Origin of the sequence: Brevundimonas sp., from assembly GCF_036963785.1 — a bacterium.
In the GTDB taxonomy this organism is placed as follows: Bacteria; Pseudomonadota; Alphaproteobacteria; order Caulobacterales; family Caulobacteraceae; genus Brevundimonas.
Map to the genome: position 1 here is coordinate 111,797 of NZ_JBALUS010000003.1, position 56,613 is coordinate 168,409.

The window sequence follows — 56,613 nt, forward strand, 5'->3', positions numbered from 1 at the left end:
CCCTGTTGCCCGATACGGCGATGGACCGGGCCACGGTGCGGGCCATGGCGGCCGTCATCGGATGCGACATCCATCCGCTCAACAATCTGAGGGTGCTGAAGGCCCTGCGCAGCCAGTTCGAGGCGGATCAGGCGACGGTCGACGCCTGGGCCGGGCGCTGGATCACGCCGGGGTTCGAGGCGCTGGAGACCCTGGTCGGGCGGAACGGTGCAGGCTGGAGCTTTGGCGACACGCCCGGTCTGGTCGACTGCTATCTGATCCCGCAGATCTATTCCGCGCGCCGGTTCAATGTGCCGCTGGAGGCCTTTCCGCGTCTGCTGGCGATCGAGGCGGCCGCAGCCGATCACTCCGCCTTCATCGCCGCCCACCCGGACCGGCAGCCGGACGCAGACTGACCGGAAAACAGCGTGCGGTAAGGTTCTGGCAAACTCTCGGTGAGGCGCCCTTAAACATTCGGCGTCAGGATCGTCGGGTGAGTTCAGAGATTTCCGCCCCTCCCGCCGCCCAACTGGCGCTCGCCGTGGTCCCCGCTGCCCCGCGCGAGGCTGTGGGTGGCGCGTTGTCGCGCGAGACCGGCCTTGCCCAACTGCTGCAGACCGCCGCGGACGGCGGCATTCGCCGCATCCTGACCCGGCCCGAGGGTGATGACGAACGCACCCTGTGTCAGGCCTGGCCCTTCCCCTCCCCCTTTCAGGTATCGGTGACGACGCTGGATGCCAGCGAAGGCCCCGACCGGATCGAGGCCCGGGCCCGCCGGTCGCTGGAGCGCCTGGGTCTGCCGCGCGGTGATGTGCTGCTGGTCCGCGATGGGCGCGATCTGGCCGGAGCCGAGGGCCGCACCCTGTGGGAGCGTCTGGTCGCCCTCAAGGATCGTGGCCTGTTCCGGCGCATCGGCATCCGCACCCGGCTGGAGGACAGTCCGGTGCTGGTGGCGCGGCGCTTTCAGCCCGATCTGATCCAGCTGCCGCTCAACATTCTGGACCAGCGCGCGCGCCGCGACGGCGTACTGGCGGCGCTCGCCGAACAGGGGGTGGCGGTGCAGCTGGCCTCGGTTCTGGCCAATGGGCTGCTGTTTGCCGGGTCGGACGAAATGGTCGGGGCTTCGGCGGCCGACGTCGTTCTGCTGTCGCGCCTGCGCCGGCGTCTGGCCGAAGCGCGCCTGGACCCCATGCAGGCCGCGCTGGCCTATGCCGCCGACAGCCTGATCGGCATGGCCGAGGGCTCAAGCCTTTTGGCCTGTGTCACCTCGGCCGCCGAGACCCGCGCCCTGCTGGCCGCCGTCAATGCGGCCCGGCCCGCTCTGGACTGGACGGTCTTCGACCAGGGCGGACGGCTGGCGGCGACCGGGGATACGGCCGCCGCCTTTTCCGGCGTCAGTAGCGCAGCCTGATCCCGAGGGCGACGGTCCGCCCCGGCTCGCCATAGCCCCGTAGCGACTGCCAGCGCTCGTCAGACAGATTGTCGACCCGGGCGGTCAGCTCGACCTGATCCGTCAGCGCATAGCCGAGGTTGAGATCGGCGGTGACAAAGCCGTCGCGCGTACCACCCGAGTCCGGCATATCGCCTTCGGCCCGGACGGTCAGGCGTCCGCTCAGCCGCGCGCCGCTATAGCCCAGACCGACCGTGCCCGCGTGTTCCGGCACCCGCAGCAGGGCCAGACCCGTGGTGTCGTCCCGGGCATCGGTCCAGCCATAGGTCAGGCTGAGGTCAAAGCCCCCGCCCAACAGGGCGCGCCCCTCCAGCTCGATGCCCTCGGTGCGGGTGCGGTCCAGATTGATATAGACGCTGTCAAAGGTCAGCGGATCGAAGCGGTAGATGATCTGGTCCTCGATGGTCAGGCGATAGACCGTCAACCGCCCCGTCAGGCCGCCGCCCGGACTCTGCCAGCCGAGGGCCAGCTCGGCCCCCTCGGCGTGCTCCGGCTTCAGCGCCGGGAAGGGATCGGCGGAGAAGCAGAAGTCACAGACCGACTGGCTCACCGTCGGGGCCTTGAAGCCTGTGCCGAAGGCTCCTGAGAGGCCGAAGCCCGCGCCGAGGTCAGCATGGGCGGTCAGCCGGCCCGTGGTCGCGGCGCCGAAATCATCGGTATCGTCATGGCGAAGCGCCGCGCCGACCGTGACGCGGGAGGTCATCGGAAACAGCACGGTGCCATAGACCGAGCGGGTGCCCAGATCGTCGGACAGGCCGCTGTCGAGGTCGGCGGACTCCGCGCGCCGCTCCAGCCCGGCCGCCCAACTGAGGCGGCCCTCGCCGCCCGTGCCGTCCATGTCCCAGCGCCAGACCTGCCGGTCGGCCTCGAACCGGTTGGCAAAGTCGGAGCGGGTCTCGCGCGCGATGTCCGATGCCGCCAGCGTCAGCCGGTGACGCACCCCGCCGGTCCGGACCGACAACCGCCCGTGGCCTGACCAAGCCTCGCTTTTCGACACATCGTCGGTGTCGCCCAGCACATAGGCGGGGGCGGGATAGCCATCGATCTCGACCCGGCTTTGCGTCCAGCGCAGGGCGCCGTCCAGCTCGACCCCGGCGCGCGGCGTGATCCGGCCCTTGAGCCCCGCCGTCAGGGTCTCAAAGCCGTCGTCCTCGGTGCCGGCGACGGCGGCCGAGACCCCGTCGGTGCGGAAGCCGGAGACGCTGAGCCCCAGCGCCCCCCGCTCTCCGGCCCGGCCCACGGACAGAGCGCCGCGTCGGGTATTCAGGGAGCCCGCCTCCAGATCGGCGCGGACGCCGTCGACCTCGCGCGTGGTCAGGGCCACGACCCCGCCGATGGCATCCGACCCCCACAGCGAGGACTGGGGCCCCGACAGGACCTCCATCTGCGCGATGTCGGACAGGCTGAGGCTGGAAAAGTCATAGGCGCCGTTGATCTCGGCCGGATCATTGACCGGCACACCGTCGATCAGCACCAGGGTCTTGCCGGGGCTGGCTCCGCGCAGGCGCAGCTGGGTCAGGCCGCCGAAGGGTCCGGTGCGGGTCACGGCCGCGCCCGGCACCTCGGCCAGCAGGTCGGCGGCAAAGATCGCGCCGCGCGCCTCGATATCGGCCTTGGTAAACACCCGGGCGCCGGGGGTCTCGGCTTCCGGCTGCGGCAGGCGGGTGGCGGTGACGATCACCTCCTCCAACTCCACCGGATCGCCGGGATCGCCGGGGCCGGGATCATGGGCAAGGGCGGGGGGGCTCGCGCACAGGCACAGCACCGCCAGCGATGCCGTCGTCATCAGATGTCTCATGGACAGTCTCCGTCGGCCCGGCGGCAGCGCGCGACGGGCGTTCAAGGTGCGACCGATCCCGACCCCCGGATGGGGGGCCGGCGCTGGGATCGGGTCGCTTCGACGGAAGTCCCGCGCCTCTGTCTGGTCCCGGACAGAAGACGAGCGACATCGGCGGCCAGGTCTCCTGGCTTGCGGATCGACAGCCGCCGCCCTCGCCTTCCCGAACCGTCCGAAGACCGCTCAGTGACGCCGGGATTGCTCCCGGACCGGACGACGGCCTGGCCGCCTACAGTTGCGGGCACAGCCGCGGTTTTGGACCGCGTTCCCTTAACCGCCTGTCGCGCTTGTCGCAGCGCCCGTCGCGGCGCGCAAGAGACGCTTGAGACCGGGCGCGCGATCCGTCACCCTGTGGCGAGGCATGAACCGTCCGCTTTCCCCACCCCCCGTCGCCGAACAGCCGGTGCGCTCCACAGAGGGCGCGACCCCGGTCATGGCCCAATTCCTGGAAGCCAAGGCGGCCCAGCCGGATGCCCTGCTGTTCTTCCGCATGGGCGATTTCTACGAGCTGTTCTTTGAGGATGCCGAGGTGGCGGCGGGTGCGCTCGGGCTGGCCCTGACCAAGCGGGGCAAGCATCTGGGCGAGGACATCGCCATGGCCGGGGTGCCCGCCCATGCCATGGAAGGCTATCTGGCCCGGCTGATCCGGCAGGGCCACCGGGTGGCCATCTGTGACCAGACCGAAGACCCGGCCGAAGCGAAGAAACGGGGCTCCAAGGCCGTGGTCCGGCGCGAGATCGTGCGGGTCGTCACCCCCGGCACCCTCACCGAGGACAGCCTGCTGGATGCGCGCGGGGCCAACCGGCTGGTGGCGGTGACCCTGCGCAGTGGCCGGGCCGCCGTGGCCGCCGTCGAACTGTCGTCGGGCCGGGTGGAGACCGCCGTCTGCGACGCGGGCGATCTGGCCTCGACGCTCGTGGCCTTCTCGCCGTCCGAGATTCTGGTGCCCGACCGGCTATTCGGCGATGCCGACCTGGATCAGGCGCTGGCCACCGCCGGTGCGCCGGTCCAGCCGCTGGCCCAGGCGCTGGCCGAGCCCCGGGCCGCCGCCGAGCGGGTGGCGCGCCTGTATGGTGTGGCGACACTGGATGCCTTTGGCGCCTTTGAGCCGGTCGAGATTTCGGCGCTGGGCCTGATCGCCGCCTATCTGGAGACCACCCAGGTCGGGGTGGTGCCGGTGCTGTCGCCACCGCGCCGGTCTGTCGAGGGCCAGCATCTGGCGATCGACCCGGCCACCCGGCTGAGCCTTGAGATCGACCGCACCCAGAGGGGGGAGCGGACGGGGTCGCTGCTGGACACGCTGGACCGGACCGTCACCGCCGGCGGGGCGCGGGCGCTGGCCGAACGGCTGGCCCGGCCGGGGCGCGACCCGGACCGCATCAACCGGGCGCTGGATGCGGTCGGCTGGCTGGTCGAGCACCGCAGTCTGAGAGGCGAGGTCCGCGACCTGCTGAAGGGGTCATCGGATACGGCGCGGGCCCTGACCCGGCTGGCGCTGGGACGGGGCGGGCCGCGCGATCTGGCGGCGATCCGGGCCGGGACGCGGACGGCCCAGGAACTGACCGCCCTGTTCGCCCGCCGGTCGGACCGGCTGGACCCGACCCTGCCCCATGATCTGGAGCGGGCGCTGGCGGCCCTGACGCCGGATGCGGCGTTGCAGGCCCTGCTGGCCGAACTGGACGAGGGTCTGGTCGAGGATCCGCCGCATCTGGCCCGCGACGGGGGACTGGTCGCCCCGGGACACCGGCCGGAGCTGGATCAGGCCCGCACCCTGCGCGACGACAGCCGCCGGGTAATCGCCGAGCTGGAGGCCCGGGCCGTGGCCGACAGCGGCATCCCCTTCAGGGTGCGCCATAATGCCGTGCTGGGCTATTTCCTCGAGGTGACGGCCAAACAGGCCGAACCGCTGATGCAGCGCGGCGCCGAAAGCCCCTTCATCCATCGCCAGACCCTGGCCAATCAGGTGCGGTTCACCACCGTCGAACTGTCCGATCTGGACGCGCGCATCACCCAGGCCGGGCACCGGGTGACGGCCATGGAGGTCGAGACCTTCGAGGGCTGGCGTGCCCGGGTGCGCGAGCTGGCGGCCCCGATTCAGGCGCTGGCCGATGCGCTGGGCTGGCTGGACGCCACCGCAGCCCTGGCCGAATGGGCGGAAGAGGTCGGCGCGGTCCGGCCGGATGTCGATGACGGGCTGGAGCTGTGCATCGAGGGCGGCCGCCACCCGGTGGTCGAGGCGGCCGTGCGGGCCGAGGGCAAGCCCTATACACCCAACGATTGCCGGCTGGACGGGGCGGGGGCGAACGGATGTCCGCGTCTGGCCCTGGTCACGGGGCCGAACATGGCGGGCAAGTCGACCTTCCTTCGTCAGGCGGCCCTGCTGGTCGTGCTGGCCCAGGCGGGGGCGTTTGTGCCGGCGCGCGCCATGCGGCTGGGCGTGGTCGATCGACTGTTCAGCCGGGTCGGCGCGGGGGATGATCTGGCCCGCGGCCGATCAACCTTCATGACCGAAATGGTCGAGACCGCCGCCATCCTCAATCAGGCCACCGACCGCAGCTTTGTCGTGCTGGACGAGATCGGGCGGGGCACGGCCACCTATGACGGTCTGGCCATCGCCTGGGCCGTGACCGAGGCCCTGCACGAAGCCAACCGCTGTCGCGCCCTGTTCGCCACCCACTATCACGAGCTGGCGCAGCTGGAGGGGCGGCTGGACCATCTGGCCAATCTGTCGCTGAGGGCCCGCGAGTGGAACGGCGATCTGGTGTTCCTGCACGAGGCCGTGGCCGGTCCGGCGGACCGCAGCTATGGCGTGCAGGTGGCCAGGCTGGCCGGGGTGCCGCCCGGCGTGGTCGCGCGGGCCCGGGCAGTTCTGGACCAGCTGGAGACCACGGGCGAGGCCGACAGCCGTCTGGATGACCTGCCGCTGTTTGCCATGGCCGAGCCCCCTGCCCCCGCGGCGGCGGTGGCCCCCCCCGCCATGGTCGCGGCGCTGGCAGAGCTGGAGCCCGATGACCTGAGTCCGCGCGAGGCGCTGGAGGCCCTTTATCGCCTGAAGGCCCTGTCGCGCGGTGCCGGCCCGGGCCGGCTCTGATCGGGATGGTGCCCGACCTGGACCCCGAGGTGATCGCGGCGCTGGAGGCCGCGGCCGCGACATCCCGGCCCCGGGCGGCGCTGGCCCCGGTGCTCGCCGAAATCCTGTCGAACGGACGGGCCAGGGCGGCCCAGCGTCTGGTGCAGGGCGCAGGCGGGGTCGAGGTGGCGCGCCTGTATGCCCGGGCGGCGGACCGCATGGTTCAGGCCCTGTGGTGGGTGACCACCGAGCACCTGTTCCCCGCTCCCAATCCGACCGACGCCCAGCGCCTCGCCCTGCTGGCGGTCGGGGGCTATGGCCGGGGGGTGCTGGCGCCGCATTCGGACCTCGACCTGATGTTCCTCAGGCCCTGGAAGTCGACCTCGCGCACCGAACAGGTGACCGAGTTCGTCCTCTATGTGCTGTGGGATCTGGGGCTGAAGATCGGCAGCACCTCGCGGTCGATGGACGAGGCCCTGTCGGTCGGCAAGTCGGACATGACGGTGCGCACCGCCCTGCTGGAAGCGCGGCCGCTGGCCGGGGACAGCGATCTGGCAGAGACCTTTCTCACGCGTTTCCGCCAGCAGGTGGAACGGGCCGATGCGCGGCCCTTCATCGCCGCCAAATTGGCCGAGCGGGAGGCACGGCACCAGAAGGTCGGCGCGGTGCGCTATCGGGTCGAGCCCAACGTCAAGGACGGCAAGGGGGGCTTGCGCGACCTCAACTGCCTGTTCTGGATCGCCCGGGGCCTGGCCCCGGACAGCCCGCTGGGCGAGACCGCGCTGGAGGACCTGCTGACGCGGCGCGAGCGGCGACTGTTTGCCGAGGCCTTTGATTTCCTGTGGCAGGTGCGCATCCACATGCACCGCATCGCCGACCGACCGGTCGAAGCCCTGACCTTTGACCTGCAGCCCGAGGTGGCGCGGCGCATGGGTTGGCGCGGACGCGGCGATGAGCCGGCGGTCGAGCGCTTCATGCGACGATACTTCCTCGTCGCGCGGGACGTCGGGGCCCTGACCCGGGCCATGAGCGCCCAGCTGGAGGCCCGCCAGCAGAAGAAGGCCGGCGGTCTGGTGCGGGGCCTGTCGGCCCTGTGGTCCGGGCGCGGCAAGCCGCTGGAGACGCCCGGCTTTCTGGTCGACCGGGGCCGGCTGAGCGTGACCGGACCCGAGGTGTTCGACGAGGACCCGACCCGGCTGCTGACCCTGTTCGTCGAGGCCGACCGGCTGGACCTGGACCTGCACCCCGACGCGTTTGCCGCCGTGACCCGGTCGCTGCCCCGAGTGACCCCGCGCCTGCGCCGAGACCAGGAGGCCAGCCGGGCCTTTCTGACGGTTCTGGCGCACGGGCAGCGGCCCTACCGGGTGCTCAGCATCATGAATGAGACCGGGCTGCTGGGGCGGTTCCTGCCGGAATGGGGGCGGATCGTCGGCCAGACCCAGTTCAACATGTACCACGCCTATACGGTCGACGAGCACACCCTGCAGGCCGTCGGCATCATCAATGACATCAAGCGCGGCAAGCTGAAGGACGACCATCCGCTGGCGTCCGAAATCATTCACCGGATCACCGATCCCGAAGTGCTGATGCTGGCCATGCTGCTGCACGATGTCGGCAAGGGCGGTGATCGCGGCCAGCTGGAGGACGGGGCGATCGCGGCCCGGCGGGCGTGCGAGCGGCTGGGCGTCGACAGTCGCCGGATCGAGCTGGTTACCTGGCTGGTGCGGCACCATCTGGCCCTGTCCGACTATGCCCAGAAGCGCGACGTGACCGATCCGGACACCGTTCAGGCCTGCGCCGATCTGGTCGGCGACCCCGAGCGGCTGCGGATGCTGCTGGTGCTGACCGCCGCCGATATCCGCGCGGTTGGCCCGGGCGTGTGGAACAACTGGAAGGGGCAGCTGCTGCGGGACCTCCATCGCCGGGTGCTGGCGGTGTTCAAGGGCGAGACGGTGGACGAGCCCGACCCGCTGGCGGCCTATCCCGAACTGGTCGCCCGGGCGCGCGAGACCGGCGCCGCCGCCGATGTTCTGGTCGACTGGGCCGCGGATCCGGCGGCAGAGCGGCACCCCCGCGCGGTGGGGCGGGCCACGACCCGGGTGGCTGTGGCCGCCGCCGACCGGCCCGGCCTGTTTGCGGCGCTTGCGCAAGCCCTGTCGCGGGCAGGCGCGGACATTGTCGGGGCACGGGTCGTGACGGCGCCCGACGGTCTGGCGCTGGATGTGTTCGAGGTGCAGGACGGCGCGGGCCTGCCCTATGGACAGGCCGAACCCCGCCGGCTGGAGCGGCTGATCCGGTCGCTCGAGGCCGCCGCCCGCGCGGTGCCGGAGGGCACCCCCGATGTGCCGGAGGAGGAGACGGTGATGACCGCCGTCAGCGCCCGTCGCGCGGCCTTTGACGTCCGGCCCGTTGTCATGATCGACACCACCGCCGCCAGTCAGGCGGTCGTCATCGAGGTCTCGGGCGCGGACCGGCCGGGCCTGCTGGCCGAACTGGCCACTGCCATCGCCGCCGAGGGGCTGTCGTTGCGCTCCGCCCACATCGCCAATTTCGGCGAGCGGGCGGTCGATGCCTTTTACGTCACCGATGCCGCGGGCCGAAAACCGACCCGGCGGGCCAAGCTGGACCGGCTGGCGGCGACGCTGGAGGCGGTGCTGGACCGGGCGCGCCTGCCCGATCCGTCACCCGGTCAGCGGCCCATCACCCCGGTGCGGGCCAGTGTGCGTGACGTCTCGGATCTGGGACGGCTCAGCGGCCGATCGCCTGACGCTGCAGGGCGAAAAGCGTCTCGCAGCCGCCGTGCGCCAGGGCGAACAGGCGATCGAACTCCGCACGGCTGAAGCCCCGCTTCTCGCCGGTCGCCTGGATTTCGACGATGCTGCCCGAACCCGTCAGGACAAAGTTGGAATCCGCCTCGGCGCTGGAATCCTCTTCGTAGTCGAGGTCGAGAACCGGGGTGTCATTGAACACGCCGCAGGAAATGGCCGCGACCTGGTCGGTCAGGGGATCGGTCTTGAGCACCCCCTCCTCGCGCAGATAGTCGAGCGCCGAGGCCAGCGCCACCCAGGCGCCGGTGATGGCGGCCGTGCGGGTGCCGCCGTCGGCCTGGATGACGTCGCAGTCGAGGGTCACCTGACGCTCGCCCAGGGCCTTGAGGTCGACGACGGCGCGCAGGCTGCGGCCGATCAGGCGCTGGATCTCCTGCGTCCGGCCCGACTGTTTGCCCGAAGCGGCCTCGCGACGGCCGCGGGTATGGGTGGCGCGGGGCAGCATGCCGTATTCGGCCGTCACCCAGCCCTGACCCTTGCCGCGCAGCCACGGCGGCAGGTGCTCCTCGACCGAGGCGGTGACCAGCACCTTCGTCTGGCCGAACGACACCAGACACGAGCCTTCGGCATAGCGATTGACGCCGGTTTCCAGGGTCACGGGGCGAAGCTGGTCGGGCGAACGGTCGGAAGGGCGCATGATGTCTCTTTTGCGTATTGGATGGGGTCGCGGGCGTGCTTATCCTGAAAGCGTGACCCTGTCCCGTTCCCAGATGCCAGAAGGCCCGGCCCCCGCAGATGCCGGACGGAGCTGCCCATGATCACGACGCCCTTTCATCCCTCGCCGTCCCTGACCACCCTGGACGCCCGGGCGCGCGACATTTTCCGCAGCGTCGTCGAGACCTATCTGGAAACGGGCGAGCCGGTCGGGTCGCGGACCCTGTCGCGCGGGACCATCGCCCTGTCGCCGGCCTCGATCCGCAATACCATGCAGGACCTGACTCTGGCGGGCCTGCTGGCCTCGCCGCACACTTCGTCCGGCCGGGTGCCGACCCATGCGGGTCTGCGCCTGTTCGTGGACGGCCTGCTGGAGATCGGCGACGTCGGCACCGAGGAGCGGCGCGAGATCGATGCGCGGCTGGCCGGTCTGGCGCGTCCGGGCGGGCGGGTCGATTTCGATCAGGCGCTGAACGAGGCGTCTTCCCTGCTGTCGGGGCTGGCGGGCGGGGCCGGGATTGTCGCCAGCCCGGTGCGCGACACGGGCATCAAGCACGTCGAGTTCGTGGCGCTGGGCCACGATCAGGCCCTGGCCATTCTGGTGGCCGAGGACGGACAGGTCGAGAACCGCCTGATGCCGATGGGGCCGGGCATGACGCCGTCGACCCTGCAGGAGGCTTCGAACTTTCTGAATGCGCGGCTGAAGGGACGCTCCCTGACCGAGGCCCGGGGCGAGATGAGCCAGGAGCTGTCGACGGCGCGTCAGGCGCTGGATGCCGCCGCCGCCCGGCTGGTCGAAGACGGCATGGCGGCCTGGTCGGGGGCGGCGGGGCCGCGGTCGCTGATCGTGCGGGGGCGGGCCAATCTGCTTCAGGATCGCGAGGCGCTGGAGGATCTGGACCGGGTGCGGGTGCTGTTCGACGATCTGGAGCAGAAGGAACAGCTTATCGGCCTGCTGGACGGGGTGTCCGAGGCCCAGGGCGTGCGCATTTTTATCGGCGCCGAGACGCGACTGTTTTCACTTTCGGGTTCCTCTGTGATCGCCGCGCCCTATATGACGGGGCGACAACGGGTGCTGGGCGCGGTCGGCGTGATCGGCCCCACGCGTTTGAACTATGCCAGGATCATTCCGTTGGTGGACTACACCGCCCGCGTACTGAGCCGACTGTTTGACGGACAAGAGCCTTGAACGACACACCGCACGACCCTGACTTTGACGACCTGAACGGCATCGATCCGGCCGATGAGGCCGATGCCGAGGCGGGCCTGAATTCCGATCCTGCCCATACAGGGGTGGGCATGGACAACCTCGACGCCATCATCGACGAGCGCGACCAGTGGAAGGACCGGGCGCTCCGCGCCGTGGCCGAGGTCGAGAACATCAAGCGCCGGGCCGAGACCCAGAACAATGACGCCCGCGCCTATGCCATCCAGCGCTTTGCCCGCGACCTGCTGGGCGTGGCCGACAACCTTGAGCGGGCCCTGCAGGCGGCACCCAAGGATGCCGAAGGCGCGGCCGCCGGTCTGGTGACCGGGCTGGAGTTGACGCAGAAGTCGCTGCTGTCGGCCTTTGCCAGCAACAATCTGGTGCGCGTGGCCCCCGAGGCGGGTGAGGCGTTCGATCCACACCTGCATCAGGCCATGATGGAGCAGCCCTCCGAGACGGTGCCCGGAGGGTCGGTGATCCAGACGCTGCAGGCGGGCTATGCCCTGTTCGGGCGCACGGTGCGTCCGGCCATGGTGGTCGTGGCGGCCAAGGGATCCGGACCCGCGCCCGGCACCTCGGCCTCAGACGCGGCCCATGCCTATGAGGCGGCGGCCTCGGCGACCGGCGGCGCCCACGACTCGAAGGCCTGATTATTTGGGGTCTGAGGCCTCAGGCCTTCAGGCGCGCGTCGAACAGGCCCAGCAGTTTTGCCCAGCCGTCGGCGGCGGCATCGGCTTTGTAGCTGGCGCGGTAGTCGGCGTGGAAGCCGTGCTGGGCCCCGTCATAGACGTCGATGCGGCTGTCGGTGCGCCCGGCGCGCTGCAGGGCCTGGCGCATGACCTCGACGCTGGCCAGCGGAATGCCGCGATCCATCTCGCCATAAAGGCCCAGCACCGGCGCCTTGAGATCGGCCGCGAGATCGACGGGCCAGGGCTGGCCGGCGGCGATCTGTTCGGGTGTGGCATCGGGGGCGGGGGCCAGACGCCCGTACCAGGCGACCCCGGCGTCGATGGCAGCAAAGCGGGCGCAGGCCTGCCACACGACCTTGCCACCCCAGCAGAAGCCGGTGATGCCGACCTTGTCCGCCCTGGCCCAGAGCTGGCGCGACAGCCATTCCATGCCGGCGGAAATGTCGCCCATGACCTGTTCATAGCCGGCCTGGCCGACGATTTCCTGGATGCGGCCGAAATCGGTCAGGGGCGCGGGATCCGCGACCCGCACGAAGAAGGCCGGGGCCATGGCCGCATACCCCGCCTTGGCCAGCCGACGGCAGATGTCGCGGATGTAATCGTGCACCCCGAAGATCTCGGAAGCGACGATCACCACAGGAAAGGGGCCGTCGCCCACGGGGCGCGCAACATAGGCGGGCAGATCGAAGCCGTCGGGGGCCGAATAGGCAATGGTCTCGGTGACGAGGCCTTCGCTGTCGGTGACGATCGGGCTGGCATCCTGGGCGAGAGCGGCCGGGGCATAGCCCGCAAACATCAGGCCGGTCAGGCCCCCCGTCGCCAGCGCCCTGCGGCTGAAACGGAAATCCTGATCGGTCGGGCCTTCGGGGCGGGTCAGGCGCATCGGACGGTCTCCTCAAGGTCAGGCGTTGAGCCTGCGCCCTGTGCTCCGGGACGTCCAGTCATGATCGGCGCAGCGACCCGGGTCAGCGGGTGAAGTAGTAGTCCGCGATGCGGCAGACGTTGATGCCCACCCGTTCCAGCCGCTCGCCGTTCGAAAACTCCGCCCGCACCACATAGACACAGGCGCCGGAGCCATTGTCGACGTCGATGACCGCACTGTCGCCGGTCGCCAGCGCCTCGGGCGTCAGAAGGTCGCCGCGCCAGTCGGTCCGGGTAGGGTCGGTGGCATAGAGGCTGACGATGGTCCAGCCGGTCTGGTTATGGACGCGCACGCGGCGATTCTGTCCGTCATTGGACGACTGGGCGCCGCGCGTTGTCCCGCGCGACTGATCCGCGGACTGGGCCCAGCCGGGCGCCGGCGCCGCCAACAGGCAGGCCGAAAGGGCCAGGAGACCTGTCGCGCAAACAATGCCGCAGAGCCGCAGGCCGGAAAACTTGGACATAAGGGCGTCATCCCTGCATCGAGTGGTATCCAGAAATCGCAGTTTCCGGGCGGTGTGACCTGTTTAGGCGCCCCCCATACTGGCGTCCAGCCGATGCTGAGACACCTGACGGAGCCTGATTATCGTCTTCCGTGAGGCGGTGAGGCGATCTCAGCCCCGATCGCAGCGGGCCCGTATGCACGAAAGGGCTTGCGGGTGCCCCTGCGCTTCCCATATCGGCATCAGCCGGTGCAAAGCCCCTTGTCTCTCTGGGGATTTGCCCGAACCGAACACCAACCCCCCGGGGGTGGCTGACAGGGGCGCTCAGACGAGGCCCGGAGCCATCCGCCGAACAGGAGCAAGACGTAGAGTCCATGAGCAAGATCATCGGCATTGACCTCGGTACGACCAATTCGTGCGTAGCCGTCATGGACGGCAAGACCCCGAAGGTTATCGAAAACGCTGAGGGCAACCGCACCACCCCGTCGGTGGTGGCGATCCAGGATGGCGGCGAAGTGCTGGTCGGCCAGCCCGCCCGCCGTCAGGCCGTGACCAATCCGGCCAATACCCTGTTCGCCATCAAGCGCCTGATCGGCCGGAATTTCGACGACCCCGTCGTGGCCAAGGACAAGGGCATGGTGCCCTATGAGATCGTCAAGGGCCCGACCGGCGACGCCTGGGTGCGCGCCCAGGGCAAGGATTATTCGCCGCAGCAGATCTCGGCCTACACCCTTCAGAAGATGAAGGAGGCCGCCGAGGCCTATCTGGGCGAAAAGGTCGAGAAGGCGGTCATCACCGTCCCGGCCTATTTCAACGACAGCCAGCGCCAGGCGACCAAGGATGCCGGCAAGATCGCCGGCCTCGAAGTCCTGCGCATCATCAATGAGCCGACGGCGGCCGCGCTCGCCTATGGCCTCGAGAAGAACGACGGCCAGAAGATCGCGGTCTATGACCTGGGCGGCGGCACCTTCGACGTCTCGATCCTCGAGATCGGTGACGGCGTCTTTGAGGTGAAGTCGACCAATGGCGACACCTTCCTCGGCGGCGAGGACTTCGACCTGCGTCTGGTCGACTACCTGGCCGACGAGTTCAAGAAGGAGCAGGGCGTCGACCTGCGTCAGGACAAGCTGGCCCTGCAGCGCCTGAAGGAAGAGGCCGAAAAGGCCAAGAAGGAGCTGTCCTCGACCACCCAGTACGAGGTCAATCTGCCGTTCATCACCATGAACGCCTCGGGCCCGCTGCACCTGAACATCAAGCTCAGCCGCTCCAAGCTGGAAGCGCTGGTCGAGGATCTGGTCCAGCGCACCATCGCGCCCTGTGAAAAGGCGCTGAAGGATGCCGGGCTGAAGGCCTCGGACATTGACGAAGTGGTGCTGGTCGGCGGCATGACCCGCATGCCCATGGTTCAGGAAGCCGTGAAGAAATTCTTCGGCAAGGAGCCGCACAAGGGGGTCAACCCCGATGAGGTCGTGGCGCTGGGCGCCGCCGTTCAGGCGGGCGTGCTGCAAGGCGACGTCAAGGATGTGCTGCTGCTGGACGTGACCCCGCTGACGCTGGGCATCGAGACGCTGGGCGGCGTGTTCACCCCGCTGATCGAGCGCAACACCACCATCCCGACCAAGAAGAGCCAGACCTTCTCGACCGCCGAGGACAACCAGTCGGCCGTGACCATCCGGGTCTTCCAGGGCGAGCGGCCGATGGCGGCGGACAACAAGATCCTGGGTCAGTTCGACCTGATGGGGATTCCGCCCGCACCGCGCGGCATGCCGCAGGTCGAGGTGACGTTCGACATCGACGCCAACGGCATCGTCCACGTCTCGGCCAAGGACAAGGCGACCAACAAGGAACAGTCGATCCGCATCCAGGCCAATGGCGGCCTGTCGGATGAGGACATCGACAAGATGGTCAAGGAAGCCGAGGCCAATGCCGCGGCCGACAAGCAGCGCAAGGAAACGGTCGAGGCCCAGAATTCAGCCGACAGCCTGATCCATTCGACTGAAAAGGCCATGGCCGAGCACGGCGACAAGATCGGCGAGCCCGACAAGGCGGCCATCCAGACCGCCCTCGACGAGCTGAAGGCGGCGCGTGAAGGCTCCGATCTCGAAGACCTGCGGGCCAAGACCACTGCCCTGGCACAGGCCTCGATGAAGCTGGGCGAGGCCATGTATGCCTCGCAGCAGGGCGCAGCCGGTGACGGCGAAGACGCTGCGGCCCCGGCCGACGACGGCGTGGTCGATGCCGAGTTCGAGGAAGTCTCGGGCGACGAGGCGGACAAGAAGGCCGACTGACGACCGCGCCTTCCCCCGCAATCCGGGAAGGCACAATGCATCCGGCCCCGCTTGTCAGGCGACAGGCGGGGCCGTTTCATGAAACTTGCATCATGCGACCCGACACCCATGTCTGACAGGGTATCGGTTTCCGGCCAGCCTCCGCCCAAGAGGGGCGACCGGATCGAAACGGGATAATGAGGATCACGGCCAGATGGCGCAGCGCGATTATTACGAAATCCTGGGGGTTGAACGTACGGTCGATGCCGCCGGGCTGAAGGCCGCCTATCGCAAGCTGGCCATGCAGCACCACCCGGACCGCAACGACGGCTGCGAGGAGGCCTCGACCCGCTTCAAGGAAGTCTCCGAAGCCTATGCCGTCCTGTCGGATGCGCAAAAGCGCGCCGCTTATGACCGGTTCGGCCATGAGGGCGTGGGCGGCGGCGGTCAGGGACCGTTCGGGCGCGGCGGGGCCGGCTATGCCGACGTCAACGACATCTTCGAGCAGGTGTTCGGCGACGCCTTTGGCGATGTGTTCGGCGGGCGCGGCGCCCGCAGCGGCGGGCCCCGGCGGGGATCGGACCTGCGCTATGATCTGGAGATCACGCTCGAGGACGCCTATCGCGGCACCGACGTCGAGATTTCCTTCCCCACGACCACCGCCTGTGAGCCCTGCGAGGGCACGGGGGCCAAGCCGGGCACCCAGCCGGTCACCTGTTCGACCTGTCAGGGCGCGGGGCGCGTGCGTCAGGCCAACGGCTTCTTCCAGGTCGAGCGCACCTGTCCGCACTGCGGCGGCGCCGGCAAGCGCGTGGCCGAAGCCTGCACCACCTGCCGCGGTCAGGGGCAGGTTCGCCGCTCGCGGACCCTGTCGCTGAAAGTACCGGCCGGGGTCGATGACGGGTCGCGCATCCGCCTGACGGGCGAAGGCGATGCCGGGCTGCGCGGCGGCCCGCGCGGCGACCTCTATGTATTCCTGTCGGTCAAGACGCACGAGCTGTTCGAGCGGGACAATCTGGACCTGCTGGTGACGGTGCCGGTGCCGATGACGGTGGCGGCGCTGGGCGGGGCGATCGACGCCCCCTGCCTTGTGTCCGAGGCCTGCGACGGGCGCTGCAAGGCCCCGGTCCAGGTGCCCGCGGGCGCCCAGACCGGCAAGACCATCCGCATCAAGGGCAAGGGCATGCCCCACCTGAACGGCAAGCAGCGCGGCGATCTGGTCGTCGAGCTGTTCGTCGAGACGCCCTCGGACCTGACGCCCCGCCAGAAGGAGCTGATGCAGGAACTGGCCCAGTCGTTCGGCGAGGACCAGAACCCGCGCAATTCCAGCTTTGCCGGCAAGGCCAAACGCTTCTGGGCTGATATTCTGGGGGGCGACGGCGACGGGCCGGGCGCTTCCTCCTCGCGGGAGTCCGCCGCGTGAACGCCCTGTTCCACGCCGGGATTTCCGGCGCGCGCGGGCGGATGGGACGGGCGGTCAGCCAGGTTCTGGATGCCCGCAAGGATGTGGTGGTCGCGGCCCGCTTTGATCGCGGCGAACTGCCCGATCTGTCGCTGTGCGATGTGATCATCGATTTCTCGACGCCCGAGGCCTCGGTTGAACTGGCCGAGCGCTGCGCCGAGGCGGGCGGGCCCGCGCTGGTGATCGGCTCGACCGGCCTGTCGCCCGAGGAAGAGGCCCGGATCGAGGCAGCGGCCGACAAGGTCGCCATCGTCCGCAGCGGCAATTTTTCGCTGGGCGTCAACATCCTGATCGGTCTGGTCGAGCATGCGGCCCAGCGGCTGGACGCGCGTGACTGGGACATCGAGGTGCTGGAATCGCACCACCGCAAGAAGGTCGACGCGCCCTCGGGGACTGCCCTGATGCTGGGCGAGGCCGCGGCCAGCGGGCGAAATGTCGAGCTGGACGATGTCCGCGCCGCCCCGCGCAACGGCGTCGGCGAGCCCCGCGCCGAGGGCGAGATCGGCTTTGCCGCCCTGCGCGCCGGGGGGATCATCGGCGAACATTCCGTGATCTTCGCCTCGGACGACGAGGTGCTGACCCTCAGCCATTCGGCCATCGACCGCTCGCTGTTCGCCAAGGGCGCGGTCGCCGCCGCCGCCTGGGTGCGCAACCGCCGCCCCGGCCTTTACGACATGCAGGACGTGCTGGGCTTCCGCCAGGCCTGAGGGGAGACGCCGTGATCCGGCTGGAGGGCATCACGGGCGGCATCTTGCTGAGGATTCTCGCGGCGGGCAGTTTCTCGCTGATGTCCGGCCTGATGAAGCTGGCCGCCGAGACCGGCGTCACCGCCCCTGAAATGATGTTCTACCGCGCCGTCTTCGGCCTGCCGGTGGTGCTGGCCTGGGTGATGATGGGGCCGGGCCTCAAGGCCATCACGACGCGGCGGCCCCTGATGCATCTGTGGCGGTGTGCGCTCGGGGTGACCGGCATCCTGTGCCTGTTTCAGGCCCTGACCCTGCTGCCGCTGGCCGATGCGACGACGCTCGGTTTTACCGCGCCGATGTTCGCCACCCTGCTGTCGTTCCTGTTCCTCAAGGAGGCGGTCGGGCGGCATCGCTGGCTGGCGGTCCTGGTCGGCTTTGCCGGGGTGATGATTGTCATGCGCCCGGGCGGGGATGCCCTGCCGGCGATGGGGGTCGCGTTTGCGCTGGTGGGTGCGGGCTTTTCGGCCGGGGTGACCGTGACGCTGCGCCACCTGAGCCAGACCGAGCATGTGGCGGCCATCGTCTTCTGGTTCTTTATCGCCTGCGCGGTCGTGGGCGCCCTGCTGCTGCCGGCATTTGGCAGCCTGCATCCGCCGCTGGCCTTTGCCTTCCTGGTGGGGGCCGGCATGGCCGGGGGCGTGGCCCAGCTGGCCATGACCGAGTCGCTGCGGCTGGCGCCCGTGTCGGCGGTCATGCCCTTTGACTATCTGCAGATCGCAGGCGCCGTGCTGTTCGGCTGGCTGGCGCTGTCGGTCGCGCCCTCGATCTCGTCGCTGGCGGGGGCCGCCCTGATCGTCGCCAGCGGGCTCTATACGGCCTGGCGCGAGCAGGTCCGGCGGCGGGCGGTCACGGCCCCCACGCCGCCGATCTGATTGCCGTCAGTGCGCGTGGGCGTGCCGGCGCCCGAACACCAGACTTTTCAGGAAGAAGAAGACGGCGATGACGATGGCATAGCCGATGAACAGGGCGAACAGGGCCAGCCAGAAGCCGCCGCTCAGAAGATCCGGCAGGGCAAAGGCGCCGCCGTCCAGCACCGGCCGCACGACGGTGATGATCACATGGATGACGGCCGCCGCCAGAGCCGTCGGGAACAGCCGGCCCCAGCTGGCCATCAGCACGGCGGCCACGGCCGCGATGATCAGGCCCAGCACCTGGTTGACGCCGTCAAAGCCCCCTTCTGCGAGGGCAAAGATGCCCCTCAGCAGTTGTCCGATCTGATCCAGCAGGCCTTCCATGCCGGTCCTCCCTGTCCATGACGACCCCCGACGCGGGGGCCAGATATCGTCAAGGTTAACACCGTTCTGCGGAAATGGCTCCCGGGGGCGCCGGATCGGTGGAGGGGGATGGCTGAACCGGCGTCGGTCTAGCGGCCGGTCGAGCCGAAGCCGCCGGCGCCTCGGGCGGTCTCGTCGAGGCTGTCGACGACCGACCATTCCGCCCGCTCATGGGCCGCGATGACCATCTGGGCGATGCGCTCGCCGCGCCGGATGACAAAGGCCTCGCCGCCCAGATTGGCCAGGATCACCCCGACCTCACCGCGGTAGTCGCTGTCGATGGTGCCGGGGCTGTTCAGACAGGTGATGCCGGCCTTGAGCGCCAGACCGGAGCGGGGCCGCACCTGGGCCTCGAAGCCCACAGGCACGGCTATCTTCAGACCGGTCGGCACCAGGGCCCGGGCGCCAGGCTCGAGCACCATGGGCTGGTCCTCCGGCACAGCGGCGCGCAGATCCATGCCCGCCGCGCCGTCGGTTTCATAGGCCGGCAGGGGCAGGCCCTCGGCGTGGGGCAGTTGCACGAGCGCGATGCGGGTCATGAAGCCTCTTTCGAAAAACGGGCGACGACCGCGCGCACCAGACGATCGGCCACGGCGGTCTTGGTGGTCTCGGGCCAGGGCTCGGGGGCCTCGCCCTTGCGGAACAGGATGACCCGGGTGTCGTCACGCCCGAAGACACCCTCCGACACATCATTGCCGACGATCCAGTCGCAGCCCTTGGTCTCCAGCTTGGCGGCGGCGCGCGCCTCCAGCTGGCCGGTCTCGGCAGCAAAGCCGATGACCAGGGCGGGGCGCCGCTCAGCGCGGGTGGCCAGAGCCTTCAGGATGTCCGGGGTTTCGACCAGCGACAGGGCGGGCGGCCCCTCCCCCGGCTGCTTCTTGATCTTGGTGTCGGCGGCGCCCGCAACCCGCCAGTCCGAGACCGCCGCCGTCAGAATGGCGAGGTCCGCGGGCAGGGCGGCCTCGACCGCCGCCAGCATCTGGTCGGCCGTCTCGACCGACACCCGGTCAACACCGGCGGGCGTGTCCAGCGCCACCGGCCCGGAGATCAGGGTCACGCGCGCGCCAGCCCGGGCGAGGGCACCGGCGATGGCATAGCCCTGTTTGCCGCTGGAGCGGTTGGTCAGGCCGCGCACGGGGTCGATCGGCTCGAACGTCGGTCCGGCGGTGACGAGGGCATGGCGGCCGGCCAGAGGACGGGCCAGCAGCCCGGCCTTGCCGTCATGGGCGAGGATGACGTCAAGGATGGCTGCAGGCTCGGCCATGCGGCCCGGGCCATATTCGCCACAGGCCATTTCGCCGTCGTCCGGGCCGACCACCGTATAGCGGGGCTCGGCAAAGCCTTGCAGGGTGGACAGATTGGCCTGGACCGCCGGGTGCAGCCACATGCGGACATTCATGGCGGGCGCCAGCAGCACCGGGGCGTCGGCGGCGATCAATGTGGTCGAGGCCAGATCATCGGCCGCACCCGTGGCGGCCTTGGCCAGCAAGCCGGCGGTCGCGGGTGCGACGACGATCAGATCGGCCCAGCGCGACAGTTCGATATGGCCCATGGTGGTCTCGTCCTCTGACGAGAACAGGTCCTGGCGTACCGCACTGCCGGTCAGGGCCGCCAGCGACAGCGGGGTGACGAATTCGGCGCCCGAGCGGGTCAGGACGGCCTTCACCTCCAGCCCCGCCTTGCGCATCAGCCGCACCAGCTCCAGCGCCTTGTAGGCCGCGATACCGCCCCCCACGATCAGCAGGACGCGGCGCACAGCGGGGCGAGCGGGACGATGTTCGGCCATGCGTCTTCCTTAGCCGCCCCTCCCCGCCCCGTCGAGCAGCGGCCGTTTCGCGAAATCCGGTTCACCGAACAGGAACATTGCAAGAACATTAATCTTGTGCTTTTGTCCTCCCCGGCGGGTTCCTTGAGGGAGGGTTAGATGCGCCAGACAAATCTGTTTCTGATCGTGGCCGGTTTGGCCGCTCTGGGTCTTTCGGCCTGTGACAATGGCGCCTCGGCGGTCGAGACGCGCGACCGTGCGGCGGTGGCCGAAGAGGCCAAACCGGCCGACGCCGGATCGGGGGGCGAGGCCGCCAAGAACGCAGGGGCCGCCGCCGGGGCCAAGCCGGCCGTCACCGCCAACCGGCGCGAGACGACCGAGGCCAAGGTCCAGCGGTTGTTTGAACGGAACGGGGCGGATTTCGGCACGACGACGGTCGAGGCCTATCTGGCGGCAATCACGGCCTTCACGACCACACCGCCTGCAGATGCCGAGACGGTGCGCCGGGCGAATGGCGATACGCTGATCTATCAGGCCTCGACCAACACCTTTGCCGTGGTCGATTCCGACGGGGTGCCGCGCACCATGTTCAAGCCCGACGACGGGGCGGCCTACTGGGCCAAGGAGAAGGCGGCGGCGCCGACCTTCGGCCAGCGGCGTTCGGGCAGCGAGAGCCGCTAGTCGGCCGTTTCGGTTTCGGGCGTGTCCAGCATTTCGCGGATCAGATCCAGCGCCAGGCGCTGACGTTTGGCCGACAGCTGGGGCGCCAGCCGGGCGATCTCGATCGTCTGGCGGGTGGCGGGAAAGTCATGCTCGAACTCGGCGCCCTCTTCGGCCATGCCGGCGGCACCTTCGGCCAGACCGTCGAAGAAGTAGCCGACGTCGACCTTGAAGAAGCGTGAGATGTCGAACAGCTTGGACGCCGAGATCCGGTTGACGCCCTTTTCGTACTTCTGGATCTGCTGGAAGGTCAGACCAAGGGCGCGGCCCAGATCGCTCTGGTTATAGCCCAGGCTGATCCGCTTTTCGCATACGCGACGCCCGACATACCGGTCTACCGGGTGGGGCCCATCGACGCCCTTGCCTCTCGCCATCGTCTCTTGTCCTGTTGCAGCGCGTTGACGCCGTCATGCGCCCGTCAAAACGCCCTGTCACCTAAAAATCAAGACAGATACGGGGCGAAATACTGCGCACACGCCTGACAGGGGAATTCTCTGTTTGCGTACGGCACCGGACACACGGTCAGCGTCGGACTCGTCGGACGAGGGGCAAGAACCGGTCGCCGATCGCGAGCAGCAAGGCCCCCAGGGTCAGCAACCAGAATCCGAGATCGCCGATCCGTCCGAACAGGGTCGGAGACAGGGCGGCCGGCAGGCGGGTGTCGATCACACCGCTCTCGCCCGGGTCCAGCCGGGCGCCGGGGTCGACCCGGCCCCAGGGGTCGATCAGGGCCGAGATGCCGGTCGGCGTGGCGCGCACGACGGGCAGGCCCGTCTCGATGGCGCGATAGGCGGCCAGATTCAGATGCTGGACCGGGCCCGAGGTGCGCCCGAACCAGGCGTCGTTCGAGACATTGGCGATCCATAGCGGTCGATCCGCGCCCACACCCCGGGTGAAACCGGGATAGAGGCTTTCATAGCAGATCAGCGGCTGAAGATCGGGCAGGCCCTCCAGCTTCAGCGGCGCCGGACGCGGCCCCGGGCTGAAATCGGCGGCCACATGCACGAGGCTGCGCACCCCGATACGGCTCATCAGGGCCCCGGCCGGCAGATATTCGCCGAACGGCACCAGCCGGTGCTTGTCATAGATGCCGGTGACCTCCAGCCCGCTCTCGCCGCCCCGACGGACAGCCAGCAGGCTGTTGTAGAAGCGGGCGCCGACCTCGGTTGACGGGTCCGGTTCGGCGCGGCTCATCCCCATGAGCAGGATCTGGCCCGGCTGCAGCACATTGCGGAGCGCCGCCGCTTCCCAGGCGTCGGGGGCGAGTACGGCATTGGCGGTATTGGGCAGGGCGCCCTCGGGCCAGATGATGACGTCGGGCACGCGCGCGCCGGGACGCCCGGTCAGATTGACGTAGCGGTCGACGATCGAGCGATAGGCGTCAGGCGTCCACTTCGACTGCTGGTCGACATCGGCCTGAACGATGCGGATGACCGTCGGCGTCATCTCGACCTGGGCGCCGGTCAGGCGGAAACCGCCCCAGACGTAGAGGGCGAGGATCAGCACAACCCCCAGCGCCGCCTTGCCGGCCCGGGCCTTGCGGTTGCCGGGCATCATCAGGGGGCCAAACGAGGCGAAGGCCGCCACGGTGAGAAAGCCGAGACCATAGACACCGACGAGGGCCGCCACCTGCGACGGGGCCGAGCCCGCCTGCCAGCTGGCCCCCGCCGGATTCCAGGGAAAGCCGGTCAGCACATGGCCGCGCAGCCATTCCACGAGGGCGAACAGGGCGGCAAAGGCCAGCACCCGGCGCACACCCTTGACCTCAAGGTTGCGATAGACCGCCAGCGCCAGACCCCAGAACAGGCCCATGCCCATGGGGAGCAGCGCGGCGGCAAAGGGCGCCATCCAGGCCTGGGCCGGATTGACCAGAAAGGCCTCGGCCACCCACCAGCAGCCGACGAGGAAATAGGCAAAGCCCGCCAGCCAGCCCATCCAGAAGGCTCCGCGGCGATCGGGGGAGCCGTCGGCCAGCACCAGCAACAGGGCATAGCCCAGCAGGCCCGGCAGGATGCCGAACGGCGGGTGGGCGAAGGCCGCTCCGGCGCCCGCCAGCAGGGCAAGGCACGCGCGCAGCAGGCGCATCCGGCCGGTCAGACGAGCGGTTGGGTTAACGGTCGCGTCGGTCATGGCTCGCGATCCAGAATGGCACGATAGGGATCATCAATCCCGAGACCTGCAAGAAGCGTACGCTCGCGCGCCTCCATGAGCTCGGCCTCCTCGTCGGCCTGATGGTCGTGGCCCTGAAGGTGCAGCAGGCCGTGGATGACCAGATGGGAGAGGTGATGGGCGAGAGATTTGCCCTGGTCGACGGCCTCACGCCGGCAGACGCCGAAGGCCAGGATGATATCGCCCAGATAGGTGTCTTCGGCCGGCGCGCCGGGGACCGCAGGGGCTGGAAAACTCAGCACATTGGTCGGGGCGTCGCGGTCGCGAAACCGGGCGTTCAGGGCCTGAACCGCCTCATCGTCCTCAAGCAGCACGGTGGCCAGCGGCTCGTCATCGGGCATGGGGGCACCGCCCAGCACGGCCGCTGCGGCGCGCCTGACCACCGCCTCGACATCGGGCAGGGCCCCGGCCCACGCCGGATCCTCGACCTGTATCTCGATCATGTGCCGCCGCGCGCGCCGTCCGCGTCATAGGCCCGCACGATCCGCTCGACCAACGGGTGGCGGATGACGTCCTCGGCGGCGAATTCGACCACGCCGACACCCTCGACGCCCTTGAGAATACGGAGCGCGTGCGACAGGCCGGAGTCACGCGGATTGAGCAGGTCGATCTGGGTCGGGTCGCCGGTCACCACCATGCGGGAGTTCTCGCCCAGCCGGGTGAGCACCATCTTCATCTGCATGCGCGAGGTGTTCTGGGCCTCATCGACGATGACGAAGGCGTTCTTGAGCGTACGGCCGCGCATGAAGGCGATGGGGGCGGTCTCGATCTCGCGGCGGTCGCGGTGGGCCTGGACCTGTTCCGGGCCCAGAACCTCGTTCAGGGCCTCCCATATGGGGGCCAGATAGGGGTCGACCTTTTCATTCAGGTCGCCGGGCAGAAAGCCCAGCTTTTCGCCGGCATCGACAGCGGGACGGGTGACCACCAGTCGGCTGACGCTTTTCGCCCGCAGGAGCGACGCCCCATAGGCGGCCGCCAAGAAGGTCTTGCCGGTGCCCGCCGGGCCCACGCCGAAGCTGAGCGGGCAATGGGTCATCATGTCGACATAGCGGCTCTGGGCCAAGCCCGTGGGCGTGATGGCCCCCTTGCGGCCAAAGGCCAGCACCCCGCCGGTGGCGGCCGCGCCCCTCCGGTCCTGACGCAGGATGGCGATGACCAGATCGTCGGTGATCTCGACCCCCTGCTCGACCTTGGCCGACAGGCTTTCGATCATGCGCCGGGCATCGGCCCGGTCGCGCGGCGAACCGTTGATGCGGATGCCGCCGCCGGGCGCGTCGAGATCGACGTCATAGGCGGACTCCATCCGGGCCAGATGGCGGCTGTTGGGCCCGACCACCTGACGCAGGACGCCGTCCTCGAGGGTGATGAATTCGCTGCCGCGCGCCATTCAGGCCGCCTGTTCCGAGCGGGGCATCAGACGCCCCTTGAGACTGTTCTGCTGGCCCGCCGTGATCTCGACCTCGACGATCTGGCCGATCAGGTCGCGCGCGTCCTCCACATGGACCGACTGCAGGTAGGGCGAGCGGCCAATAGCCTGTTCGTCATGCCGTCCGGGCTTTTCGAACAAGACCGGTAGCACGCGCCCGGCCTGGGACGCATTGAAGGCCGCCTGTTGGTCCAGCAGCAGGGCCTGCAGCCGGTGCAGACGCTCGCGCGACACTTCGGCGGGCACCTGGGCCCCCATGGTGGCGGCGGGCGTTCCCGGGCGCGGCGAATACATGAAGGAGAAGGCCGAGGCGTATCGGACCTCGCGCACCAGCTCCATCGTCGCCTCGAAATCGGCCTCGGTCTCGCCGGGGAACCCGACGATGAAGTCGCCGGACAGGGCCAGATCGGGCCGGACCGTCCGCAGGCGCTCGACCAGATCCAGATATTTGGCCCGGCCGTGTTTGCGGTTCATCAGGCGCAGGATGCGGTCCGAGCCCGACTGCACCGGCAGATGCAGATAGGGCATCAGGGCGTCCAGCTCGCCGTGGGCGACGATCAGGTCCTCGCCCATGTCATTGGGATGGCTGGTCGTATAGCGGATGCGGTCCAGACCCGGGATGTCGGCCAGGGCATAGGCCAGTCGGGCCAGCGACGAGGGCGTGCCGTCCGGCCCTTCGCCGTCATAGGCGTTGACGTTCTGGCCCAGCAGGGTGATCTCGCGCACCCCCTGATCGGCCAGCGCACGCGCTTCTCCGAGGATGGCGGCGACAGGCCGCGACCATTCGGCGCCGCGGGTATAGGGCACCACGCAGAAGGTACAGAATTTGTCGCAGCCCTCCTGCACGGTCAGGAAGGCGGTGACGCCCTGCACGCCCCGGGCCTTGGGCAGGGCATCGAATTTGTCGACCGGGGCGAAGTCGGCGCCGATCCGCTCGCCGCGCGCGCGGGCCGTGCGGGTCAGCAGTTCGGGCAGCTGGTGATAGGCCTGGGGCCCGACCACCAGATCGACGGCGGGCTGGCGGCGCATGATTTCCTCGCCCTCGGCCTGGGCGACACAGCCGGCGACGGCGATGGTCATGGCGCCCGCTTTTTCCTCCTTGAGGATCCGCAGCTTGCCCAGCTCGGAATAGACCTTTTCGGCGGCCTTCTCGCGGATGTGGCAGGTGTTGAGGATGACGAAGTCCGCGTCCTCGACCGTCTCGGTCGGCGCATAGCCCAGCGGGCGCAGGACATCGGCCATGCGCTCGGAGTCATAGACATTCATCTGGCAGCCGTAGGTCTTGATGAACAGGCGCTTGGGCGCACCCGCTCCGGCCTTGGGCAGGGTCTCGGTGTCGGTCATGGTTCGCTTATGAGGGCAGGGCGTGGCGCCCGCAAGGCGGGGGCGGGACCCGGTCAGGCTTCCTCGGTGTCACGCTGGCTGTGACGCTTGTAGATCAGGCCTTCGCGGTCCGACGGCTCGGCGCCGGGCGTGGGCTTGCCATACAGTTCCAGCTTGTGGCCGATCAGGTCAAAGCCGAGGCGTTTGGCGATCTCGGTCTTCAGCCGCTCGATCTCGGCGTCGTAGAATTCGATGACCTCGCCCGTCTTGGTGTCGATCAGGTGGTCGTGGTGGTCGTCGCCCGCCTCTTCATAGCGGCTGCGACCGTCGCCAAAGTCGTGCTTTTCGACGACGCCCGCCTCTTCGAACAGGCGCACGGTGCGGTAAACGGTGGCGATCGAGATGTGCGGATCGACCGCCGAGGCGCGGCGGTACAATTCCTCGACATCGGGGTGGTCTTCGGCCGCAGACAGCACCCGCGCGATCACGCGGCGTTGCTCGGTCATCCGCATGCCGCGGTCGGCGCATAGTTTCTCGATCCGGTCCATGGGCAAAGAATAGGGCCTTGGCGGGCTCTAGGGAAGCGTCCCGCCCAAGTTGCGAGTGAGAATCAGGGCGTCGACCGCCGGACCCTCGCTGCGCGCATAGTAGCCGCGGCGGCGTCCGCTCTCGATCATGCCCAGCCCCTGGTAGAGCGCCCGGGCGGCGGTGTTGTCGGCGGCGACCTCAAGGAAGACGTCGCTGACCCCGCGGGTGCGGCAGGTGGCCAGCGCCGCCTGCATCAGGGCGAGGCCGCGTCCGCGGCGCCGGGCCTCGGGCAAGACCGCAAGCGTCAGGACCTCGGCCTCGTCCCCCGCCCGACGCATCAGGATGAAGCCATCGGGCTCCACCTCGGCCCAGACGCCGGGCTGGGCCAGCAGGTCGCGAAGGGCCGCTTCCGTCCAGGCAGGCGTGATCGCCCGGGCGTGGATATCCGCCAGCCGGGCCGCATCGATGCTCATACCCGCTCAGGCCGGGGCTGGCCCGGCAGGCGCGTCGGCGGGGTGGCGTCGGGGGCACGCAGATAGAGGGGCTCGAGCCCGGTCGGGTCCGCTTGCCCGGCACGGATCGTTGTCAGATGGACAAGGGCTGCCGGATCGGGGCCTTCGACCGGCCCTGCGTCCGACGGTTCGGGTGTGATCAGGTGTGCGCCACTGCCGATCACCCGCGCCTGGGGGCTGGAGGCGCCCAGCAGGGCGGTTGCATCCTCGATCGTCATGGCTCCGGCGGCCTGCATCGGGGCGCGGGCAAGCGCGGGGTCAATCTCCCCGACATCGTCGACGGGCCCCCAGAGCGCCAGATAGACCTGACCCCGGCGGGCATCCATCACGGCCGCAATCGGAGAGGGGCTGTCGGATTCGGCCAGATGCGCCTGAACGGCCAGCGCATCGAGCGAGGACAGGCCAATGGGGCGGGCACCGGTGGCGGCGGCCAGTCCCTGGGCGAAGGCCAGTCCGACGCGGAGACCGGTGAAGGAGCCCGGCCCGCGCGTGGCCGCGACGACCTCAAGCGCGGATGCCGGAATGCCGGCCTCGGCCAGCACCGCCTCGACCAGAACGGGAAGCCGTTCCTGATGGCCCCGGGTCATCGCCTCGGACCGGGACGCGACCACCCGGGCCTCGCGTCCGAGGGCGACCGTGCACAGGCCTTGGGCCGTATCCAGAACCAGAAGGGTCATGAGGCCCGCCCAGGGTTCAGGGGTGGGCGCCCGACGGTTCGGCCAGGGCCTCGGCCAGAACCACCAATGCCCGTCGCGCCCGGCTCCGGGGAATGCGGGAGAAGGCGGCGGCCAGCCTCCCGGCGGGTGTGGCGGCTGAAGCCAGTGTGGCGGGCGGCACCGCGTCCGCCGTCAAGGATGGGTCGTGCACCGGAAAAAAGCTGCCCGCCTCGGCCCCCAGCGCAAGGGCGATCTGATGGAGACGCGAGGCCGAGATGCGGTTGATGCCGGTCTCGTATTTCTGGATCTGCTGAAAGCTGACGCCCACGCGTTCGGCCAGGGCGATTTGCGAAAGGCCCATCGCCTGCCGTCGCCCGGCGATCCGGGCGCCGACCCAGGTGTCGACCGGCGTGCCCTCGCGGCTTGTCTGACGTCTGGACTGACGGGACACCCGATCCCTCCGATGAATACGCTTTGTCGAACCTAAAACGTTTCATATGCGCTGCGGAATTGAAATGCAAGTGTTTCACGTTTCGTTGCGAGAGACGACGGTGGACAGGCGGACAACCTCTTGCCGGGCAAGGCGCTCGGTCTGGTCCAGGCCTGCGGACCCGCCCTTCAGAATGAGAAAATCCCGGTCGGCCCCGTCGAACAGGCGGACACGCGTATCGCCATCGGCTGTCTCGACCACACAGCCCTGTCCCCGGCGCGGCCAGCGGCCGGGATCGCAGACCAGAACCACGCCGCTGGACGCCCAGGGCCAGACCTCTTCGGTGTGGACCGGAAACGTGAAGGTTTCAGTATCCGGGGGGACCGGGGCTTCGGCGGCCTGGAAGGCCCTCGAGCGTGCCTCTACGCCGCGGCCACCCTCCCCTTCCCCGCTGGGCTGAGGCGGCGGCGGGCCGCGCTCCAGCGACAGGGCGTCAGGCGTCGCACCGAGGGCCGCGGTCAGACGGGTCTGGATGTCGGGCCGGAACAGCCCGGCGCGCTTGCCCGCCTCATAGAGGCCCCACCCCTGCCCGGTCATGCCGACCCGTTCGCCGGCCTCGGCCTGGCTGAGGCCGGCGGCGTGCCGCAGGCGGGCGAGCGCCTCGCCGAGGGCGGCGAGTTCGGCCTGCATACGGGCCTTGACCTCATCGGATGACGCAGACAGTCGCATGGCCCCGGTTTACCACGCAGGCGGGACAGGGCGACGAAAAAGTTGGACCGGACTCAGAGGGTCTGTTCGACCTGGGTCACTTCGGGGATGTAGTGGCGCATCATCTGCTCCACCCCCGCCTTGAGCGTGGCGGTGGAGGACGGACAGCCCGCGCAGGCGCCCCGCATCCGCAGCGTCAGGAGGCCGGTGGCCTCGTCGAAGGAGTCGAACAGGATATCGCCGCCGTCCTGGGCCACGGCAGGCCGGATCCGGCTGTCCAGCAGGGCCTTGATCTCCTGCACGATCTCGGTGTCCTCGGTGCCGTCGCCCGGTTCCTCGCCCGAGGCCCCCGCATTCAGCACCGGGCGGCCTGAAACGAAATGGTCCATGATGGCGGCCAGGATCGGCGCCTTCATCTCGGACCAGTCGGGCCCGTCCGGACCGCGGGTGACGGCGATATGGTCGGCGCCCAGCATCACACCCGCGACATTTTCCAGCTCGAACAGGGCTTCGGCCAGAGGCGAGGCCGTCGCCTCGTCGATGGTGCGAAACTCCAGGGTGCGGTCGGGTGAGACCTCCCGTCCGGGGAGGAATTTGAGCGCCTGCGGGTTGGGCGTGGTTTCGGTCTGGATGAACATGGCCCTGACATGCGCCCGCTGCGCGGCGCATTCAAGGGCTGCGCTCACGCAGCAAGACGCCGCGTGCCGAGAGTTGGCGCGCCCACTTTTACGCCAGGTCGTCGATCTCGCTATCGCTCAGTTCGCCCGGCACGATGGTCACCGGCAGCTTGCGCCCGCCCAGCGAGCCCTGTTTCAGGATGGCGCTGATCAGGGGACCCGGCCCCCGGCCCCCGCCGCCCGAGGCCAGGATCAGGATCTTGATGTCCGGATCCTCGTCGACGACCTTGCGTAGGGCGGCCAGCGGATCCCCCTCCTCGATCAGGAACAGCGGGGGGGCGCCGGAGCGATCGGCCGCCTCTTCGCCCAGCCGCATCAGCAGCGCCTCGGCCTCCTCGCGCAGCTGGCGGTCAATTTCGTCGCGGACACCCGACCAGTGGGCATCCGACCCATGGCCGATGACCCGCAGCAGGGCCACCCGACCGCCCGTCGAACGGGCGCGGCGGGCGGCATAGCGGAGCGCCGTCTCGAACTCGGGGCTGTCGTCGACGACCACCAGGAATTTACGCGGCATGATGTCCCTCCCCTTGCTGGCCGACGACGGGACCTAGCCCGCCGAGGCGGCCACCTCCCGGATCGTGGCGTTGGCGATGGTCAGCTTGGCGAAGGTCCAGCCCTGACCCGACTGTTCAATCTCGTCGACCGAGGCGCGGACACCCTCCACCACCTCGAGCCGGTGACCGATCCAGGCGTCGACCGCGGCCTCGGCGGTCGCCTCGCTCTGACCAACCTTCGGGTCCGAGGCGCGGGCGACAGCCCGGGTCAGGACCATTTGCTCGACCATGAAGTCCTGGATCAGGCGGCGCACGGCCAGACGGTCGAAATGGTCGGCCGAGGGCACCTGGCCCGCGGCAAACCGCAGCCGGTCAAGATCGAAGGCAGCGCCGACCTGATGGTACAGGCGGGCCATGGCCGGCGCGGGCCAGTCGACCTCGCGGGCCAGATCGCCGACATCCGCCACCGCCACCTGCGACCGAAGCAAGGCGACCTCGTGGGCCATGGCTTCGGGGATGCCCTGGGCGATAAAGCCCCGGACGCGGTCATCCAGCCGGCCCTGTTCGAACCGCGACAGGACGTCTCCGCCCTCGGACAGGAGGGCATCGGCGATCGGGCGATAGGTCTCGATCAGGCTGTCGACCGTCACACCCGACAGGGGCGCGCGGCGGGACAGCCAGAAGGTCTGGCGCCGCAGGACGGTGGCAATCTCGCGGTAGAGGGCGATCTGGGCGGGCGACGAGACCTTGAGGTCGAGCGCCGATACCGCGTCCCAGGCCTCGTCGAGGCGGAAGATGCGGCGGGCTGCAGCAAAGGCCACGACCATGGACCCGGCACCGACCTCGGCGCTGCGCTTGAGCCGCTCGGGGAAGGTCGCCCCCATCATGTTCACGATCTGGTTGCTCAGGACCGTGGCGATGATCTCGCGGCGCAGGCGGTGGGACTGCATTTCCTCGCCGAAGCGCGCGAGCGGCTCGGGGAAATACTGGGCCAGGGTTTCGCGGAAGAAGGGATCGTCCGGGGCTGTCGAGGCGACGATCTCGTCGAACAGTTCGATCTTGGAATAGGCGGTCAGCACCGCGATCTCGGGCCGGGTCAGGGCCTGACCGATGGCCTTCATCTCGGCGATGCGCACATCGTCCGGCAGGCCCTCGACGCGCCGGTCCAGACGTCCGCGGCTGCCCAGCGTCTGCATGAAGCCTTGCTGGGAATCCAGGGCGCGCACGCCCTCGTCGGCCTGCAGGGTCAGGGCGAGGGTCTGGTCGTAATTGTGCGCCAGAACCTTTTCGCCGACCTCTTCGGTCATTTCGGCCAGCAGGGGGTTGCGATCCTCGGGCTTGAGCGCGCCCGACATGATGGCCGACCCCAGCAGGATCTTGATGTTGACCTCGTGGTCGGAGGTGTCGACGCCGGCCGAGTTGTCGATGGCGTCGGTATTGATGCGGCCCCCGCCCTCGCCGCGGCCCTTGAGGGCAAAGGCGATGCGGGCGGCCTGGGTCAGGCCCAGATTGGCGCCCTCGCCGACCACCTTGACCCGCAGGTCCTCGGCATTGACCCGCAGGGGGTCATTGGTCTTGTCGCCGACCTGGGTATCGGTCTCGTGCACCGATTTCACATAGGTGCCGATGCCCCCGAGGTAGAGCAGTTCGGCCGGGGCCTTGAGGATAGCCCGGATCAGGCTTTGCGGGTCGAGGGCTTCATCCTCGATGTCCAGCATGGCGCGGACCTCGGGCGTCAGCGGGATGGATTTTTCCGCGCGCGAGAAGACCCCGCCGCCCTTCGAGATCTTCTTCGCATCGTAGTCCTGCCAGGACGAGCGCGGCAGGTCGAACAGGCGGCTGCGCTCGGCCCAGCTGGTCGCCGGATCGGGATCGGGGTCCAGGAAGATGTCGCGGTGATCGAAGGCCGCCAGCAGGCGGGTCTGTTTCGACAACAGCATGCCGTTGCCGAACACATCGCCCGACATGTCGCCCACGCCGACCGCGGTGAAGGGCTCGGTCTGGATGTCCCGGCCCATTTCGCGGAAGTGGCGCTTGACCGCCTCCCAGGCGCCGCGGGCGGTGATGCCCATGGCCTTGTGGTCATAGCCGACCGATCCGCCCGAGGCGAAAGCATCGTCCAGCCAGAAGCCGTAGTCCGCCGAGACGCCATTGGCGATGTCCGAAAAGGTCGCCGTGCCCTTGTCGGCGGCCACGACCAGATAGGGATCGTCCCCTTCCCAGCGGATGACCCCTTCGGGGGTCACCACCGTGCCGTCGGCGTCGATGGTGTCAGTGATGTCCAGCATGCCCGACAGGAAGGTCTTGTAGGCGCGGATGGCCTCGGCCTGCTGGGCGTCGCGGTCACCGCCCGCGCGGACGATCTGGGGCAGATTCTTGGGATAGAAGCACCCCTTCGAACCCACGGGCACGATGACGGCATTCTTGACCTGCTGCGCCTTGACCAGTCCCAGCACCTCGGTGCGGAAGTCCTCACGCCGGTCGGACCAGCGCAGGCCGCCCCGGGCCACGGGGCCGAAGCGCAGGTGCACGCCCTCGATATGCGGAGCCCAGACGAAGATCTCGCGATAGGGCTTGGGCAGGGGCAGATCGTCCAGCTCACGCGAGGCGATCTTGATCGAGATGTGCGGCTGCGGCTGCCCCTGGTCATCGCGGATGTAGTAGTTGGTCCGCATTGTCGCCCGGACCAGATTGGTCAGGCGACGCAGGGCACGGTCATGGTCGAGGCTCTTGACCGCCTGCAGCTGTTCATCCAGCCGGGCATTGAGGTCCGAGACCTTGTCGAACCGGCCATCGCCCTCGGCCGCATCGGGATCGAATTTCAGCCGGAACAGCTCCAGCAGACCGCGCGCGACGTCCGGATACAGATAGAGGGCCTCTTCCTGCACCGACTGGCTGGGGTCCATGCCGGTCTGCTGGCGATAGCGGGCGAGGGTGCGGATCAGGGCGGCTTCGCGCCAGCCGATGCCCAGCTCGATCACCAGCCGGTTCAGACCGTCGCTCTCCGTCAGGCCCGACCAGACGGCCGCGACCGCAGATTCGAACGGCGCCTTGATGGAGTCGAAGCTCAGCTTCTCGCCGCGCGGGTCTTCCAGCAGGAATTCATGAATATGGATGGGCAGATCGCCCTGGGGCCGGACGGCATGGCCCCATTCCTCAAGCGTCTTGAGCCCCATGTCGGCCAGAACCGGCAGGACATCGGACAGGGGCACGGGACTGCCGCGGTGATACAGCTTGAAGCGGAACTGCAGGGGGCTGTCCTCGGCCGTGCGGAAGGCGCGCACCGCGATCGGCTCACCGCCGTCGCGTTCTCCGCTGTCGTTCAGCTGGTCGAACCGCTCCAGATCGATGACGGCTTCGGCCGCCGTATAACGGTCGCGATAGGCGGTGCCGAAGGCTTCGGTCCAGCGGGTGCTGAGCGGGCCGACGGCGACGTCGTCGACCCCGGCGGCACGCAGGGCGGCCTCGAACCGCTCGGGCCAGCCGCGTCCGGCCTCGGCCACCTCGGCCTCGAGCGCGACGGGGTCAGGCGTGGGATGTTCGCCGGGCGTGACCCCGATGATGTAGTGGATGCGTACCAGCGGGGCATCGGACAGCTGCGGATACCAGGCCGACAGTCGCCCGCCCCAGGCCTGGGCCAGGATCCGCCCGATCCGCTCGCGCAGGGAGGCGTGGAACCGCTCGCGCGGGATGAAGGCCAGGATGGAGACAAACCGGTCGAACGGATCGTTGCGGGTGAACAGGCGGATGCGCGGCCGGTCGTACAGGTGAAGGATGCCGAGCGCGATCGGCAACAGTTCGTCCTCGGTGACCTGGAACAGCTCGTCGCGCGGATAATTTTCGAGGATGTTCTTCAGCCGCTTGTGGCTGTGGCCGCTGCCGGCCTTGCCGGCGCGCTTGAGGGCGTTCTCGACCTTGCGCCGGACCAGCGGCACCTGTGAGGCCACGCGGTCATAGGCCTCGGCCGTGAACAGGCCGACAAAGCGGGTCTCGCCCGAGGGCCGCCCGTCCGTCCCGAACCGCTTGACGCCGATATAGTCCATATAGGCCCGGCGGTGCACGCGGGACCGGGCATTGGCCTTGGCCACCGTGACCGGGTCCGACAGGTCCAGCTGGCGCTTCATCTGGCGGGTCAGGACGGCGGGTTCATTGGCGCGGCGCAGCACGGTGCGCTCGGGATCGCGCAGCACGCCCAGCCCCTCGCCTGACTGCGAGAGCGGCGCCTCGGCCTCATAGCCGCCGTCGGCCGAGCGCGGATAGTCGTAGTCGCGCGCGCCGAGGAAGACGAAGTGGTCGTCATTCAGCCAGTTGAGAAAGGCCACCGTCTCGGCGACGACCTCGGGATTGATGCCGGGAGGGTGGGCCTCAAGATGGGCCACGGACCGGGCCATCAGCTCGCGCATGGCGCCATGGTCGGCGGTCGCCGCCGTGACATCGGACAGGGTGGTGGCGAGACCTTCGCCCAAGCTGTCGCGCCGCTCCTGCGGGAGCGGGTCCATCACGACGATGATGACGGATTCGCGCGTCTGGCCGGCACCGGCCGTGCGCTGGCCCGCGCCGTCCCGCGTGACGTCGGCGATCGGGTGGAACATGGCGCGCACGGACACGCCGGTCTCGGCCAGTTCGCCCATGACGCTGTCGACCAGGAAGGGACGGTCGTCCTGAACGATCAGGATGCGGTCAAAGGCCGTGGCGCGACCATCCGCCCCGTGCAGGGGACCGACCTGGATGCGCGCAGGCTCGCCGGCCTGACGAACGGCGGCGGTGGTCCAGGCCTCGGCCAGCAGGGCCGCGAGGTCCTCAAGGCCGATCTCGGGCGTCTCGTCGGCGTCGTAGTCTTCCAGGGCCTCGGCCAGGAACCCCTTGACCAGGGCGTCGGTCTTCTTGCCCGCAGCCTTCTCAAAGCCCTTGCACAGGATGTCGAGGGAGGGGGACGAGGGAGCTGCGGCGTCGCGGGACATGCGAATAGGGTCTCAATGGCGCGGCTCATCACCGCCTGGATGACCCTGATGACTAGATCGGTGCGCGCCAAAGGGAAAGCCCGGAAACGGCGCGAGCGGGACCGCCCGGACGCAACAGGGCCGGGCCCGCCTGTGCGAGCCCGGCCCTGCCGGAGTTTTAACCGGTATCCCGCTTTAGAAGCGGATGTTCATCCCCAGGCGGAAGCCGTGGTAGTCGAAGTCACCATTGCTGCGGGTGATGTCGGTCCCGGCCGTATTGGGCGGCAGGATGAAGGGGTTGGTCGGACCCGCCGTACCCGGACCGGCGCGCACGACATAGTCGCCCGCCTCCAGGCTGGTGTAGAGATATTCCGTCACCAGCGTCAGGTTGGGGGCCAGTTTCCACTCCACGCCGGCGCCGTATTGATAGCCGTCAGCATCGTCCTCGCTGGTCTGCTCGGTGAAGCTGTTGGCGCCATTCGTGGTGAAGAAGCTGTTCTGGACCTTGCCATAGGCGACACCGCCGGTGCCGTAGACCAGGGCCGGGCCCATGGCGTAGCCGATCCGGGCGCGCAGGGCGGCGGTGTGCTCCAGTTCGCGGTTCATGGTGTAGGAGGCCGGCGTGGTGCTGAACGAGGTGACGCTGTCGTTGACGTCTGCCGCGGCCACTTCACCGACAGCGCCGACGACCCAGTTTCCGAACTGCACATCGTAGCCGATGCGGGCGCCGCCCTCGACGCCGTCCCCCTGTCGGTAGCAGCCCTCAGCCAGAGTGGCGCCCCGTGCCGTGTTGGCGCAGGAGCCGGGGCTGAAGGCGCTGTTCGTGGTGCCATTCAGGACGACGGTGTCGTCGAACTCGCCATCAAAGTCGCGGTCGAAAATCAGCTGCTCGTCCGGATCGCCGTTGGTTTCCAGATAGCTGCCATAGATGCCGATGTAGGGGCCGCTCCAGTCATTCGGGGCGGACTGCGCCAGGGCAGGGGTGGCCAGACCGGCCATCAGGACCGTTGCCAGGGCGGCGCCCGTGTAGAGTGAGGTTCGCATCCGTAATTCCTTTGTCTGACCGGGTGTCTCCACCCGGGCGTGATCGTGCTTCCCTCCCGGCTGACACAACGGGGGGCCGAAGGAGGCGTTCCTTGCGGACGTCACCCGGGAGCAGGCTGCGTCAAAGGTGTGGGTTTCCCGCCACAACGACTAAGGCCGCCGGGCTTGCACCCGACGGCCTCTGTCTGGACGAGCCCGGGAGGGGGAGGGGTCGTCCTCGCGCACCGCGACCGGGGGAGGGGGAGGGAGGCCGCGGCGGTGATGCAGAGGTGGTTCGCCCCCACGCCCCTTTCAAGCCGTCAGTCGTCCGAAACGGAGGCGTCCGCCTGTGGCGCGTTGACGCGGGGGGTGGGGCGCTTTTTCGACGGGGTCTCTTCGCTGTCCGGGTAGGGTTCGCCATCGCCGGACATCAGGATGGCGATCCAGCGACTGCCCTTGAACTCGGCCAGGATGGCCATCATCAACACCGCCAGCGGCGTCGACAGGAACATGCCGATCACCCCCCACAGCTTGCCCCACAGGGCCAGCGACAGGAGGACCACCACCGGGTCGATATTCTGATTGTCGCCCTGCATGCGCGGCTGGATCCAGTTGCCGACGATGAACAGCACGGTCTGCAGTCCGATCAGCAGGATCAGGGCCTGCCAGTAGCTTTCAAACTGGACGAGGGCGAACATCGGCGGGGCCAGGCCCGCGATCGCGCCGCCAAGGATCGGGATGAAGCCGACCACGAAGATGACAAAGGTCCAGAACTCGGCGTTCTGAAGGCCCACAGCCCGCATCAGGGCCCAGGCCACTGCGCAGATCATCACCCCGGTCACCGCCTGCACCCAGAGGTAGCCTTCGACCCCCGAACGGATGCGCTGAAAGACGGCGCGCGCCTCGTGCCGGGTTTCGCGCACGGGGAACATGCCGACGATCTTGCGCTGGAAACCCGCCTGGGCCGCGATCAGAAAGGCGAGATAGACCAGGACGAAAAAGGCGCCGCTGGCGACGTTCTGAACCTGCAGGGCAAAGTCGGCCACATAGCTGCGAAGATCGATGTCGCCGATCAGGTCCATGGCCGTCGGCGGACTGTCGACCCCGAACAGGGCCGCCAGGTCCCGGATCACCTGATCGATCCGTGGACCCAGTCGGGTCGACACGCCCGAGGCCTCGCCAAAGAAGCCCGTCGCCCCGTTCACGATGATACCGATCGAGGCGAAGAAGCCCAGAATGACAAGCACCAGCGCGGCCACGCCGGCCATCCGGTCGCTGAGGACCGTATTGTCGGCCACGAACCGCTTGATGCCGTCGATCATGATCAGCAGGAAGATGGCCATGGCCAGCGGGGTGAGGATGTCCCGCAGCCAGAACAGCGCCGCGCCCCCGGCCACCGCGGCCAGCATCACCAGCGCATTGCGCGCAACAGTCGAGGTGGGAACGGCCATGGCGGACTTCATGGGCCGGTTGTCCGGCTTCCGGGCGTTCCCGTCAATCGCGGTCTGGTCTATGTCCTGTGACAGACATAGCGAGGGCAGGGCATGAGCGCGACGGACGGGTTGTTTCTGGGGTGGACCGAGGACGACGGTGAGTCCCATGCCCGCCACCTGCGGTTTGACCGGGCCAATCGCCACGGGGTGATTGCCGGCGCCACCGGCACCGGCAAGACCGTGACGCTACAGATTCTGGCCCAGGGATTTTCCGACGCCGGGGTCCCGGTTTTCTGCGCCGATGTAAAGGGCGACCTGTCCGGCATCGCCGTGGCCGGAACGCCCGGTGACAAGCTGATCGCCCGGGCCGAGAGCATGCAGCTGGCCCTGACCCCGCGCGCCGCCCCCACCGTCTTCTGGGACCTGTATGGCGAGGCGGGCCACCCGGTGCGCACCGCCGTCAGCGAGATCGGCCCCGTGCTGATGGCCCGAATGCTGGGGCTCAACGAGGTGCAGGAGGGGGTGCTGTCGGTCGTCTTTCACGTTGCCGACACCGAGGGTCTGCTGCTGCTCGACCTCGACGACCTGCGGGCCCTGCTGGTCCATGTGGGCGAGAATGCCGAACGCATCGGGCGCGAGGTCGGCCATGTGGCCCCTGCCTCGATCGCCGCCATCCAGCGGTCCCTGCTGCAGCTGGAGCAGGAGGGCGGCAAGGCCTTCTTCGGCGAGCCGGCGCTCAGGCTCGAGGATCTGATCCGCACCAGTCTGGACGGCCGGGGACAGGTCAATGTGCTGCACGCCGCGCGGTTGATGAACAGTCCGAGGCTGTATTCCGCCTTCCTGCTGTGGCTGCTGTCGGAGCTGTTCGAGCAGTTGCCCGAGATCGGCGACCCGGAAAAGCCGCGTCTGGTGTTCTTCTTCGACGAGGCCCACCTGCTGTTCGACGATACGCCCAAGGCTCTGGTCGACAAGGTGGAACAGGTGGTGCGCCTGATCCGGTCCAAGGGGGTGGGCGTCTATTTCGTCACCCAGAACCCGGCCGATATCCCCGACAGCGTGCTCAGCCAGCTGGGCAACCGCATCCAGCATGCCCTGCGCGCCTATACGCCCTCGGAGCAGAAAGGGCTGAAGGCCGCCTCCGACAGCTTCCGGCCCAATCCGGCGTTCGATACCGCCGAGGCGATTCCGGCGCTGGGCGTGGGCGAGGCGGTGGTCTCGACCCTCGACGAAAAGGGCGCCCCCGCGATGGTGGCCCGCACCAGGATCCGCCCGCCGGACAGCCGTCTGGGGCCGGCGACCGAGCCCGAGCGCGCCGCTGTCATGGCCGCGAGCCCGGTGCGCGGCGTCTATGACACCCCGGTCGACCGGGAGTCGGCCCATGAAATCCTGACCGCGCGCCATGCCGAGGCGGATGCCGCCGAAGCCGAGGCGAAAGCCGCAGCGGACAAGGCCAGGGCCGATGCGCTGGCGGCGAAGGAGGCGGAAAAGGCCAAGGCCGCCCGCGAGAAGGAAGAGACCCGCATCCGCCGCGAGGCCGAACGCGAGGCCCGCGCCCGCGCCCCGGCGCGGCGCTCGTCCCGGGAAACCCCGCTGGAGGCCGCGACCAAATCCGTCCTGCGCACCGCCGGCTCAACCCTGACCCGCGAAATCCTGCGCGGCGTGCTGGGCGGGATGCGGCGGCGGTGACTGAGGAGCCGCCGACCTACTGGCTGGCTGCCTGGCCCCTTGTGTGGTTCGGTGGCTGGATGGCAGTCTCCATTTTCCTTCGAAAGGCGCGCGGAAAGCCGATCTTTCCCCGATTGCCGCGAGACGCTGTGTACTCGCAGCGCGCCGGCTCGGGCTGGGATGACCGCCATTTCCTGGGGCGGATGGGGGGCGCGAGGCGGGTCCTGCTTGTGGCCGTCACAGAGGAAGAGCTCCTTGTGTGCCCGGACTTCCCGGCCAATCTCTTCATTCCGCCGTGGTCGGCCGGTATGGAATTCCAGACCCCTCTGCGGGGCATTCACAGGGTCTATGAACGACGGTGGATCCGGAATCCGGCTGTGATCATCGAACTGATCGATGGTCGGCGGTTCGGACTGGCCCTGCGCCGGCCGGAAGCGTTCAAGCGGGCCCTGGGGTACGGCTAGAGCCTCGGCACCAGCCGCCACATCCTGAGGGGGTGGCGGACCGCCCCGGCCTCGGCACCCGCCGCATCGCCCCGGCCCATATAGAGGTCGGCCCGCACCGGGCCCCGGATGGCCGAGCCGGTGTCGAGCGCCATGACCAGACCGCGATAGCTGGCGCGGGCCCCGATCAGATTGCCGCCGTCGGCCTCGATCCAGACCGGGTCGCCATAGGTCCAGTGGGCGGGATCGACCGCAATGGCGCGGCGCGCGGGCAGGGGAATGCCCGCGGCCCCGGCCGGGTGGCCGCCGTCGTCGGGGTCCATGCGGAAAAAGATGTAGCGCGGGTTGAGCGCCATCACCGCCCGGGCCTCCGGCCCCCGGTGGGCGGCCAGCCAGCCCCTGATGGCGTCCCCCGAGGTGCCGTTCGGCGGCAGCAGGCCCTGATCCGCCATGGGCCGGGCGATACCGACGAACGGATGGCCGTTGTCGGCGGCATAGGCGGCGCGGGCGCGCGATCCGTCGGCAAAGGTCAGATAGCCCGAGCCCTGGATCTGCAGGAAGAACAGGTCCTCGGCCCGCATCCAGCCGAGGATCTCATAGGCTGATGCGTTGGCCTCGATGGTGGCACGGTCGTCCAGCCGGTCGCCGCGCTGCCAGCCGGCGGGCCGGGCCAGCACCGGGGCATCATGGTCGGCATCGGGGACGCGGCGCGCCTCATACTCCGGCGCAAAATAGGACGTCAGCAGGGCGCGGGACGGTTCCGGGGCCACCGCCTCGACCGCGACGAACCGGCGTTCCAGAAAGGCGCGGGCCGCGCTGGGCGTGGGATTGTCGGCGACCAGCGCGCGGGCTTCGCCGCAGATCGCCTGCGACGCCGGCTCGCGCCGGGCGCTGCAGCCGGTGGCATAGGCGATCAGGGCGGTCAGGTGATCTTCCTGATCCCAGCCGGGCAGGGCGGTGAGTGCCACGGCCCCCACGGTCGGGGACGGAGCCGAGGGCGCGGGCCGGGTGACCGGAGGCACCGGGAGAGGCGGGGCAACGGGCTCGGGCGCGCTGGCACAGGCCGAAACAACGGCGGCCAGCAGCAGGGCCGCAACCGCACCTGCCCGACCGGCCGCCGCCATCATGCGGTGGCGGGCTCCACCCGGGCCAGCACCCAGTTGGGGTCGCTGGCGTTCAGCGGGCGCTCGAAGGTCCAGAGTTCGGCGGTGCGACGCTCCTCGACGCGCGGCTCCTCGCTGCCGGCGCTGATGGTCTGCTTCAGTTCCGACAGGAAGCGCACCTTGGCCACGGCCTTTTCGCCCTGAACCGTCGCCAGTTCCAGATCGGCGCGAGGGGGGTGGGGGAATTCGACCCGTTCCTGTTCGCCGCGCGCCTCGCGGTCGGCCATGCCGGCTTCGAACGACGTCATGACGACGGGGGTCAGCAGGGGCTTCAGCGCCTCGCGGTCGCCCTCGGCATAGCCGCGGACGATGGTCTCATGGGCCTGACGGGCCCCGTCGAGGAAGCGGTGCGGGTCAAAAGCCGGGTCGCGGGCCTTGAGCCCGGCAATGGCCGCAAGCGTTGCCGGGTCGAGGACGGCTCCCGTCGCCGCTTGCCCGGTCTGGGGTGCATCGGCGGCTTCAGGGGCCCCCTTGGGCTTGGCGCGGGCATCCTCTTCCGGCTGGCGGCCGACCTTCTTGCCCAGCACATTGTACAGCTGGAACAGCACCACGGCCGCGATCACGGCAAACAGGATGATCTGGAATTGAGGATTCACGTCGGGTCCGGGTCTGGCGCCACCGGAGGTGCGGCGCTTGACCCTGAGGATTAGGGATTGCCGGGGCCCCACGCAAGGAGGCCCGGCCTGCCGATCCTGTACCGCTGCCCCCCCGGGGGTGCGTGACATTGCCGCCCCGCGCCCGCCATGCTAGTCGCCCCGCCTTCAGGCCGCTGCTGGGGTCTGAGCTTTCATCGATCCAGGAAGACCTGTCCGCGCATGACCGATTCCACGCCTCCCGCCCCCAATGGCGACACCCCCAACGGCTCGACCGAAACGCCGGTGCAGCCGGGCCAGCCCGCCCTGCCGGGCTTTCGCATCATGGCCCAGTATGTGCGCGACTTCTCGTTCGAGAACCCCCGCGCGCCGGAGAGCCTGAAGGTCGAGGGCCGGCCCAATATCGATCTCGGCGTCGAGATGAACGCCCAGGGCCGTCAGGACGGCCTGTTCGAGGTGGAGCTGAAGCTGTCGGTCAAGGCCACCAGCGAGGACAAGCCGGTGTTCCAGGTCGAGCTGGTCTACGGCGGCCTGTTCCAGCTGATGAATGTCCCGGAAAAGGACATCGAGCCGCTGCTGCTGATCGAATGCCCGCGCTATCTGTTCCCGTTCGCCCGCGAAACCATCGCCAAGGCCACGTCGGACGGCGGCTTCTATCCGCCCTTCCTGATGGAGCCGATCGACTTCGGCGCCATCTATACCCAGCGCCAGGCCCAGGTCGCGCGTGGCGCCGCGACCCCTCCCGGTCAGGCCTGAACCACTCCGAGCGGGGCGATCAGGCCTTGAGCCAGAGCGCCTGATCCCCCAGTTCGGCGGCGACAAAGGCCGCATGCGCCTGAACCTCGGCCTCGGTCAGGCGCGGTGAGAGCGGCGTGGGCCGGGCTCCGTGGCGCTGCGGCCCCGCCTGCGCGGCGGCGTGGCCGGACAGGGTGACCAGCTCCAGCGAGCGGGCCTTGCCGCCCTTCAGCTCCAGATACACATCCGACAACAGGCGGGCGTCGATCAGGGCCCCGTGCAGGCTGCGCTCCGTCAGGGAAATCTTGAACCGGCGACACAGGGCATCCAGGGAATTGGCCATGCCCGGAAAGCGCATCTGCGCCATCTGCAGGGTGTCGATCCAGCGCGCCTCCTCGATCAACAGCTGGCCGCACAGGCCCAGTTCGTGATTGATGAAGGCCCGGTCAAAGCTGGCGTTGTGGGCGATGACGGGCGCATCGCCGATGAATTCCAGCAGATCGGCCGCGACCTCGGCGAATTTCGGCGCGCCGTGCAGCTTTTCCAGAGTGATGCCGTGCACGGCGATGGCGCCGGCGGGAATGTCGCGCTCGGGATGGATCAGCCGGTGGAAGGTGCGGCCGGTCGGCAGCAGGTCATCGATCTCGATACAGCCGACCTCGATCATCCGGTCGCCCGTCCGGGGGTCAAAGCCGGTGGTTTCAGTATCCAGAACGATCTCGCGGGCCATGGCCCTTGATGCCGCGCTTCGCTCCGGGCTTCAATCCGTCGCGGGTGAGGTCAGGCGTTCCATCAACAGCCGAACCTGGTCCCGGGCGTGGGGAATGCCCCGGCCGGTATCGATGACGACATCGGCATGGGCGCGCTTTTCGGAATCGGGCACCTGACGGGACAGGATCTGCCGGAACCGGGCCTCGGTCATCCCGGGGCGGGACAGAACCCGCCGCCTTTGCTCGGCCTCGGGCGCGCTGGCGACCACCACGGCCGTGACGCCGGTTCGGTCGGCGCCCGTCTCGAACCAGAGGGGAATGTCCAGAACCACGACGGCGCGGCCTTCCGCGCGGGCCCGGACAAGGAAGGCCTCGCGGTCGGCCCGAACCAGCGGATGGACAATGGATTCGAGCGTCGAAAACCCTTCAGGATGCGCCTGAAGCTGTGCCGAGAGCCGGGTCCGGTCGACCGCACCGTCGACGACCACGCCCGGAAAGGCGGCCTCGATCGCCTCCACCGCGGCGCCGCCCTTCTGATAGAGGGCATGGACGGCGGCATCGGCATCCCAGACGGCGGCGCCCGCCTCTGCGAACAGGCGCGCGGTCGTGCTTTTGCCCATGCCGATCGAACCGGTCAGCACCAGAACGATCATGGCGTCTCTCCCAGCACCCGCAGGGCCTCGGCCCGAACATCGACGTCGGGCGGTGCCACGCCGAACAGGGTCGCAAAGGACGGCCGCGCCTGGCCAATCAGCATGGCCAGGCCGTCGACGACCGTATGGCCCCGCTCCGCACCGGCCTGCAGGAAGCCGGTCATCAGGGGGCGATAGGTCATATCCATCAGCACGGCCTCGGGCGCGAGCGTCGTCAGGTCCAGCTCGGGCGGGACGCTCAGAGCATTGACGACGAGGGCGGTGTCGGAGACGGCGTCGCTGCAGGCCAGTCGGGCCGATGTGTGGGGCTGGACGGCGGCGATCAGGGCATCCGCTCGTGCGGGCGTGCGGTTGATGATCCGCACCTCGGCAAAGACCTCGCCCAGGGCGTGGACGGCCGCCCGCGCCGCGCCCCCGGCGCCCAGCACAGTGGCGATGTTGCCCTTCATCTCCAGAGTCGGAGCCTGTTCCATAAGCGCCGCCATCAGGCCGTGGCCGTCGGTGCTGTCGGCCCGGAGCACGCCGCCATCCTGCCAGAGCAGATTGGCCGAGCCACAGGCGCGGGCGGTGGGACTGGCCTCCTCCGCCAGTTCGAGGGCAATTTCCTTGTAGGGCGCAGTGACATTCAGGCCGCAAAGGGTGCCCTGTCGAAGGTCTCCAATGAGGTCTCGGAATTGATCGTCGCTTTCCGGACCATAGGCCGTGTAGGCCGCGTCGAGGCCGGCCGCCCGGATCCAGGCGCTGTGGATCACCGGACTGAGCGAATGGGCGATCGGCCAGCCCGCGACCCCGGCCCGGATTGTCATCGGTCGATCACGCCCTGATCCCGCAGGGTCTCCAGCACCGCCCACAGCGGCAGGCCCAGGACGGTGAAATAGTCGCCGTCGATGCGCGAGAACAGCTGGGCCCCGGGTCCTTCCAGCCTGTAGCCCCCGACCACACCGGTCAGGGCCGAACCCTCGGCCTCGAGATAGGTGGCCAGCCAGGCCTCGGAGAAATCCCGCACGGTCAGGGCCGCCGTATCGACGTGGCGCCAGACAATCTGTCCGTCCCGGGCGAGCGCTGCGGCCGAATGCAGATGGTGGGTGCGACCCCGGAACCCCCGCAGGCGTGCGGCAATGGCCTCCAGATCGTCCGCCTTGGATACAATGGCCCCGGCCTCGTCCAGAATCTGGTCACCGCCCAGGACCAGCACGCCGGGGCGCATGCGGCTGACCGCGACGGCCTTGGCCTCGGCCAGGCGCACCGCCATGTCCGCCGGGCCGAGGTCGGGATTGGCCTGACGCAGGCCCTCCTCGTCGAGATCTGCGGGTTGGAGATCGACCGCCAGGCCCACCCCGGCCATCAGGGCGCGGCGGGCCGCACTGGCCGAGGCCAGCACCAGGGGCTGACGCTGAAACCCGGCCTTCATGACGGCACGCCGGGCGTACGGCCCGCCTTGCCCGAGCGGCGCTCGCTCAGCAGGTTGACGATGGCGGCGGCGGTTTCCTCGACCGAGCGTCGGGTCACGTCGATCACAGGCCAGCCGCGGCGTTCGAAGGCCCGCCGGGCCTTGATCGTCTCGTCGCGGACCGCGTCGTGATCGATATAGGATGAACTGCGGCCCGCATTCAGGCCGTCGAGGCGGTTGCGCCGGATCTGCACCAGCCGGTCGGGCGACACCGTCAGGCCCACGACCAGCGGCCCGTTCAGCTGCGTCAGGCGCTCGCCGTCCTCCTGTCCGGGGACCAGGGGCACATTGGCGGCGCGGATGCCCCGGTGCGCCAGATAGATGCAGGTCGGGGTCTTGGACGTGCGGCTGACCCCGCACAGCACGACATCCGCGGCCTCCAGCTGTTCGGTCGTGCCCTGGCCGTCGTCATGGGCCATGGCGAAGTCCAGCGCGCCGATGCGGTTGAAATAGTCGGTATCGAGGGCGTGCTGGGCCCCGACTCGGGTCGACAGCGCCGCGCCGAGATAATGGGACAGGGCGCCGACCAGAGGATCCAGCGCCCCGATCTGGGGCATGTCCAGCGCCCGGCAGCCATCTTCGAGCTGCAGTCGCAGACCCTTGTCGACCAGGGTGTGCAGCACCACGCCCGGCGCCGCCGCCACCTCCTCCAGCACCCGCTCCATCTGTTTGGGCGAGCGGACCAGGGCATAGATGTGTTCGATGGGGATCACGCCGTCGAAGCGGGCCGTGACCGCCTTGGCCATGGCGTTCAGGGTCTCACCGGTCGAGTCGGAGACCAGATGGACGTGGAAATAGGTGGCCAGCCGGCCGGAGCCTGAGCGTGTCGGGGTCATGTCCTGTCATCGTCCGAAGCGGCGCGGGCGTCAAACCTGTTCGAGCGGGTCAGAACCCTGCGGAGCGAATCCGGGATTCCTGTGGATGATCCCCTGCGGCAGGCGGGGATCAATCGGTCCGCCATGCGGGCGGAATCCGGGATGGCAGGCCGGGCGGCCGGACAACGGGGACGGATGTGAAGATATGACGACGGTTCGGGGCCATCTGTCCCAAGGGCGGCAACCGCGTTCCGATGCCCTGGGGAAAGGTTAATGAGACGTTAATCCGCAAACAGATCATCCCCCGACGGACGTCGGCTTCCGGGCCCGCCCATTAAGGTTTGATTAAGGATTATCCCCGGTTTCTACAGGCTCTGCCGGCAGCTTCGATCCTTGCCGCAAAGCCCTGTGAAAAGGTCGGCAGCGGGCGCCGGACTCGGGCCAACTGTCCCCGTCATCCCCGGCCCTACCTGCTGTCTTCACTTTCAATATCTCTATCGAGAGGAAGAGAAGCAGAGCGAGGCATTTCGCCCGCTTGAGGTCTTGGTCCGCCCGGCCTAAAGCCGCTCCATGACGGATACGCGCTTGCTCAGGGCCCTCAGGGGTGAAGTCACCGACCGGCCCCCGGTCTGGTTCATGCGTCAGGCGGGGCGCTATCTGCCGGAATACCGGGCTCTGCGGGCCGAGGCCCCGGATTTCATCGCCTTTTGCCTGAACCCCGGGATGGCGGCCGAGGCGACGCTGCAGCCCATGCGCCGTTTTGGCTTCGACGCGGCGATTGTCTTTGCTGACATCCTGCTGATCCCCCAGGCTCTGGGCCAGAAGGTCTGGTTCGAGGCGGGGGAAGGTCCGCGGCTCGGCGCCCTGCCGGATCTGGGGCATATGCAGGCTTTGACCGCCGGGGCGGGTGACTACCTGTCATCTGTCGGGGAAACCCTCAGCCGCGTGCGGGCCGCGCTGGACCCCGAGCGGACCCTGATCGGTTTTGCCGGCGCACCCTGGACCGTTGCGACCTATATGCTGGATGGCGAGACGCGCTCGATCGGCAAGGGCGAACGGGCCCAGGCCCGGACCTTTTATTACCGGGAGCCGGAGAAGGTCCTGGCCTTGCTGGACATTCTGGTCGAGGCCACGGCCCACTATCTGAAGATGCAGGCGGATGCGGGGGCCCAGGTCCTCAAGATCTTCGAGAGCTGGGCCGAGGGCCTGCCGGACGATCTGTTCGAGGTTCTGGTCCTGAAACCCCACCAAAAGCTGGTGGCCCGGGTGCGGGAATTGGGCGTGACCGTGCCCCTGATCGGCTTTCCGCGCGGATCGGCTGCGCTGGCCGAACGTTATGCCCATGACTGCGACGTCCAGGCGGTCGCCCTCGACACAGCTTGCCCGCTGGAGGTTGGTCGCCGGGTGCAGGCGATCAAGCCGATCCAGGGCGCGCTGGATCCGCTCCTGTTGCGCGCTGGAGGCCCGGCGCTGGATCGCCGAGTGGACCAGCTGCTGGAGGCCTGGGGCGCGGGGCCGTGGATCTTCAACCTGGGCCACGGAATCCTGCCGGACGTGCCGATTTCGCATGTCGAGCAGGTCCTCAAAAGGATTGGCGCGCAATGAACCGCCCGCAGGACAGTCAGGGTCGCCGCGTCGCGGTGGTGCTGTTCAACCTGGGCGGTCCGGACGGACCGGAGTCCGTAAAGCCCTTCCTGTTCAACCTGTTCAATGATCCGGCCATCATCGGCCTGCCGGGGCTGTTGCGGACGGCGGTGGCGTGGTTGATCTCGAGCCGTCGGGAAAAGAGCGCCCAGTCCAATTATGACTATATGGGCGGGGGGTCGCCCCTGCTGCCCGGCACCCGGTCCCAGGCCGTGGCGCTGGAGCAGGCCCTGTCGGAGCGCCTGCCGGGCGATCAGATCAAGGCCTTTATCTGCATGCGCTACTGGCATCCGATGACGGAGGCCGTGGCGGCCGAGGTCGAGGCGTGGGCGCCTGACCAGATCGTGCTCCTGCCCCTGTATCCGCAGTTTTCGACCACGACGACCGCCTCGTCGCTCAAGCTGTGGCACGAGACCTATCGCGGACCGGGCGCCAGCCGCGCCATCTGTTGCTATCCCCAGGCCGAAGGCTGGGTCGAGGCCCAGGCCGGGCTGATCCGCGAGGGGCTGACGGCCGCCGGCGACCCGCCCGTGCGCGTGCTGTTTTCTGCCCATGGTATCCCCGAGTCGCTGGTGACGAAGAAGGGCGATCCCTATGCCGAACAGGTCGAGGCCGGGTGTCGCGCCGTCGCCGAACGGCTGGGCCTGAGCGACTGGGGCCTGTGCTACCAAAGCCGGGTCGGGCCTATGAAGTGGCTGGGGCCGTCGACCCCCGAGGCCCTGGAACAGGCCGGCAGGGACGGCGTCGGGGTCGTGCTGGTGCCGATCGCCTTCGTCTCGGAGCATATCGAGACCCTCGTCGAGCTGGATATCGAATACCGGGAACTGGCCGAGGAACACGGCATCCACCCCTATATCCGGGTGCCGACGGTCAGTGTGACGCCGGCCTTCATCTCCGGTCTGGCCGAGGGTGTGGTCGCGGCGCTGGATCGCTCGGGTACGGCGCCGTTCGGGCCGGGCTGTCAGGCGGCGTGGAAGGCCTGTCCCTGCCAGGCCGAGCAGCGGCAGGGGGCAGCGGCGTGAACCTGTATGATCTGGCGCGCGGGCTGCACATTCTGGCGGTGATCGCCTGGATGGCCGGTCTTCTGTTCCTGCCGCGCCTCTATGCCTATGACGCGGAGCAGGCGGACAAGCCCGAGCCCTTGCGCAGCGAGATGCGCGGCCTTCTGCGCACCTGGCAGCGGCGCCTGCTGAAGATCATCCTGAACCCCGCCATGATCGCAGCCACAGTGCTCGGCCTGTGGCTGTTCTGGATACGGAGCGGAGACGGCGCGGACTGGAGCTTTGCCCACCAGCCGTGGATGCTGGCCAAGATCGCGGGGATTCTGGCGCTGGGGGCCTGGCACGGTTATCTGTCCGGCGAATTCCGCCGCATTCAGGCCGGGACCTCGGTCCGCACGAGCCGGTTCTGGCGGATGACCAATGAGATCCCCTTCCTGATCGCCATCGTCATGGTGCTGTCCGTGACCCTGGAGTGGGGCACGCGCTGACGCTGCGGCTGCAGCGGACTTGACCCGCTGCGGCGGGCGTGGTTTCCGTGGTCCTGAGCCGTCCTGCGGGGCGGTGCCCTTCTCTTCCTCCTGTGTCCGCCACTGATCGCCCTCATGGGCCGGGCAGGCTCCGGAGTTCCCCGACTGGCCCATAAGGGCCTGACATTATTAGGTTTTTCGCTCCTGAACATGGATTGTTCGGGGGCTCATTCCCGTGCGAGTTCCGATGAGCGATCCCACCGACATCTCCGACACCCCTGAGACCGAGCCGGCTGTGGCCGATGGCGCCGTGGCGGACACGCCGGCCACTGAGGTCGAAACGACCGAGGACGATGAGGATGAGGGCGAAGCCATTGTGCCGTCCGGCCGGATCACCCTGGCCGAGCTGAACGAGAAGACGCCCGCCGACCTGGTCGCCTTTGCCGAACAGCTGGAGGTCGAGAACGCCTCCAACCTGCGCAAACAGGACCTGCTGTTCGCCATCCTCAAGGCGCTGGCCGAGGAAGAGGTCGAGATCATTGCCGACGGCGTGCTGGAAATCCTGCCCGACGGCTTTGGCTTCCTGCGCAGTCCGGACGCCAACTATCTGCCGGGTCCCGATGACATCTATGTCTCGCCGTCGCAGATCCGCCGTTTCGGCCTGCGCTCGGGTGACACCATCCACGGCGCGGTGCGTGGCCCGCGCGAGGGCGAGCGCTATTTCGCCCTGCTCAAGGTCGACACGATCAATCTGGAAGATCCGGAACTGGTCAAGACCAAGGTCCTGTTCGACAACCTGACCCCGCTCTATCCCGAAGAGCGGCTGCACATGGAAATCCAGGACCCGACGCTGAAGGATCGGTCGGGCCGGGTGATCGACATCGTCGCGCCGCTGGGCAAGGGCCAGCGCTGCCTGATCGTCGCCCCGCCGCGGGTCGGCAAGACGGTCATGCTGCAGAACATCGCCAAGTCAATCGAGGCCAACCACCCCGAGGTCTTCCTGATCGTGCTGCTGATCGATGAGCGGCCGGAAGAAGTGACGGACATGCAGCGGACGGTGAAGGGCGAGGTCGTCGCCTCGACCTTCGACGAGCCCGCCACCCGCCACGTCGCCGTGGCCGAAATGGTCATCGAAAAGGCTAAGCGTCTGGTCGAGCACAACAAGGATGTCGTGATCCTGCTGGACTCCATCACCCGGCTGGGCCGCGCCTACAACGCCACTGTGCCGTCGTCCGGCAAGGTGCTGACGGGGGGTGTCGACGCCAACGCCCTGCAGCGGCCCAAGCGCTTCTTCGGCGCCGCCCGGAACGTGGAGCAGGGGGGCTCGCTGACCATCATCGCCACCGCCCTGATCGATACCGGCAGCCGGATGGACGAAGTCATCTTCGAAGAGTTCAAGGGCACCGGTAACTCGGAAATCGTGCTGGACCGCAAGGTCGCTGACAAGCGCATCTTCCCGGCCATCGATGTGCTCAAGTCCGGCACCCGCAAGGAAGATCTCATCACGCCGAAGGATCAGCTGGCCAAGACCTATGTCCTGCGCCGCATCCTCAATCCGATGGGCCCGCAGGACGCGATCGAATTCCTGCTCGACAAGCTGCGCCAGTCGAAGAACAACGCGGACTTCTTCCAGTCGATGAACACCTGATCTGGCCCTATCGCCTCGCACGCGGTGCGAGGCTACTTGAGGTCGTGTTTCACGTGAAACGTCCTCAAGCCGCGAGGTTCCGCGAACCGAGCGGCAGGACAAAGGAGACATCATGAAGGTCAATGTCGAGATCGATTGTACCCCGGCCGAGGCGCGCGCCTTTCTGGGCTTGCCGGACGTGACGCCGCTCAATGAGGCCATGGTCTCCGAGATGCAGAAGCGGATGGCTGACAATATGGCCGCCATGCAGCCCGAAGAGCTGATGAAGACTTGGACCGGCTTCGGCCTGCAGGCCCAGGAGCAGTTCCGGCGCATGATGGAAGCCGCCACGAAATGAGGCCCAGGTGACGGACACGCTCTTTGCCCTGGCCACGCCGCCGGGTCGGGGGGCGGTGGCCGTTATCCGGCTGTCGGGACCCGACTGCGACCGGGTGCTGGAGGCTCTGGGGGGGCGGCTGCCCTCGCCGAGACACGCGGTCGTTCGCTCGCTCCGCCATCGGGGCGCGGTGCTGGACCAGGCGCTGGTTCTGCGTTTCAAGGCGCCGGCCAGCTATACCGGCGAGGATGCGGCCGAACTGCATTTGCACGGCGGCAGGGCTGTGGTCGAAGCCGTCAGTCGGGCGCTGATCGATCTGGGCGTGCGCCCGGCCGAGCCCGGCGCCTTCACCCGCCGTGCCTTTGAGAACGGCAAGCTGGACCTGACCCAGGCCGAGGCCATCGCCGATCTGATCGACGCTGAGACAGCCGAACAGTCGGCCCAGGCGCTGGGACAGCTGCGAGGCGCGCTCGCCGACACCTATGCCGGGTTCCGTCGTGATTTGCTGACCGCCCTGTCGCTGGTCGAGGCCGAGATCGATTTCCCGGACGAGGATATACCCGATGGCCTGGCCAGCCGGGCCGGGCCGGTACTCGACGCCCTGATCCGCGATCTCGAGCGGGCCCTTGCGGACGGCCTACGGGGGGAGCGCATTCGAGACGGCTACCGGATCGTCCTGATCGGCGAGACCAATGCCGGCAAGTCGTCGCTGTTCAATGCGCTGGTCGAGCGCGAAGCCGCCATTGTCACCCCGATCGCCGGAACCACCCGGGACGTGCTGGACGCCGCCCTGGTGATCGGGGGCTATGCCGTGACCCTGTCGGACACAGCCGGGCTGCGCGACAGTGACGACCCGGTCGAGGCGGAGGGGGTGCGTCGCGCCCGCGCCCGGGCCGAGGCGGCCGACCTGCGGCTCTGGGTGGTCGCGCCCGGGGATCCGGTCGGTCCCGCCGGTGCGCTCGTCAGGCCCGGCGACCTGTGCATCCGGACCAAAGCCGACCTGAACCGGCCCGGCTGGCCCGAGGTGTCCGCACACGTCGAGACGCTGACGGTGTCGCCGACCGCCGGAGAGGGGCTGGACGCCTTGACCAGGTGGCTGTCCGGTCGGCTGGCCGCTGATCTCAGCGGCGGAGACTTCCCGGCCCTGACGCGGGAGCGCCACCGCCTCAGGCTTGAGGAAACCGTGGCCTCGGTCCAATCGGCGCGGCAGGCGTTGGCTATCGCGCCCGAGATGGCGGGCGAAGATCTGCGCCGGGCCGCAGGCAGTCTGGCCCGTATCACCGGCGATATCGGGGTCGAGGACGTGCTGGGCGAGGTCTTCGCCAGCTTCTGCATCGGCAAATAGTTTCACGTGAAACAGGCCCGGCGCGGTGGCGGACGGGCCGCTTTTCCCCTATGTCCCCGGCCATGAACACGTTCGACGTCATCGTCATCGGGGGAGGGCACGCCGGCTGTGAAGCCGCGGCCGCCTCGGCGCGCGCCGGCGCCCGCACCGTGCTGCTGACCCAGCGGCTCGACACCATCGGCGAGATGAGCTGCAACCCGGCCATCGGCGGACTGGGTAAGGGCCATCTCGTCCGCGAAATCGACGCCATGGACGGCATCATGGGGCGGCTCGCCGATGTGTCGGGCATCCAGTTCCGCATGCTGAACCGGTCGAAGGGCGCGGCGGTGCAGGGGCCGCGGTCGCAGATCGACCGGCGGCTCTATCGCGAGGCCATGCAGGCCGAGCTTGCCGCCACCGCCAATCTGACCCTGATGGCCGGCACGGCCACGCGCTTGATCGTCGACGGCACCCGCGTCGTCGGGATCGAGACCGAGGCGGGCGATTCCCCGAGGGCGGCTGCGGTCGTGCTGACGACCGGCACCTTCCTGAACGGGATCATTCACCGGGGCGATCTGCGCATTCCGGCAGGGCGTCATGGCGAGGCCCCGTCCACCGGTCTGGCGGCCGATCTGCATGCCGCAGGGCTGGCGCTGGGCCGCCTCAAGACCGGCACGCCCGCCCGGCTGGATGGGCGCACCATTGCCTGGGACCGACTGGAGATGCAGGCGGCCGACGCCGAGCCCGTGCCCTTCAGCTTCCTGACCGACCGGATCGCCGTGCCCCAGATCGCGTGCGGCATCACCCATACGACGGAAGAGACGCACCGGATCATCGCCGAGAATCTGGGCGAAAGCGCTGTCTATGGCGGGCATCTGTCCGGCCGGGGCCCGCGCTATTGCCCGTCGATCGAGGACAAGGTCGTCCGGTTCGCCGACAAGACCAGCCACCAGATCTTCCTCGAGCCCGAGGGACTGGACGATCCGACCGTCTATCCGAACGGCATCTCGACCTCGGTGTCCGAAGCGACCCAGGACGCCTTCCTGAGGACCATCCCCGGTCTGGAGGCGGTCGAGGTGTTCCGCTACGGCTATGCCATCGAATATGACTATGTCGACCCCCGCGAACTGCTGCCGACGCTCGAGGTCAAGGCGCGCGCGGGCCTGTACCTGGCCGGCCAGATCAATGGCACGACCGGCTATGAGGAGGCAGCCGCCCAGGGTTTGATGGCCGGGCTGAACGCCGCTCGCGCGGCTGGTGGACGGGACGCTGTGATCCTGCGCCGTGATCAGGCCTATATCGGGGTCATGATCGACGATCTGGTCACACGCGGTGTGACCGAGCCCTACCGCATGTTCACCAGCCGCGCGGAATACCGGCTGAGCCTTCGGGCCGACAATGCGGACCGGCGCCTGACGCCGCTGGCGATTGAGTTGGCGCTGGCCGGACCGGATCGCACGCGGGCGTTCACCGCCAAACAGGCCGAGCTGGGCGATGTGCTGGCCTGGGCCAACGAAACCAAATTCACGCCGGGCGAGGCGAAGCGTCTGGGCATTCACGTGAATGCCGATGGTCAACGTCGGTCGGTGCGGGATCTTCTGGCCCATGCCGGGGTGACGCTTGACCATTTCCTGCCGGTCCGGCCGGACCTCGCTGAGCGCAGCCCTGCAGTGCGCGAGCAGTTGTCCATTGAGGCCCTCTATGCCGGCTATCTGGACCGCCAGTCGGCGGATGCGGAGGCGCTGCGGCGGGAGGAAGATCTTCGCCTTCCTGCCGACCTCGACTATGGCGCCCTGGGCGGGCTGTCGACCGAGGTGCGCGAGAAGCTGGCCAAGGTCCGTCCGGTGACCCTGGGACAGGCGTCCCGCATCGAAGGGGTAACCCCCGGCGCCCTGACGGCCCTGCTGGCGCATGTGAAGAAGACGCGGGTCGCCGCGTGACCGTTCGCACGCGAGAGGATTTCCAGACGCGCACCGGCGCCTCTGACGCGCGGATGGCGGAGCTGGACCGTTTCCGGGACATGCTGACCGAGACCAATGCGGTCATGAATCTGGTCGGTCCGGACACCCTGCCGGACTTCTGGTCGCGTCACGCCTGGGACAGTGCGCAGCTGCTGGAAATGGAGCCGGAAGCCCGAACATGGGCTGATCTGGGCGCCGGTGCGGGCTTTCCCGGCTTAATTCTGGCCATACTGCTCAAGGCCAACCCCGACGCGCACGTCTGGCTGATCGACAGTCTCGGCAAACGCTGTCGTTTCCTTTCGGCCGTGGTTGAAACACTGGAATTGCCGGCCACGGTGATCCACGGTCGCGCGGAAGACCAGGACGATGTCGCCGTGGATGTGGTCACGGCCCGGGCGCTCGCCCCGATGGAGCGGCTGCTGGGTTATGCACAGCCCTATCTGCAGCGCGGTGCACAAGCCGTGTTTCTCAAGGGGGAACGGGCCGAGGAGGAGTTGCGCGAGGCGCGAAAATCCTGGCAATTTGACCATGAGCTCAGGCCGTCGCAAAGCGATCCTCGCGGCCGCATTGTTTGTATCGGGAGTGTCCGCCGTGTCCGTCCTCACTGAGACCAAGCGTGGACCACGTGTACTGGCGGTGTCCAACCAGAAGGGCGGCGTGGGCAAGACGACCACAGCCATCAATCTCGGCACGGCTCTGGCCGCCATCGGCGAAAAGGTCCTGATCGTCGACATGGACCCCCAGGGCAATGCCTCGACAGGTCTGGGTGTTTCACGTGAAACGCGGCGCGTCACCATCTATGACGTCGTGACCGACGGTAGGGCCGTGGCTGAAGCGGCGGTGGAAACGGCCGTCCCCGGGCTGCACATCATCCCGTCGGACCCCGACATGTCCGGTGTCGAGATCGAGCTCAGTCAGGCGGACAGGCGATCCTTCCGGCTTCGCGACGCCCTGCTGGCCCATGGCCGCGTCGGTCAGACCCAGTATGACTATGTCCTGATCGATTGCCCGCCGTCGCTCAACCTTCTGACGCTCAATGCCATGGCGGCAGCTGATGCCGTTCTGGTGCCTCTGCAGTGCGAATTCTTTGCGCTGGAGGGCCTGACCCAGCTGATGAAGACCATCGAAATGGTCCGCCAGAGCCTCAATCCCCGGCTGGAGATTCAGGGTCTGGTCCTGACCATGTATGACAAGCGCAATGCCCTGTCGGGCCAGGTCGCCAATGATGTCCGGGCTCACTTCGGCGATAAGGTCTATGACGCGGTCATCCCCCGGAATGTGCGGGTGTCCGAGGCGCCGTCCTTCGGCAAACCGGCCCTGATCTATGACCTGAAATGCGCCGGCAGCCAGGCCTATCTCAAGCTGGCGCGTGAAGTGGTGAAGCGCGAGCGCTCGCGTCGTCTGGCTGTCGCCTGAGTTCCTGAACAGAAAGAATGAGTTGTGTCTGAACGTCAAAGAGGTCTGGGGCGCGGTCTGTCGGCCCTACTGGGGGAAAACGTCGGAGAGCAACCGGTCGCCGTGTCCGGCGAGGGGGCGCCCGCAGGCGTGCGCCTGCTGCCGATCGAGCTGCTGAGCCCCAATCCGGACCAGCCGCGGAAACAGTTCACCCCGGCGGACCTCGAGGAACTGACGGTTTCGATCCGCGATCGCGGCGTGCTTCAGCCCATATTGGTTCGCGCCTGGCCGGGCGAGCCGGATCGCTGGCAGATCATCGCCGGCGAGCGCCGCTGGCGCGCGGCCCAGGCGGCCCGCCTGACCAGTGTGCCGGTCATCGAGCGTCAGATGGACGATGTCGAGGTGCTCGAGGTCGCGATCATCGAGAACGTCCAGCGGGCCGACCTCAACCCGATGGAAGAGGCCAATGCCTATGCCCAGCTGATGGAGCGGTTCGGCCGCACACAGGACGCCGTCGCTGGCGTGGTGGGCAAGAGCCGCAGCCACGTGGCCAACACCCTGCGCCTGCTGCAGTTGCCGGCGCCGGTGCGCGAGCACGTCATGGCCGGTCGCCTCAGCGCAGGCCACGCCCGGGCGCTGATCACCGCCTCCGATCCGGTGGCTCTGGCCGAGGAGGTGCTGGCCAAGGGTCTGAATGTCCGCCAGACCGAAATCCTGGCGCGCCAGGCGACCGAGGGTGACCGGCCGGTCCGGCCATCCCAGCGCGGTGGCGGCAGTCACAGCGAAGCCTCGGCCGATATCGAGGCCCTGCAACAGGATCTGGCCGATGCCCTGGGGATGAAGGTCGAACTGGCGGATCGGGGTGGGAAGGGCGAGCTGACCCTGCGCTACGCCAGCCTGGAACAGCTGGACGAGCTGTGCCGTCGATTGATGCGCCTTTGATCCACGGCCGTGCTAGGGTGACAGCATGACCGACGCGCCCCACGATCCCAGCAAAAG

At 68.7% G+C, this 56,613-nt stretch carries 54 protein-coding genes and 1 riboswitch (2 of these 55 only partly in view); of the genes, 25 read left to right on the top strand and 29 right to left on the bottom strand.

Features of this window, described 5'->3' with window-relative positions:
- Together maiA and V7672_RS07245 are read left to right on the top strand one after the other, a co-directional pair.
- Positions 1-395 carry the 3' portion of a maleylacetoacetate isomerase gene (maiA, locus tag V7672_RS07240; RefSeq protein ID WP_335623925.1) on the top strand. Its footprint begins 238 nt before the window's first position, so 395 of the gene's 633 nt are visible here — the last part of the coding sequence; its start codon lies beyond the left edge, outside the window; it ends in the stop codon at positions 393-395.
- 77 nt (positions 396-472) lie between these two features.
- Positions 473-1,390, top strand: a complete 918-nt coding sequence (locus V7672_RS07245) for an aldo/keto reductase (RefSeq protein ID WP_335623926.1) — start codon at positions 473-475, stop codon at positions 1,388-1,390.
- Here V7672_RS07245 and V7672_RS07250 read toward each other — a convergent pair.
- Positions 1,374-3,227, bottom strand: coding sequence for a TonB-dependent receptor plug domain-containing protein (locus V7672_RS07250; protein WP_335623927.1), 1,854 nt, complete (start codon positions 3,225-3,227; stop codon positions 1,374-1,376). The genes V7672_RS07245 and V7672_RS07250 overlap by 17 nt on opposite strands.
- Positions 3,228-3,366: 139 nt before the next feature.
- A riboswitch (cobalamin riboswitch) is annotated at positions 3,367-3,559 on the bottom strand.
- Positions 3,560-3,627: 68 nt separating this feature from the next.
- Between V7672_RS07250 and mutS the strand changes: the two genes are divergently transcribed.
- Both mutS and glnD read left to right on the top strand, forming a co-directional pair.
- Positions 3,628-6,357, top strand: a complete 2,730-nt coding sequence (gene mutS, locus V7672_RS07255; protein WP_335623928.1) for a DNA mismatch repair protein MutS — start codon at positions 3,628-3,630, stop codon at positions 6,355-6,357.
- A gap of 8 nt (positions 6,358-6,365) precedes the next feature.
- A complete protein-coding gene (gene glnD, locus V7672_RS07260; protein ID WP_335623929.1) occupies positions 6,366-9,176 on the top strand; it encodes a [protein-PII] uridylyltransferase in 2,811 nt (936 codons plus the stop codon).
- Here glnD and rph read toward each other — a convergent pair.
- Positions 9,085-9,801: a ribonuclease PH gene (rph, locus tag V7672_RS07265; RefSeq protein WP_335623930.1), complete on the bottom strand. Its 717-nt coding sequence runs from the start codon at positions 9,799-9,801 to the stop codon at positions 9,085-9,087. The genes glnD and rph overlap by 92 nt on opposite strands.
- Before the next feature lie 117 nt (positions 9,802-9,918).
- On the opposite strand from rph, the gene hrcA reads away from it, so the two are divergent.
- Together hrcA and grpE are read left to right on the top strand one after the other, a co-directional pair.
- Complete coding sequence (gene hrcA / locus V7672_RS07270; protein ID WP_335623931.1) at positions 9,919-11,007, top strand: heat-inducible transcriptional repressor HrcA; 1,089 nt, start codon at positions 9,919-9,921, stop codon at positions 11,005-11,007.
- Positions 11,004-11,675, top strand: coding sequence for a nucleotide exchange factor GrpE (gene grpE / locus V7672_RS07275; RefSeq protein ID WP_335623932.1), 672 nt, complete (start codon positions 11,004-11,006; stop codon positions 11,673-11,675). Before hrcA ends, grpE begins: the two co-directional genes overlap by 4 nt.
- Before the next feature lie 19 nt (positions 11,676-11,694).
- Here grpE and V7672_RS07280 read toward each other — a convergent pair whose 3' ends face one another.
- Positions 11,695-12,597 (bottom strand): dienelactone hydrolase family protein, encoded by a 903-nt coding sequence (locus tag V7672_RS07280; protein WP_335623933.1) that lies wholly within the window; start codon positions 12,595-12,597, stop codon positions 11,695-11,697.
- A gap of 82 nt (positions 12,598-12,679) precedes the next feature.
- The gene (locus V7672_RS07285) at positions 12,680-13,099 is read right to left on the bottom strand and encodes a hypothetical protein (RefSeq protein WP_335623934.1); all 420 of its coding nucleotides are present in this window, start codon (positions 13,097-13,099) and stop codon (positions 12,680-12,682) included.
- 353 nt (positions 13,100-13,452) lie between these two features.
- Between V7672_RS07285 and dnaK the strand changes: the two genes are divergently transcribed.
- From dnaK to V7672_RS07305, 4 genes are all read left to right on the top strand, one after another.
- Positions 13,453-15,366 carry a molecular chaperone DnaK gene (gene dnaK / locus V7672_RS07290; RefSeq protein ID WP_335623935.1) on the top strand — a complete coding sequence of 638 codons (1,914 nt, stop codon included), beginning with the start codon at positions 13,453-13,455 and terminating at the stop codon, positions 15,364-15,366.
- Positions 15,367-15,559: 193 nt separating this feature from the next.
- A complete protein-coding gene (dnaJ, locus tag V7672_RS07295; protein ID WP_335623936.1) occupies positions 15,560-16,768 on the top strand; it encodes a molecular chaperone DnaJ in 1,209 nt (402 codons plus the stop codon).
- Complete coding sequence (gene dapB / locus V7672_RS07300) at positions 16,765-17,514, top strand: 4-hydroxy-tetrahydrodipicolinate reductase (protein ID WP_335623937.1); 750 nt, start codon at positions 16,765-16,767, stop codon at positions 17,512-17,514. Before dnaJ ends, dapB begins: the two co-directional genes overlap by 4 nt.
- Positions 17,515-17,525: 11 nt before the next feature.
- Positions 17,526-18,425 (top strand): DMT family transporter, encoded by a 900-nt coding sequence (locus V7672_RS07305; protein WP_335623938.1) that lies wholly within the window; start codon positions 17,526-17,528, stop codon positions 18,423-18,425.
- Between the two features lie 6 nt (positions 18,426-18,431).
- On the opposite strand, the gene V7672_RS07310 is transcribed toward V7672_RS07305, so the two are convergent.
- From V7672_RS07310 to coaBC, 3 genes are all read right to left on the bottom strand, one after another.
- Positions 18,432-18,788: a hypothetical protein gene (locus V7672_RS07310; protein WP_335623939.1), complete on the bottom strand. Its 357-nt coding sequence runs from the start codon at positions 18,786-18,788 to the stop codon at positions 18,432-18,434.
- Positions 18,789-18,916: 128 nt separating this feature from the next.
- Positions 18,917-19,366 (bottom strand): dUTP diphosphatase, encoded by a 450-nt coding sequence (gene dut / locus V7672_RS07315; protein ID WP_335623940.1) that lies wholly within the window; start codon positions 19,364-19,366, stop codon positions 18,917-18,919.
- Complete coding sequence (gene coaBC / locus V7672_RS07320; protein WP_335623941.1) at positions 19,363-20,613, bottom strand: bifunctional phosphopantothenoylcysteine decarboxylase/phosphopantothenate--cysteine ligase CoaBC; 1,251 nt, start codon at positions 20,611-20,613, stop codon at positions 19,363-19,365. Before coaBC ends, dut begins: the two co-directional genes overlap by 4 nt.
- A 138-nt stretch (positions 20,614-20,751) precedes the next feature.
- Here coaBC and V7672_RS07325 point away from each other — a divergent pair, with 138 nt between their 5' ends.
- On the top strand, positions 20,752-21,273 hold the full coding sequence (locus V7672_RS07325; protein ID WP_335623942.1) for an S-type pyocin family protein: 522 nt from the start codon (positions 20,752-20,754) through the stop codon (positions 21,271-21,273).
- On the opposite strand, the gene V7672_RS07330 is transcribed toward V7672_RS07325, so the two are convergent.
- From V7672_RS07330 to V7672_RS07400, 15 genes are all read right to left on the bottom strand, one after another.
- Positions 21,270-21,686, bottom strand: coding sequence for a helix-turn-helix domain-containing protein (locus tag V7672_RS07330; RefSeq protein ID WP_335623943.1), 417 nt, complete (start codon positions 21,684-21,686; stop codon positions 21,270-21,272). The two genes, V7672_RS07325 and V7672_RS07330, sit on opposite strands and share 4 nt — an antisense overlap.
- Positions 21,687-21,834: 148 nt before the next feature.
- Positions 21,835-23,442, bottom strand: coding sequence for an apolipoprotein N-acyltransferase (lnt, locus tag V7672_RS07335; protein WP_335623944.1), 1,608 nt, complete (start codon positions 23,440-23,442; stop codon positions 21,835-21,837).
- Positions 23,439-23,924 carry an rRNA maturation RNase YbeY gene (gene ybeY, locus V7672_RS07340; protein WP_335623945.1) on the bottom strand — a complete coding sequence of 162 codons (486 nt, stop codon included), beginning with the start codon at positions 23,922-23,924 and terminating at the stop codon, positions 23,439-23,441. The genes lnt and ybeY overlap by 4 nt, the downstream gene beginning before the upstream one ends.
- Positions 23,921-24,868: a PhoH family protein gene (locus V7672_RS07345; protein WP_335623946.1), complete on the bottom strand. Its 948-nt coding sequence runs from the start codon at positions 24,866-24,868 to the stop codon at positions 23,921-23,923. The genes ybeY and V7672_RS07345 overlap by 4 nt, the downstream gene beginning before the upstream one ends.
- Positions 24,869-26,251 carry a tRNA (N6-isopentenyl adenosine(37)-C2)-methylthiotransferase MiaB gene (miaB, locus tag V7672_RS07350; RefSeq protein ID WP_335623947.1) on the bottom strand — a complete coding sequence of 461 codons (1,383 nt, stop codon included), beginning with the start codon at positions 26,249-26,251 and terminating at the stop codon, positions 24,869-24,871.
- Positions 26,252-26,304: 53 nt separating this feature from the next.
- Positions 26,305-26,778, bottom strand: coding sequence for a Fur family transcriptional regulator (locus V7672_RS07355; RefSeq protein ID WP_335623948.1), 474 nt, complete (start codon positions 26,776-26,778; stop codon positions 26,305-26,307).
- Positions 26,779-26,805: 27 nt separating this feature from the next.
- Positions 26,806-27,231, bottom strand: coding sequence for a GNAT family N-acetyltransferase (locus tag V7672_RS07360; protein WP_335623949.1), 426 nt, complete (start codon positions 27,229-27,231; stop codon positions 26,806-26,808).
- Positions 27,228-27,947 (bottom strand): tRNA (adenosine(37)-N6)-threonylcarbamoyltransferase complex dimerization subunit type 1 TsaB, encoded by a 720-nt coding sequence (gene tsaB / locus V7672_RS07365; RefSeq protein WP_335623950.1) that lies wholly within the window; start codon positions 27,945-27,947, stop codon positions 27,228-27,230. The genes V7672_RS07360 and tsaB overlap by 4 nt, the downstream gene beginning before the upstream one ends.
- Before the next feature lie 16 nt (positions 27,948-27,963).
- The gene (locus tag V7672_RS07370; RefSeq protein WP_335623951.1) at positions 27,964-28,377 is read right to left on the bottom strand and encodes a helix-turn-helix domain-containing protein; all 414 of its coding nucleotides are present in this window, start codon (positions 28,375-28,377) and stop codon (positions 27,964-27,966) included.
- Between the two features lie 75 nt (positions 28,378-28,452).
- The gene (locus V7672_RS07375; protein ID WP_335623952.1) at positions 28,453-29,085 is read right to left on the bottom strand and encodes a helix-turn-helix domain-containing protein; all 633 of its coding nucleotides are present in this window, start codon (positions 29,083-29,085) and stop codon (positions 28,453-28,455) included.
- A gap of 53 nt (positions 29,086-29,138) precedes the next feature.
- Positions 29,139-29,702, bottom strand: a complete 564-nt coding sequence (locus V7672_RS07380; RefSeq protein WP_335623953.1) for a NifU family protein — start codon at positions 29,700-29,702, stop codon at positions 29,139-29,141.
- 88 nt (positions 29,703-29,790) lie between these two features.
- Positions 29,791-30,255, bottom strand: a complete 465-nt coding sequence (locus V7672_RS07385; RefSeq protein WP_335623954.1) for a universal stress protein — start codon at positions 30,253-30,255, stop codon at positions 29,791-29,793.
- A 33-nt stretch (positions 30,256-30,288) separates the two neighbouring features.
- Positions 30,289-35,196 (bottom strand): NAD-glutamate dehydrogenase, encoded by a 4,908-nt coding sequence (locus V7672_RS07390; RefSeq protein ID WP_335623955.1) that lies wholly within the window; start codon positions 35,194-35,196, stop codon positions 30,289-30,291.
- Between the two features lie 174 nt (positions 35,197-35,370).
- Complete coding sequence (locus tag V7672_RS07395) at positions 35,371-36,219, bottom strand: outer membrane protein (RefSeq protein WP_335623956.1); 849 nt, start codon at positions 36,217-36,219, stop codon at positions 35,371-35,373.
- 299 nt (positions 36,220-36,518) lie between these two features.
- A complete protein-coding gene (locus V7672_RS07400) occupies positions 36,519-37,649 on the bottom strand; it encodes an AI-2E family transporter (protein ID WP_335623957.1) in 1,131 nt (376 codons plus the stop codon).
- Between the two features lie 93 nt (positions 37,650-37,742).
- Here V7672_RS07400 and V7672_RS07405 point away from each other — a divergent pair, with 93 nt between their 5' ends.
- Together V7672_RS07405 and V7672_RS07410 are read left to right on the top strand one after the other, a co-directional pair.
- Entirely contained in the window at positions 37,743-39,317 is a 1,575-nt protein-coding gene (locus V7672_RS07405) for a helicase HerA-like domain-containing protein (RefSeq protein WP_335623958.1), read from the top strand.
- Entirely contained in the window at positions 39,314-39,760 is a 447-nt protein-coding gene (locus V7672_RS07410) for a hypothetical protein (RefSeq protein WP_335623959.1), read from the top strand. The genes V7672_RS07405 and V7672_RS07410 overlap by 4 nt, the downstream gene beginning before the upstream one ends.
- Here V7672_RS07410 and V7672_RS07415 read toward each other — a convergent pair.
- On the bottom strand, positions 39,757-40,863 hold the full coding sequence (locus V7672_RS07415) for an MltA domain-containing protein (protein ID WP_335624406.1): 1,107 nt from the start codon (positions 40,861-40,863) through the stop codon (positions 39,757-39,759). The genes V7672_RS07410 and V7672_RS07415 overlap by 4 nt on opposite strands.
- On the bottom strand, positions 40,863-41,498 hold the full coding sequence (gene timA, locus V7672_RS07420; protein ID WP_335623960.1) for a TIM44-related membrane protein TimA: 636 nt from the start codon (positions 41,496-41,498) through the stop codon (positions 40,863-40,865). The genes V7672_RS07415 and timA overlap by 1 nt, the downstream gene beginning before the upstream one ends.
- Before the next feature lie 219 nt (positions 41,499-41,717).
- On the opposite strand from timA, the gene secB reads away from it, so the two are divergent.
- Positions 41,718-42,251 (top strand): protein-export chaperone SecB, encoded by a 534-nt coding sequence (gene secB / locus V7672_RS07425; protein WP_335623961.1) that lies wholly within the window; start codon positions 41,718-41,720, stop codon positions 42,249-42,251.
- 19 nt (positions 42,252-42,270) lie between these two features.
- On the opposite strand, the gene dnaQ is transcribed toward secB, so the two are convergent.
- Genes dnaQ through V7672_RS07450 form a run of 5 tightly spaced genes read right to left on the bottom strand, consistent with a single transcriptional unit; the run spans position 42,271 to position 45,879 of the window.
- Positions 42,271-42,960, bottom strand: coding sequence for a DNA polymerase III subunit epsilon (dnaQ, locus tag V7672_RS07430; protein ID WP_335623962.1), 690 nt, complete (start codon positions 42,958-42,960; stop codon positions 42,271-42,273).
- A gap of 30 nt (positions 42,961-42,990) precedes the next feature.
- Positions 42,991-43,593 carry a dephospho-CoA kinase gene (gene coaE, locus V7672_RS07435; RefSeq protein WP_335623963.1) on the bottom strand — a complete coding sequence of 201 codons (603 nt, stop codon included), beginning with the start codon at positions 43,591-43,593 and terminating at the stop codon, positions 42,991-42,993.
- Positions 43,590-44,399, bottom strand: a complete 810-nt coding sequence (locus V7672_RS07440) for a shikimate dehydrogenase family protein (RefSeq protein ID WP_335623964.1) — start codon at positions 44,397-44,399, stop codon at positions 43,590-43,592. Before V7672_RS07440 ends, coaE begins: the two co-directional genes overlap by 4 nt.
- Complete coding sequence (locus V7672_RS07445; RefSeq protein ID WP_335623965.1) at positions 44,396-45,004, bottom strand: Maf family protein; 609 nt, start codon at positions 45,002-45,004, stop codon at positions 44,396-44,398. The genes V7672_RS07440 and V7672_RS07445 overlap by 4 nt, the downstream gene beginning before the upstream one ends.
- Positions 45,001-45,879, bottom strand: a complete 879-nt coding sequence (locus V7672_RS07450) for a pyruvate, water dikinase regulatory protein (protein WP_335623966.1) — start codon at positions 45,877-45,879, stop codon at positions 45,001-45,003. The genes V7672_RS07445 and V7672_RS07450 overlap by 4 nt, the downstream gene beginning before the upstream one ends.
- A gap of 549 nt (positions 45,880-46,428) precedes the next feature.
- On the opposite strand from V7672_RS07450, the gene hemE reads away from it, so the two are divergent.
- From hemE to V7672_RS07505, 11 genes are all read left to right on the top strand, one after another.
- Complete coding sequence (hemE, locus tag V7672_RS07455) at positions 46,429-47,463, top strand: uroporphyrinogen decarboxylase (protein WP_335623967.1); 1,035 nt, start codon at positions 46,429-46,431, stop codon at positions 47,461-47,463.
- Entirely contained in the window at positions 47,460-48,524 is a 1,065-nt protein-coding gene (gene hemH, locus V7672_RS07460) for a ferrochelatase (protein ID WP_335623968.1), read from the top strand. Before hemE ends, hemH begins: the two co-directional genes overlap by 4 nt.
- Complete coding sequence (locus V7672_RS07465; protein WP_335623969.1) at positions 48,521-48,991, top strand: CopD family protein; 471 nt, start codon at positions 48,521-48,523, stop codon at positions 48,989-48,991. Before hemH ends, V7672_RS07465 begins: the two co-directional genes overlap by 4 nt.
- 226 nt (positions 48,992-49,217) lie before the next feature.
- Positions 49,218-50,618 carry a transcription termination factor Rho gene (rho, locus tag V7672_RS07470; RefSeq protein ID WP_335623970.1) on the top strand — a complete coding sequence of 467 codons (1,401 nt, stop codon included), beginning with the start codon at positions 49,218-49,220 and terminating at the stop codon, positions 50,616-50,618.
- A gap of 112 nt (positions 50,619-50,730) precedes the next feature.
- Positions 50,731-50,955, top strand: coding sequence for a DUF6489 family protein (locus V7672_RS07475; RefSeq protein WP_335623971.1), 225 nt, complete (start codon positions 50,731-50,733; stop codon positions 50,953-50,955).
- A gap of 7 nt (positions 50,956-50,962) precedes the next feature.
- Positions 50,963-52,279 (top strand): tRNA uridine-5-carboxymethylaminomethyl(34) synthesis GTPase MnmE, encoded by a 1,317-nt coding sequence (gene mnmE, locus V7672_RS07480; protein WP_335623972.1) that lies wholly within the window; start codon positions 50,963-50,965, stop codon positions 52,277-52,279.
- 62 nt (positions 52,280-52,341) lie between these two features.
- Entirely contained in the window at positions 52,342-54,198 is a 1,857-nt protein-coding gene (gene mnmG / locus V7672_RS07485; protein ID WP_335623973.1) for a tRNA uridine-5-carboxymethylaminomethyl(34) synthesis enzyme MnmG, read from the top strand.
- 53 nt (positions 54,199-54,251) lie between these two features.
- The gene (rsmG, locus tag V7672_RS07490) at positions 54,252-54,827 is read left to right on the top strand and encodes a 16S rRNA (guanine(527)-N(7))-methyltransferase RsmG (RefSeq protein WP_335624407.1); all 576 of its coding nucleotides are present in this window, start codon (positions 54,252-54,254) and stop codon (positions 54,825-54,827) included.
- The gene (locus tag V7672_RS07495; RefSeq protein ID WP_335623974.1) at positions 54,811-55,635 is read left to right on the top strand and encodes a ParA family protein; all 825 of its coding nucleotides are present in this window, start codon (positions 54,811-54,813) and stop codon (positions 55,633-55,635) included. Before rsmG ends, V7672_RS07495 begins: the two co-directional genes overlap by 17 nt.
- Positions 55,636-55,659: 24 nt before the next feature.
- On the top strand, positions 55,660-56,556 hold the full coding sequence (locus V7672_RS07500; RefSeq protein ID WP_335623975.1) for a ParB/RepB/Spo0J family partition protein: 897 nt from the start codon (positions 55,660-55,662) through the stop codon (positions 56,554-56,556).
- A gap of 25 nt (positions 56,557-56,581) precedes the next feature.
- On the top strand, positions 56,582-56,613 hold the beginning of the coding sequence (locus V7672_RS07505; RefSeq protein ID WP_335623976.1) for a hypothetical protein. Its footprint extends 172 nt past the window's final position; only the first 32 of its 204 coding nucleotides appear in the window; it begins with the start codon at positions 56,582-56,584; its stop codon lies off the right edge, out of view.

Bases quoted from the DNA above. Each gene is read 5' to 3' on its own strand.
- V7672_RS07250 (WP_335623927.1), bottom strand. From the start codon at position 3,227: ATGAGACATCTGATGACGACGGCATCGCTGGCGGTGCTGTGCCTGTGC.
- mutS (WP_335623928.1), top strand. From the start codon at position 3,628: ATGAACCGTCCGCTTTCCCCACCCCCCGTCGCCGAACAGCCGGTGCGC.
- rph (WP_335623930.1), bottom strand. From the start codon at position 9,801: ATGCGCCCTTCCGACCGTTCGCCCGACCAGCTTCGCCCCGTGACCCTG.
- hrcA (WP_335623931.1), top strand. From the start codon at position 9,919: ATGATCACGACGCCCTTTCATCCCTCGCCGTCCCTGACCACCCTGGAC.
- V7672_RS07280 (WP_335623933.1), bottom strand. From the start codon at position 12,597: ATGCGCCTGACCCGCCCCGAAGGCCCGACCGATCAGGATTTCCGTTTC.
- V7672_RS07285 (WP_335623934.1), bottom strand. From the start codon at position 13,099: ATGTCCAAGTTTTCCGGCCTGCGGCTCTGCGGCATTGTTTGCGCGACA.
- dnaK (WP_335623935.1), top strand. From the start codon at position 13,453: ATGAGCAAGATCATCGGCATTGACCTCGGTACGACCAATTCGTGCGTA.
- dnaJ (WP_335623936.1), top strand. From the start codon at position 15,560: ATGGCGCAGCGCGATTATTACGAAATCCTGGGGGTTGAACGTACGGTC.
- V7672_RS07310 (WP_335623939.1), bottom strand. From the start codon at position 18,788: ATGGAAGGCCTGCTGGATCAGATCGGACAACTGCTGAGGGGCATCTTT.
- dut (WP_335623940.1), bottom strand. From the start codon at position 19,366: ATGACCCGCATCGCGCTCGTGCAACTGCCCCACGCCGAGGGCCTGCCC.
- coaBC (WP_335623941.1), bottom strand. From the start codon at position 20,613: ATGGCCGAACATCGTCCCGCTCGCCCCGCTGTGCGCCGCGTCCTGCTG.
- V7672_RS07325 (WP_335623942.1), top strand. From the start codon at position 20,752: ATGCGCCAGACAAATCTGTTTCTGATCGTGGCCGGTTTGGCCGCTCTG.
- V7672_RS07330 (WP_335623943.1), bottom strand. From the start codon at position 21,686: ATGGCGAGAGGCAAGGGCGTCGATGGGCCCCACCCGGTAGACCGGTAT.
- lnt (WP_335623944.1), bottom strand. From the start codon at position 23,442: ATGACCGACGCGACCGTTAACCCAACCGCTCGTCTGACCGGCCGGATG.
- ybeY (WP_335623945.1), bottom strand. From the start codon at position 23,924: ATGATCGAGATACAGGTCGAGGATCCGGCGTGGGCCGGGGCCCTGCCC.
- V7672_RS07345 (WP_335623946.1), bottom strand. From the start codon at position 24,868: ATGGCGCGCGGCAGCGAATTCATCACCCTCGAGGACGGCGTCCTGCGT.
- miaB (WP_335623947.1), bottom strand. From the start codon at position 26,251: ATGACCGACACCGAGACCCTGCCCAAGGCCGGAGCGGGTGCGCCCAAG.
- V7672_RS07355 (WP_335623948.1), bottom strand. From the start codon at position 26,778: ATGGACCGGATCGAGAAACTATGCGCCGACCGCGGCATGCGGATGACC.
- V7672_RS07360 (WP_335623949.1), bottom strand. From the start codon at position 27,231: ATGAGCATCGATGCGGCCCGGCTGGCGGATATCCACGCCCGGGCGATC.
- tsaB (WP_335623950.1), bottom strand. From the start codon at position 27,947: ATGACCCTTCTGGTTCTGGATACGGCCCAAGGCCTGTGCACGGTCGCC.
- V7672_RS07375 (WP_335623952.1), bottom strand. From the start codon at position 29,085: ATGCGACTGTCTGCGTCATCCGATGAGGTCAAGGCCCGTATGCAGGCC.
- V7672_RS07380 (WP_335623953.1), bottom strand. From the start codon at position 29,702: ATGTTCATCCAGACCGAAACCACGCCCAACCCGCAGGCGCTCAAATTC.
- V7672_RS07385 (WP_335623954.1), bottom strand. From the start codon at position 30,255: ATGCCGCGTAAATTCCTGGTGGTCGTCGACGACAGCCCCGAGTTCGAG.
- V7672_RS07390 (WP_335623955.1), bottom strand. From the start codon at position 35,196: ATGTCCCGCGACGCCGCAGCTCCCTCGTCCCCCTCCCTCGACATCCTG.
- V7672_RS07395 (WP_335623956.1), bottom strand. From the start codon at position 36,219: ATGCGAACCTCACTCTACACGGGCGCCGCCCTGGCAACGGTCCTGATG.
- V7672_RS07400 (WP_335623957.1), bottom strand. From the start codon at position 37,649: ATGGCCGTTCCCACCTCGACTGTTGCGCGCAATGCGCTGGTGATGCTG.
- V7672_RS07405 (WP_335623958.1), top strand. From the start codon at position 37,743: ATGAGCGCGACGGACGGGTTGTTTCTGGGGTGGACCGAGGACGACGGT.
- V7672_RS07415 (WP_335624406.1), bottom strand. From the start codon at position 40,863: ATGGCGGCGGCCGGTCGGGCAGGTGCGGTTGCGGCCCTGCTGCTGGCC.
- secB (WP_335623961.1), top strand. From the start codon at position 41,718: ATGACCGATTCCACGCCTCCCGCCCCCAATGGCGACACCCCCAACGGC.
- dnaQ (WP_335623962.1), bottom strand. From the start codon at position 42,960: ATGGCCCGCGAGATCGTTCTGGATACTGAAACCACCGGCTTTGACCCC.
- coaE (WP_335623963.1), bottom strand. From the start codon at position 43,593: ATGATCGTTCTGGTGCTGACCGGTTCGATCGGCATGGGCAAAAGCACG.
- V7672_RS07440 (WP_335623964.1), bottom strand. From the start codon at position 44,399: ATGACAATCCGGGCCGGGGTCGCGGGCTGGCCGATCGCCCATTCGCTC.
- V7672_RS07445 (WP_335623965.1), bottom strand. From the start codon at position 45,004: ATGAAGGCCGGGTTTCAGCGTCAGCCCCTGGTGCTGGCCTCGGCCAGT.
- V7672_RS07450 (WP_335623966.1), bottom strand. From the start codon at position 45,879: ATGACCCCGACACGCTCAGGCTCCGGCCGGCTGGCCACCTATTTCCAC.
- hemE (WP_335623967.1), top strand. From the start codon at position 46,429: ATGACGGATACGCGCTTGCTCAGGGCCCTCAGGGGTGAAGTCACCGAC.
- hemH (WP_335623968.1), top strand. From the start codon at position 47,460: ATGAACCGCCCGCAGGACAGTCAGGGTCGCCGCGTCGCGGTGGTGCTG.
- rho (WP_335623970.1), top strand. From the start codon at position 49,218: ATGAGCGATCCCACCGACATCTCCGACACCCCTGAGACCGAGCCGGCT.
- V7672_RS07475 (WP_335623971.1), top strand. From the start codon at position 50,731: ATGAAGGTCAATGTCGAGATCGATTGTACCCCGGCCGAGGCGCGCGCC.
- mnmG (WP_335623973.1), top strand. From the start codon at position 52,342: ATGAACACGTTCGACGTCATCGTCATCGGGGGAGGGCACGCCGGCTGT.
- rsmG (WP_335624407.1), top strand. From the start codon at position 54,252: ATGGCGGAGCTGGACCGTTTCCGGGACATGCTGACCGAGACCAATGCG.